Raw genomic sequence first — 57,671 nt, 5'->3', positions numbered from 1 at the left:
CTGGTCTGTTACAACCCCGTATTCTACCTCTAAGCCATTACCATAGAAGATTCTTAGAGAGGTCAAAATCCCCCATTCTTCAAGTGTACTACTCTCAATATTATCGAAATTAAATTCGTTTTTAATAATATCTAAAGTAAGGTCTTTATTTGAAGAAATAATAGTTAAATCAACATCTGAATTTGAGTGAAAGTCACCTCTTGCAAATGAACCCACAACTGCCACACCTTTTATATGTGTTTGTTGCTCGGACCATTCCTTAAAATTTTCCAGAAGTAAATCTGCCTTCTTTTTAATTTCCAAAAGTTATCGCTCCTTGAAATCGTTTTAGAAATTTTTACAATTCTTCAACTATCCTGCCTCTTTAGTTTAACATTAATTTCCTTTTCATTGACATGGAAAAAGCATCCCTTGTTTAAGGAATGCACCGTTTGTTTAAGTACATATCTTCACAATCTGAGATCAAAACATATCCTCCTTTATATTCATGTCTACCTTCTTGTTTAACTCTTGTTCTGTCAGTTAGTCAGCCAATTACATAGTTTTTTGGACTATATAAAAATAATTCTTTTTCTATAAAATTTAAAATACACCTTGAATTTACATGAGAGTCTATTTTTCATCTTATAAAACTTTATAAAATTGGTGTAATTTTCATTGACAGTCTAATAAAGTAAATGCTATGATTCAATTCGTAATAATTTCGATTTAGAGGGAGTGTTTTGAAAAAATGAGTTCATTTACAAAATTATTAAGCGTACTTAGTATCAGTTTCTTGCTAGTGGCGTGTCAGACTTCAAATTCATCGGAAGAAGCTTCTAGTGCTAATGAATCGTCCGAAAATAGTGCAGCTGAAGCAGATGCCGAAAGCTCTTCTGAAGTCAAAGAGCAACAATCAGAAAATCATGAACATGAAAGTGAACACGATCATAGTCATGGCCATGATGAAGAAGCAGAACAAATTTATAACGGGTATTTTGAAGACAGTCAGGTAGAGGATCGTCCACTCTCCGATTGGGAAGGAGACTGGCAATCTGTCTATCCATTCCTGCAAGATGGTTCGCTTGACGAAGTATTTGCTTATAAAGAGGAAAATAAAGGTGATATGACAGCTGAAGAATATAAGGAGTATTATGATGTAGGGTATCAAACAGATGTTAACCGTATCGTAATTCAAGAGGATACAGTAACGTTCTTAAAAAACGGAGAAGAGATTTCTAGTGAATATATCTATGATGGGTACGAGATTTTAACATATGATGCGGGAAACAGAGGAGTGAGATACATATTTAAATTAGCGGAGGAATCTGAAGAAGCTCCTTCATATATTCAATTTAGTGATCATGGTATCTATCCGACTAAAGCTGATCACTACCACTTGTATTGGGGTGACGACCGTGAAGCATTATTAGATGAAGTCACAAACTGGCCTACCTACTATCCATCAGAAATGGATGGTCATGAAATCGCTCATGAGATGATGGCGCATTAAATATATATAGGTAGTTTCTGAAGATACTAACCTCGATAAAAAACCTCCTTGCTGAAAAAGGATTTAGAGTGTATAAAAACCAATTGTTTTTATACCGGGTTCCGTTTCCTATCGCAAAAACAGAAATTACAAACAAATATGCACCTTTATTTGCACCCAATTTTGTAACAAATTTAAATGGCTCAATTCATACGAACCGAGCCATTTTTTTATTTTTATTAACTGTTTTTTTGTTCAACTAACGCACCCTTTAGCTTAATAAAGACTAGCTTTCTTCCCATCTTAAAAATGCCCAAAATTGCAATTTCTCCATTTCTAACGGAAACCTATGATTTATATACTCTTCTTTACAGTATATATTACGGGTGAATATTCCTTTCCAAACTATATTTTTCCAATCCTGTTCTTGATGATATTCTTTTGTAAATACTTTTGCTTCAAAAAATAGAAATAAGCCAAAGAGTACAAAAAATATAGGACCGAAACAATGCCACACCTTTAATCATGACCGTCCTATACACACATACAATCGCTCTTTTACTAACAGAAATAAATTAAATTTTCCTATTGGAGGGATTGATTTTGATTCTGTCAAAAGCGTGGGAATGTTATGAAGCCGACAGGAGAAATCTAAATTTGCCTTACATATACGGTAACATAACCCAAGCTGGGAGAATATCATACTGGTGTAAAGAAAGGAGAGCTGTTAAGTGAACAACAACATCCAAATGAATCCTCATCAATTTCAGGGTGATTACCATCCTGACCAAATTAAAGGTCTATGTAAAAAGTATATGAACTACCATGTTATAGGACAACTGAGTGATGGATCACAGTTTGATGGTATTATCGATAGCATGGATGAAGAAGGTGTTACTATGTTAGTTCCCGAAGATGTTGATGCAGGACAAATGAATAGGCAATTTGGCTATGGAGATGATGATTACTACGATAATGATTATGATTACGATGATTACGGACGACCTCGCAGGAGAAGATTTCGTCGATTCCGCCGACGTCGTTTCCCATTTCGTTTTTTTAGAAGAATATTCCGTTACCCATATTACTACCCTCCTTATCCTTATTATCCCTGGTATGGATACGGTGGTGGATACTAGTTATAGCCCCTTTAAATAGTGATTTAAGGCAGCATAAATGCTGCCTTTTAAACTGAAGTAGCGCCAACAATAATGTAATCTTAAAAAGAATACTATAACTTCAATATTAAACTCCCTCTTTAACACAAAAGCGACTGCTCTTATTGAACAATCGCACCCGTTACTTTAAGTACATTCCTTCACAAACTTTTTGCAGAGAAAAAATTACCACTATTTCACAATGACCAAAATGTTATTATCTATATTTTCGCAACCATCAAGAATGTAATCAGTTCTCTCTGTTGTTTCGACCACTTCAATTGAGGTACAATTCGTAGTTTTTATGCTTCCTTCACCAAATTTATCTCTTCGTGTGTCCGTTGTTGATTTTATAATTTCACCATCGTATTGACTATTAGGGGATTATTCAAGAAAAGCCCTCGTTAGTTAAAGATTATCTATTTACATAAACAAAATCTCTTTTAATAATATTATCAGTTCTTTATCTGTTTTAACTTTCAGCCAAACTTGTTCCATTCAGAAATGCAAACGTTTTTTTATAATCGGATTATGTACCTATTACGACTTATTTAGGTGAACACCCACCACCTCTATACACTTTTATTGGATAAGGGTTGTCTTTGATGTATTTGTAATCATTTTTCAATTTATTTCTTTTTTTCCTTAAACTATTTAATTCCTGTTTTGTATAGGTTTCAGCCTCTTGAGATATCTCCCTAATCTGTAAGGTAAAAATTAGGCCATCCAATTCCTTACTTTTATGAAAATTTGAAACCAAGCTTCCGAGTTTTCTTGTTCTTTTTAGCGTTTCACTTTTAAATACAATATTTAAATAACCCTTTTTATTAAATGAAACCTCAATTTCTGAATTGATTATTAATAAATCATTTTCGTAATGTATTTTTTCTTTTATATCTTCGCTTACCTTGAGAGAACAAGTGTAATACAGACCATTTAACTTTTTTTGATTTTATACGGCTTTATTTGGATAGGATTATATTTAATTTCATTCCAATTAATTAAAGTTGTTATAGAACTTGCTCCAATATGAGTTGTCTCTGCATTGAAATTCATAGAATTTTTCACCACCAAAGATTCATTCATTGCCACTATAATTGTAAACTTATGCTTTACTCATATATCAGGTTGCTAACTACGACCAACAAATAATATTAAACTAATAGTCGTCGTGCTTTTTCCCCCTCGTATAACATTAAATTGTTTAAAAATAACCTTTTTCTTTTCAACTCTATTGCCATTTAGTTTAACATTAATTTCCTTTTTATTAAAATAGAAAAAGCATCCCTTGTTGAAGGAATGCTCCCGATAGTTTAAGTGCATTATTTCACAAAGTTAGCTCAGTTAGATAAGGTTTGCTGCGCATTATATTTGTATTGTGCAGCAAATGATTTTGTTTTATTATTTGTTATTCTTCGACATAAGCACCCCGGTTTGTTTAATTACATTTCTTCCAAAACAATTGATACAGCCAGTTATTTCAATAGTAATTCTTTTCCCATCAGTTATTTTGTCAACTGAAATTTATTCACCAGTGCGACCGCTAAAAATTAACCGACGGCGATTTTTACAGTGTAGCAATGTATAAAGACGGAAGAAAAATTCAAGAAGCTGTAGATAAATTTAATCAGCAAGTAGTGAAACCTCTTATTGATCACCAAAATGTGTAGAAATAAACATTCCCCATTAATATTCTTTTACTATACTTGAATTAGAAAGAAGCGATTACCATGAGCAATTCGCTTCAGTTACTTTAAAAAATTCATTCATAATATTCATAGTTGATTTCATCTTGATTTAGTTAGTTGCTGTCTGTCTTCTACTTGTGGAGGTTCCTCCATCCATCCTTTTTTAATCATTATTTCTCCACCTCTTTTTGCAAAAGTGTAAATTTTTGGTGTAAGAACTGCCATGGTTCTCGGTAGATCACTTCGCAAACTAAAAGCTCCTCCAAGTGCATTGCTACCAAGTCCGAAAGTGGTTAACAAATTGGTAATATACATCATGATCTTATCAGAAAATGGAGCAACAGTAGAATTGGTAGCTTTCCCAGCATGAGTAGCTGGTGGTTCTATATAATCCTCACGTAAATATTCACCTAATGTGGTTTCTATATCTTTTGATAATTTCATCCCTTTAACAAAATACTCTTTTACTTGATTATCTTGCGCTACTTGGGCAAACCCCATCATTAATTGCATTCCTGATAAGTTTGTCTCAATAGCATGATGGATCAGAGATAGTTCAATTGTATTTAACGAACGTGTTTCCTTTAATAAATTAAATCCTGATAAATAATTAATATTCTGAACAAAGGAAACTTCCTTTGGCATAGAAACATATGCCGGACGTGCAAGAACCCCTTTTTCTAAAAGAAGTTGGACACATTGATCATACACATCTTGTGAATTTGTTGTTAATTGCTTAAAAAAATTCCGTATGTCTTTACGATAGGCCATAGTTGAGTAGAGAGCAAAAAGACTAGTCTCTATTTTACTCATCATATGTAAAAACATTATTTCATACAGAAAATTGAATAACTTCGGAGCTCCTTTAATTACGTCGCTTTCGGTAAAACCAATAGGAATAGCTGCTCCTTCTTGTTCAAAAATATTTTTTATTTTTTCTACTGTTTGTGCTGAAGCATCGTAACTTAACATTATTATTTGTTGTATTTCTTTATCATCAGTATGTTCAAGAAAATGCTCTAAAAACCTCATTAACATCGTTTTATCCTGATGAGTCATCCATAAGTTTCCTAATTCCGATGATGTTATTGGTACATTGTTTGAATTAGTCATTAAATTATTCTCCCTTGTTTCATTTTTATATAGCTATTAAGAATAAGAAAGTGGTCGGTTCTATCTTGCCCTCCCTATATTAAAACTACTATCATAATCGTAGTCCTTCACTCTTGCATTTATCAAAAATTCCATAAAGTCATTTCCTTTATGAACATCTAAAATGCTTTGACCATAATCTAAAAATTTTGTTACCTCTTCCTTTGATAGATGCCTCGTATCTAAAGGAAATTGTTCCATATCTCTAACTGCATCCATTAACTTATCAAGTATTTCTTTTCCTTCAACTGTAATTGTTACTATTTTATATCTAGATTGTTCTTTATTTGTTGTTACATTTATAAAGCCTCTTTTTTGTAGTGGTTGTAGTAATCTTGTAACAGTAGAAGTATGCCAGCAACCTAATTCACTTATTTTTGAAGGGGTAAGTACATTCTTATTAGTAGCGAGTAAAAATAATATATGCTGTTGAGCAGATGATATATTAAATTTTCTTTCTAATTCGGCCCACTTCTTTTCCATGCAAAAATACAATGCTCAAACAATTAAAACAGTTTTTTGTTTAAGCAATATATTCACTATCCATCATCCTCACTGTAAGTACAATTGTAAATACAAGTAATATTATTTTACTCTTAAGAAAAAATATGCATAAAAAATAAGAGGAGAATAATATTCGCCTCTTATTAAACTCAACTACTCGTTTAAGTACATTCTTTCACAAAGTCACCCAAAATTGAAGACAATTGTTGCACAGTATGTAGTCTACTATGTATTAAGAAATGATACTTACTTCTTCTCAACTAACCTGCCACATTAGTTTAACATTAATTTCCATACGGTTGACATAAAAAAGCATCCCTTGTTGAAGGAATGCCCCCGTTAGTTGAAGAACTTTTGATTTTATTTGGTTCTTTTTCGATATGGATATAACACCGTATCAACCCAATTACGAAACAATTTATAGGCTTCTTTATCCGTTTTTTCATTACCTAAGAATAACCCCATGAAGTCATCATGATAATGTTCCTTATCACCATATAATGCTTTAAATTCGTTATCATCTTCAAAATCATCAAAAAATACATCCAATGTTTTATCTTGTCTTTCCCAAGCAATCGCCTCAATAAACGGGGTAAATTGGTCTTTATAATTGTCTATATGTAGGTGATTACCACTATAATTTTCATTATCAAAATATCTTATTTTAGTCATATTTCCCCTCCTAACGATATACCAAGTATTATTCCCGCCTCTGTTTAGTTTTCGAAACTAAATAAGTCTTATTCAATTATTCTGCTTGGTTAGCACAATAATCATTTTAGCTAATCGATGACATACATATAAATACCATTCAGAACCATAAGTTAAATAAACTCTAGTTCTATGACCGACCTTCTTGCTTAATTTCTTTAATAAATCTGGTCTAACGCCATCCAAGCATTTCAATTTCAATTTTTGGGGAACACTATATCGTTTGTTTGTGAGTTTTTGTAAAATCTCTTCCATCATGAGTTAATCAGTAAAATGAACACTTTTAAAAGGTTAAAGAAAAGAACACGGAACTTCCGTGTTCTTTTCCCACTTTTCATTATTGGTCATACGTTTGTAATAGTGTCATAAATTCAGTGAGACCCAATTCTGATGCTAAATCAATGGCTGTGTCTCCTTCTGCATCAGTTATATATGGATCTGCGCCAGCATCCAACAGTATTTTGACTGATTCTAAATCTTCCATCATTAGAGCTGAATTTAGTGGTATCCATCCAAATTCATCTTTGAGATTAGGATCAGCTCCATATTCAATTAATAGTTGAACAATGTCAGTGTTTTCAAAATCTATTGCAGTAATCAAAGGAGTTTCCCCATATTCGCTTAATTCGTTGGGATCGCTCCCTTCAATTAATAATCGCTCAACCTCTTCTTTTTCTCCGTTCATACTAGCTTCCATTAAAGGAGTGTAATCTGCAAACATAAATTCACTAAACCAGTAATCAAATTCCTCCATTGTTTTTACCGTAGCAAAGCCAATTCCTACGACTAGAGCTGGGAAAATTAAGAACAATACAATAATAACAATTACCATCTGTTTCATTCTTGATACAAGTGAAACACTAGGTTGTTCAAACATAAATTCTTCAATTGCGTGAATACGTTTTGGAATAGGAGGATGAGTAGAAAGTAATTCTGCTACTGTAATCAACAAACCTTTTTTTTCATTGTATTGATTTAAGTAAGCCTCAAGGTTTACTTCTTTAAACAAACGTCTTCCAGCTGCAAGAACCAACAAACCGTTTATTGCATTTTGTGGATGATCCGTATAATAAGCCGCCATCCGATCGCAAGTATATTCCGCCATCCTTAAGTAGCTTGTCCCAATAAATGGTATCCACATAGCAGGAATAACAAATAGGTTTTTAACAATATGGTTTCTTTTAAGATGAGAAAGTTCATGAGCAATAACATAATCAATGTCAAACTCATCTGAATCATATGCAATATCAACAAAATCAGAATATAATACGATCATGTTCTTTCCAAAATAACCAAGTACCTTTGTCGCGAATGCGTTTAACATCCCACCAGATTCAATAACATAAACTTCTGGAACCCGCCTCAATTCCATTTTCCTACTCAATTCTTCAACCTTATTGTAAAGTCCTGGGAATTGATTATCCCTTAATAACACACCGTTTATCTGAATGTGAGCCATCGAAAATATATGGGAGATTAAAGAGATAAGTGCCACCCCAAATAAGATAACGGCACCAATAATAGAAAAAAGAAAGCTAATTACAATTATGATACTAACCAAAATACACAAAGCGTATAAAAGATTTTCATGTTTGTGAACCAATAAGGGTTTAGTTTGATCCAATGGAATTCCTCCTAACACTTCACCCATTTTTAAAAGGATTAAAGAACTTATTCAGCCCTTATTACTATTGTTTTCGCTACATAATCGTGTAGTGCCCGTTTTGATTTTCCAGCAGCCATTAAAAAACCAACAAATAAAATTAAATATGATAGGAGTTTCCCCAATACCTCTCTAACAAACATTCTTCCCATTTTTACTCTCTCGCCATGTAAAGTTGCTACTCTTATTCCTAAAATTTTCTTCCCAATAGTTTGACCATTGTAAATGGTTTGAAACCAAACATAGTAAAGAATGGAGACAATTATACTTAGTATAAGAGGTAAACCTGTATTTGCTCCCTCTAAATTAAATCCACCACCAAATATGAAGGAAATGATCATTTGCAAAATACCTAAAAATATCCCATCTATAATCATCGCAACAGCACGTATCCAGAAACCAACTCTTTCCATTCTAAAACCTCCTTTAATTGCTATATTTCCCGCCAACGAAACCAATATGTAAATTCTATTTTAAAAAATGGGTATCTTAAGAATTAACCTAATAACTCAGTTCGTTAAAATGGATAAATTCATTTAAGGAGATTAATTGAATAAAACGGTTTCAAGTAAGTAATTCTCCACCTATAACGCAATAAGAGCTGCCGCATCGACAACTCTTTGTTCCACTCTAGCACCCGATAGTTTAACAAGTGAAATAATATAACTTATATAACTTCAAATATTATTGTAATAACTAAACTTTGAATAAGAAGGACCAACGTAAAACCCCAACTTATTATTTTACCTTCTTTTTTCATTATAAACGCTTGAGTTAAGTAATTAATTATAAACATAATGATGATTACAATTATCAATGAAAACCAAAAAGGAGATGTGTAAGTTATCGTCATTTTTCTTATTCCCCACTTTCAACTGAGTTTTTCTATATAGTAAACGTCACCCCATATTCTAATCGCACCAATTATTAATTTAATTGGTGCGTTGCAATAGTTCTTCTTATTAAACATCAGCACCCTTTAGTTAAAGCGGAGAATTTCACAATTTCTACTGTAATTTAACGTATTCGAGTTACAAAATATTAATAAAAAACAGAGTTAATTCTACGAATTTTGCAAGTTAACTCTGTTTTTATTTGAGTTAGTCTAATATGTTTTCCACTGGTTTTGTAATTCGTTTTTGAATTAGCCAGCCCCCTAAAATGAAAGCAGTAATAATGATAAATACAATCGGTAACTGAAAGACTGTCCAATTAGAAGGGGCATAATGTTTAATTTGATGTGCATTTTCAATCGTTTCAAGATAGGACTCCTGATATTCATATTGTACAATCCATTGATCATTGGCCATTGCTACAGTTCCTATATCATAATCATTCGGAATGATTGTCTCTATAATCTTTCCATTTTCTCCAATAATAAGTTCTGCTTGTGAATAATCAATTGGAAAGAAATTTTTAGGGCCTTCTTGTAAATATATAACATCATCTTCATCTATATTTTCAGTAGAGAATACAGCTAATTGCTCCAGTTGCCCGCTATATTCTTGGAAAATGGCTTGGAGTGCTATTTCATCTATAGTAACTGGTGTCGATAATACGGAGAATGTCTTTTCCATAATATCTTGCTTTTGCTGTTCAATTACTTGTGTCTTTTCTCGCTCATCATTAAGTTCGGACAACACGTTCAAAGAGTATATAAAAAATCCAATCGTTACGATGAGTGCAACCCAAAAGAAAATACTTAAAAATTTCGTGAAATTTTTCTGTGCATTGAAAAAATGAGCGATTTTTTGAAAAGGTTTTTTTTGTTCTATGCGAGCTGGGATTTCCGATTGCTCTTGAATATCAAATTCTACACGCATTTGATTCAGAAGCTCAGCACATTGTTCGCATGTGGCGATGTGTTGCTCTATAAATCTTGAACTTTCCTCACTGCATAGTTGATCTATATACGATGGTAATAAATCACGCACAATATAACATTCATTCTTCATTCATATTTCCTCGCTCTCTTAATTTTATTTTAGCTCGATAAAAGGTTACCCTTGCCCAATTTTCATTTTTAAAGTGTATTTCTCCAATTTCTTTAAAGGTTAAGCCGCCTAGTATACGAAGTAAAACAATTTCTTTATACGGTTCCTCTAATAAATGAATCATCCGATAAAGTTCAATTTTATTTTCACTTTCAATAAGGTTGTTTTCTACTGAAGGTAATTGGTTCAGTAGATGTGATGAGTGAGGTTGTTTGACTTGTTTATCCACGTACTTATAATATGTATACTTTGCAATTTGGCAAAGCCAAACTGACATCTTGCATTCGCCATTATAAGTGTTGATTGAACGAACAGCCTGATAAAAAGTCTCTTGTGTTAGTTCCTCTGCTATGTCTACATTACGACAAAGGACCATTATATATTTAAAGACTTGATCGGCATATTGTTCATAGACTTCCGTAAGCTCTCCCAATGTTCTACCTCCTTTCAACCTATATATCTAAAAAATAATCGTTTCGTTACAAACTTTTTATTATTTTTATCATTCGCTATATTTTAACATTTTTATATGCGACTATTAGAAATAGTAAAATCATTCTAAACGAGCCAGCAGAACAATAAAAAAACCGAAAAGTTGGTTTGTCCAACTTTTCGGTTTCCAATCTTTTTTGAAATTTCAGTTGTTTATAGAATTTCTATCAATTATTTTCAATTTTAATTATTCAATTCACAAATTCGAGAAAAGCTCCCTTTAGTTGACTAACAATTACTCGATTACTAATTTCATTTTCCTTCCACCCCTATCTACGAACCTGTTACCTTTATAAAACGAAAAAGATTCTATATAAAAAAGAAAAAATCCTTCTTCAATTACTCTTCCAAATAGTGGAATAAGGAAAGCGACGTTTCACTGTTCAAGCATCGCCCCCGTTAGCCATCCAGGAAGCGCAAAAATTTGCGCTTCACCACAGAGAATGAAAATGGTTTGGAACTGTTTATACTAATTATTAATCCAGTCAATGTAGTCCATAGCTTCATAAATTTGGCGGTCCCCCACTTTTTTTAAAACGAATGAGCTACATCTTCTTTAGTAGTCTTTTCTCTAATTCACAGAAGTTTTATTTTCATGGTAGTTCAATATAATCTCCATTTTTCTACTCTTTGTTGTCATCCCAATTGCCCTATAAAATTCAATGGCAGATGTATTTTCTTCGGATACTCCCAATTCAATACTATAATTCATTGCACCCATATCTAAAGTAAAATCTTCAGTTTCCATATATCCAATTCTTACAGAATCAACCGTTTTTGAATACACAAACTCTCATGAATAAGTAATGTGTAATAACACTGAATACAGCAACTCCTTAGTAAAGATAAGCGGTCTAATACTTTATTTTTCAGACTAATACTTTGAGGTCTTAAACCTCTAACCAGTTGCGTCCCCATGAAGGCTGGCACATAACTATTAGGCTGTGTCTGGCCTATTTATGTAATTTATACTTGACTTGGTGTATACTTTATTTTACATTATGTATATATAAATTTACTTTATGTAAAAAACAGTATACAGGAGGTAAAACATGACCTATCAAGAAAAGAAGAGCATCGTATCACTGATCAGCACAATCATTATTTTTGGAGCTTATAGTGCATACATGTATCCGCAGTATCCCGATGATTTGCAGGATTCAACGGAAACTTTTCGTTTTTGGGGTTCCTTCGTTCTCATCTTGACGTTGGTTTCCATTGTTGCGCATATCGTGAACAGCATTGTTTTCAACATCATCTTCCGAATAACGACGGGAGAAAAGGAACCATCCTTTGCAGATGAAATGGATAAAATTATTGAACTGAGATCATTTCGAAATTCCTTCTTTGTGTTTGTTCTTGGTTTTCTTCTTGCCATGGGATCGCTGGTGATCGAACAGCCGTTACAGGTGATGTTCGTGACCCTGATAATTTTCGGATTTATCTCAGATGTGACCGGTTCTGTCACAAAACTTTATCACTATCGGAAAGGAGTTTAATATGAGCAAAAATCTTGTCGGCAATCATATCAGAAAATTACGCTTCAACCATGATGAAATGACGCAGCTGCAATTGGCTGACAAGGCCGGCGTAACAAGACAAACCATTGTGGCTTTAGAAAAGGGGAATTACTCCCCATCTCTAGAACTAGCTTTTCGTATTGCTAACGCCTTTAACTTACCTTTGGAAGAGGTATTCTTTTATGGGGACAACACAAAGAAGTAAGAACTAAAATTTTCTTTGTTTTGTTTGGAATGTACGTTGAAACGCATACAGTACTGCGTAAATCCGTTTAAGGAGCTGTATTATGAAAACGAATGTCTACGATGAAAATCAATCCCCCGATGTTCCGCAACATAATGAGAAACCTGAGCATCAGAAAACCCAAGAACCGGCAAAAGCGGTTTCGTCAAAGTGGCTCATCGCCGCACTACTCGTGTTGAGTGCCGTTCCGATCGTCGCAGGGGCCTTGCGTATAACCGAGCTGGTGGGCGGCGCGGAAATCACTCCGGACAACGCGCGGTTCTTTGCATCGCCCTTGCCGGTGGTGTTGCATATCTTGACGGTTAGTGTATATGCCATTCTGGGTGCATTCCAGTTCTCGAACGGTTTCCGGCGGCGCCGACCCGGATGGCATCGTGCAGCCGGACGCTTCCTGGTCTTATGCGGACTGTTGGCCGGGCTTACAGGGCTGTGGATGACTCTGTTCTATCCCTGGGCGGATGGCACCGGTGAGTTGCTTTATGTATTGCGGCTCCTGTTTGGTTCCGCCATGGTAGTGTCCATCCTCCTCGGCTTTGCCGCAATTCTGCGAGGGGACGTGATCCGGCACCGGGCATGGATGATTAGAGGCTATGCGATCGGGCTTGGTGCTGGTACCCAGGTTCTGACCCATTTGGCCGGGGTATTGATCATTGGCCCACCTAGTGAACTCAGCGGAGCTCTATTAATGGGTACGGGTTGGGTGATTAACCTTATCGTAGCCGAATGGGCTATCCGCAAGCGGTCGTAATGATGTATCCATCGAGTCATTATCTAACAATCAACTAAAGGAATATTTAACTGAATCAAGCGAACACTTAAAACCTTCCAGCTTAGCTCACCGTATCCGTTTTTTGCACTCCTTGTTTCGATGGTCACATAAAGAGGGACATATTCCTTCAAACCCAGCTTCTAAGATTAAGGCGCCAAAGGTCGAGAAACGAATCCCAAAGTTTCTAACAGAAAGAGAAATCGAACATCTCAGGGAAGCTTGTAAAGTGCCCATGGAGAAAGCACTGTTTGAGTTTATGTTTTCAACTGGATTCCATATTGGTGAATGGAGCACCTAACGATGTCATACAGAGTTTACTTGCCATGAAAAAACGGAGACCACACGCATTTATGTTAGCTAAGTAGCCGACTCAGACAAGAGCTTTATAGAAAATATTTTTAATTACGTCAAAAAGAGCAGCACTTTAGTTGGTACCGACCCCCGAAAGTTAGAGTAGAAAATCTAACTTTCGGGGGTGTTTTTATGGCTATATATAGTGAAAAATTTAAAATAAAGCTTGTCACTGAGTATATTAAAGAAATGCACCTGCTGTTGAATATCCTTTCTATTGAATATTATCGTTGTACTATGTAGCAAATGACTTTGTTTTGATAATTTTAAGTCAATAATCATTTGGTCTTCTTGTGCAGCTAAACGATAGTCCGTTCCAATGCTATACGTTACTAGTTTCAAATTTTCTCCTCCACTTTCGAATTAGTTAACTATTTCTTATGGCATAACTGAATTGTAAACGCTATCATATAACTTAAAAAAGAACCCATATTTTACTTTGAAAGGGGCTATTTTTGAGGTGAAGGGAGAAGAACAGGGACGGTTTGGAATCAGTGAAAGATCGGAACTTTTGATTCAAAGAACTAAATATAGAGATGGTAAGTCTAAAAAGGTACTATCTGTTCCATCTGGGAATTTATTTCGTAAATGAAATAATACTTTTTCACCAGTCTGAGACGGTTCCACTCCTTGAAGGATTGATTTGAATAATTAAAAACTAAAATCATGATAATAAGAAAAAGGATGTGAGTTTATGAAAAGCGACGAAATTGTTATTGAAGAATTAAATACTTTATTAAGAGGGACATACATGGGGATACGTGCTCTAGACCACCATATTCAAAAGCTAGATAATACTGAATTAAAACAAAAGTTTCAATCTATGCAACAGGAGGTTAAACAGAATGCTCAAAAACTGGCTCAACGAATCCAAGATTTAGAGGGCGTTCCTGCTAATAGTGAAGGCATATCTGGAAGAATGCACAGCTTTATGCATAATCTGATGCTTTCTGAAAATACAAAGGATATTATTGAAGATGCTTTAAAAGGGGTAGATAATTATGGTATTCATTACTCAGAGGAGGTAGCCAAGGGAGACTTAGACCTAGAAAGTAAAAGAATTGTCGAGGACGTTATTAATAGTAATCGTAGACATGCTGAAGAGTTAAGACAATTACTCCAGTAACTTATGCAGTTGTTACTTTGTTTATCTAATCTGCCTCTCAGTAAAATCCCATCTCCAAGAGTATGCATAAGTAACATTTTCTTAAGCCATAACAACATTACTGTTAAAACTACCTCCACTAATCTTTTGGTAGTTAGTTTAATTCGGCTATTGTTTTATTATGTATTCCTTCTTAAAGTAATGTGCATCTTTCGTTTAACATTAACTTTCCATTTATCAACATAGAAAAAGCATTCCATCTTGAAGGAATGCTCCCAATTAGCTTAATAAAAAAATTATTAATTGAGGAACTTATTCTCTTTTTAGAATTAGACTCTCTTCATAATCTTCCCATTCACCAATAATGAACGTTATTTCTTCTTTCTCATCTAAATATTTACATCCATAGCACTCCATTCTCTCACTGTGAAATACATTTGAATTTAACATAAATAACTAATTTCTATCGGTATTTCTTATTGTATTATCGTGCTCCGTTAGTAAAAAAAAGCGTTCCTACCTGTGCCAGAAACGCACCCGTTCGTATTATAAGGTCAGCCAGATAAGAAAATATTTCTGGTTGACCTTTTTTAATATGGTCTTATTATAACGGTAGCCGGGGTAACACGTAACTGCCCGTGGGACGTGATCCCGTCAGCTAAACAGTTTGCCTCCTACTTATAGAAACATGATTGAGGCTGGTTGGGACGTAGATCTCGTATAACAAGCGAAGCTGTGATACTGCAAGAAGGACTAGGGGTACCGGTTAATTTATCTTTTGGAGGGGATATCGAATGAATCCAGTCATTGGTCTGGATGTATCAAAAGGAGAGAGTCAGATTCAGGCTTTTTTAGACAAGGGAAAACCATACCGTAAGAGCTCTAAAGTATCTCATACTCTTGAAGGACTAGATTATCTTGTCTCTAACTAAGTCATTAGACAATTCTGAAAAAACTCCTTTTAACCCCCACTTTTTTAGTGTGACTAATTTAATTTCCTTATCTGCAAAAAAATAAATCTCATTTGCTTCAACGCTAGGGTAGACACGACCAGTTAGCACCTTTTCGCCCCCTTGTACGAATACTTCTACAGATGAATTATCAATAAATAAATGTAGATGCAACAAGTTATCTTGTAATGAAACAGGCGCTTTACGAATTCCCCCTGGGCCCTCACCTGAACGTCTTCGATCAAAAGTAAGAATCTCATCTGCAACATTATAAGAAAACAATGTTTCTTCATTCTGCTGTTGATTTACTCCTAGTTTTAGACCGAAACTCGAAGCTTCCTTCGCATCGATAGTCACTTCCATTTCAAGACAATGCCCTGAAACACCTTCTAACTTCACTTCTCCTTTTATTAAAACATTTTGAAAGGAGACTTCCTTTTTACGTAAAGCTTTTAATTCAGGGACGGGTTCCGTTAAAAGTTTACCATTATTCATTGTTAGTAATCTTGGTAATGTCATTGCCCCAGCCCAACCATATTTTTGCTCAGGCATTTCACTTTCCCACATAGCCATCCAGGCAATCATAATTCGTCGCCCTTTATCATCGATAGTTGTTTGCGGAGCATAAAAGTCAAAACCATAGTCTAACAATTCAAATTCCCCATGGTTTAAAACCCCAATTTCATAATCCAATGTACCAACTACGTAACAAGCCTGGTGCAAATTATGATATAAATCTCCTTCTGGCTTTACACCCTGAGGCGACATAATTAACACGTCATTTCCGTTCAAATGAAAAATATCTGGACATTCCCACATGTATCCAAAATTCCCTTCACCTTTAGCTACTACATTTAGAAACTCCCAATCTATTAAATTTACAGAACGATAAAGGAGAACTTGTCCCTTTTCATCATTTGTCTTCGAACCTAATACGCAAAAATTAAATTCTCCATTTTTCCACACTTTTGGATCACGCCAATGATTCGGATGAATATCACCTGCAGGAGCATCGGTCATAATTGGGTTTTCTGTTAATTTATTAAAGGATATTCCATCTTCACTAACAGCAAGACACTGTACTTGCTTTAGATCAGTATCATGATTGTCACCGGTCCATTTATTTCCGGTATACATCAAGTAAAGTTTTCCGTCCCTTTCGATGGCACTGCCGGAAAAACAACCGTCCACATCATAATCCTCACTTGGGGCCAAGGCGATTGGCAAGTGCTCCCAATGAGCCAAATCTTTACTTTTGGCATGTCCCCAATACATCGGTCCCCACTCTGGAGAATACGGATTATGTTGATAGAATAAATGGTATTCCCCATTAAAATAGATAAATCCGTTCGGGTCATTCATCCAATTTGCTTGTGGAGCCATATGATAGGCTAAACGCCAATGATTTTTTTCTACTTCTGTTTTTTTCTTATAAACCTCTTTGTTTGCTTTATCTATATTTTGCCGATGTCTAACCATCCGCTCACTCCTTCCTTCGTCTCAAGAAACTTCTTATCTTTTACCTCACAATTAAAAAAAGTATGATTTTATCTAAATGAAGACGTATTTATCTTTTAATCTAACTCATAAACCATACATTCATATGGTCTAACTGTAACAATTTCATTCAGCAATGGTGTATCATCGTAGTTTCCTAGTACAATTTTCTTTGACCTTTTCTCAAGGTTTAAATGTACCTCCTTATTTGAAAAATTGGTAATCACAAGTAGTTTTTGATCATTTAAGCTCCGTGAATAGGCATAAACGTCCAAGTGGTCATTGAGATGCTCCTCATATACGCCGTATTTCAACAATTCACTATAGGTCGAGTCTTTCCTTATTTGAATAAGCATTTGATAAAAATAAAACAATGAATTTTTATCCTCTAAAGCTTTCTCCACATTGATTTGTTTATAGTTTTCATTTACTTGTAACCAAGGCTCTTTATTTGAAAACCCACCATTTATCTCTTCACTCCACTGCATCGGAGTTCTAGAATTATCTCGACTTCTTCGATGGACAACTTCCAGCGCTTCTTCTTTAGACAAACCAGCTTCTAACGCAACATTATACTGATCGATGGAAGAGATATCATTATATGAATCAATTGTTTCATATTCAATGTTCGTCATACCTATTTCTTGACCTTGATAAATATAAGGCATTCCTTTTAAGAAAAAGAAGGTAGTGGCAAGCATCTTAGCTGAACGGTTGTTGATATCTTCTTTAGGGATAAAACGATTTAATGACCGTGGTTGATCATGATTTTCTAAATACAACGCAGTCCAGCCATTCTCTTTGATTGCTTCTTGGTTTTTCGTTAGGGCATGTTTGAAATCTAGAAGTGTCCAATCCTTTTTTGCGTACCATTGTCCACTTTCATCCATATCCATATCCACATGATCAAAACGAATCAGCATATCAAAATATCCATCATCGCCACTGTATTCTGATAATTGGTCGAGCTCTACTCCAGGTGCCTCTGCTACCGTAAAAATGTTATATTTTGCAAAAGATTCTGCTTTGAGCTCTGCCAGAAATTTACCGACACCTGGATAATTAGGTTTCACAACCCTTAAACCATCTTGACCATCAGCAATTACAGGCTTGAATTTTTCTGGTTTTTTAATAAATGTTATGGCATCGACACGGAATCCACCAATCCCCTTGTCTAGCCACCAACGAATCATTCGGTAAAGCTCTTCACGAAGATCTTGGTTTTCCCAGTTTAAATCTGGTTGTTTTTTTGAAAAGGAATGGAAAAAATATTGCTCCGTTCCTTTATCATACTCCCAACAAGAGCCTCCAAAAATCGAACGGAGATTATTTGGTGGAGTTCCATCTTCATTTTGATCACGCCAAATATACCAGTCTCGCTTAGAGTTTGTCCGACTGCTTTTAGACTCCATAAACCAAGAATGCTCATCCGAAGAGTGATTAATTACTAAGTCCATGATGATCTTGATCCCCCGAGCATTTGCCTCGTCGATTAATTGGTCCATCTCTTCCATTGTTCCAAATTCCTTCGCGATATCCTCGTAATCAGAGATGTCATAGCCATTATCATCCATTGGTGATTCATAAACAGGACTTAGCCAGATAACATTAATCCCTAGTTCCTTTAAATAATCAAGTTTCTCGATGATACCATTTAAATCGCCAATCCCATCGTTGTTAGAATCCTTAAAACTCCTCGGATAGACCTGGTAAACTACAGAGTTATGCCACCATTTTTCTTGCATATTTCTCCCTCCAAAAACTCCTATTATTTTTTCTCTATCAACATCGAATAAATTTTTAAAAATAATGAAATCGATATAAATGAAATCATTGAAAAGCTGAAAAAGATCAGTAAAAACCTCAATTGATTGACACTAACAAAAAGGATCATAGCGGTTAAAATAATGAGAATAATGCCAATCCATGGTTTTGCCACTGAAAAGACGAGCGCCTTTTTCAGAACATCCTTGACACTAATGTCATAATGTACCATTACAGAAAAGGAGTACATCGTTACGACAAATAAAAACAATCCAAATCCAACAAAAACATATGTGATGAGTGGGAAACTGACGCAAAAGTAATAGATATCTCCGACTGTAACCACCCAGGCGATTGTTAGAACAAGGCCTAATTTAACACTGCTTTTATAATTCTCTTTGTAATAATTCCAATACCCTTTTATAACAGTTTCTTGTTCCTTTTCCATAGCCCAATCACGACTTACTGCAAAAAGTGCAGAAGTGGCTGGGAATACCACTAGAGGAGCAATTAAGGCAAAGTAGATGACGATAAGCAATGATGTGTCTTTTGATTCAACCATGATCAAATTTAGGACGACTATCCCCACAGGAAAAGTGAACAGCAGCCATAATAAATTGGCTAGCGCAAACCTGGAGATCCACTCACTCACTAAATAGAAACCACCCATAAACTTCTCCATTTTCACCCCCCTTTATCTTTAATTACTTAACTGCACCTTCCGAAACACCTTTGATAATTTGTTTTTGTGCAAAGAAATAAAAAATAATGACAGGTATGATCGCAATCGTCAAACCTGCTAAAGCTAAGTGCCATTGACGTGTATATTGTCCGAAGAACATAAACATTCTAAGGGGAATGGTTGACTCCGCATCACTTAAAATAAGAGATGGTAATAAAAAGTCATTCCAAATCCAAATCACATTCAAAATTCCTACGGTTACAGAAATAGGCTTGAGTAACGGGAAAATAATATGACGGAATGTTTGAAACTTCGAAGCTCCATCAATCGTTGCGGCTTCATCAAGGGATTTCGAAAGTCCAGTCATCGCACCATGATATAAGAAAATTGCTAAACTCGAGCCAAATCCCAGATACATAAAAATTAATCCAAAACGATTTAGCATATCAGCTTGGCCAAAAATTGTAATCAAAGGGATCATGACAGCTTGGAAAGGAATAAGCATAGCAGCTACAAACAGAAGTAAAAGGACACCACTTAATTTACTCTTATTCCTCGCTAAGGCATATCCAGCCATAGAAGAAAAGATGACAATAACCGTAATACTAACAACTGTTATCAATAATGAATTAAAGAAAGATTGAACAAACCTTAAATCAATAAATGCCTGGACGAAGTTAGAAAAAATTAGTTCTGACGGTAACCCCAATACATCCTCGAACATCTCACGTTTAGATTTGAACGCATTCACAATCATTAAATAAAAAGGAGAAATCCATAGTAAACCGAATAAAAGACCGAGGACTTGTAACCAAAATAAATTGTTTTTTTTCTTTTTCATTATAAGTCCACCTCGCGTTTTTTATTATAGTAGACTTGTGTGACCGCGATTGCAGCTACCATGATAAAAAATATGATCGCCTTAGCCTGCCCGTAAGCCATTTGATTACTAGTAAATGCGGTATTTACAATATTCATCGCTACCATCTCTGTTGAGTTAAATGGACCTCCATTGGTCAAAGATAAATTTTGGTCGTAAATTTTAAAGGAGGTGGACAGAGTTAAGAACATACTTATCGTAAAAGCTGGGGCTACTAAAGGGAACGTGACGTTTCGAAAACGTTGGAAAGCATTTGCCCCATCAACTTCAGAAGCCTCTAGCAGTTCAGCTGGTACATTTTGCAAATAGGCAATGTAAATAATCATGATATACCCGCCCATTTGCCAACAAGTCAAAATAACAAGTCCCCAGAAACCTGTATTTGGTGTTGATAACCATCCAGTTAATCCCGGTATCCCAAGAGAGTGTCCAATATCAGAAAACACGCTAATAAAAATAAACTGCCAAATGAAGCCTAAAATTAATCCACCGATTAAGTTAGGCATAAAAAAAACTGTACGAAGGAGATTACTTGACCGGAATTTCCTAGTAACGAGTAATGCTAATCCTAAGCCAATGACGTTAAGCATGATGACAGTTACTACTGAAAAGCGTATTGTGAACCAAATAGAACTAGTAAAACGATTATCTTGAAACAGTCGAATATAATGTTCTAAGCCAAGAAATTGGTTATAAGTCAAACCATTCCAATCTGTGAAGGAATAATATAAACCAAGGAGCAATGGAATGATTACGACTAGGCTTAAACTTAATAGAACAGGCGTCAAAAACAGCCAATAAGATAAATCACGATTCCTCATATTGTACCTCCTATAATTTCAAAGGAATGTTATTCCCCTTTGATGTAAAACAGCTAACAAGATAGTGATTGTTAGCTGTTTTTGTAAAGTTCTGCTATCTTCTCATGCTTTCCCACTCATTAACCGAATTCTCAACAACTTGGTCCCATGAGATTTGGTCACCAATATACTCTTGTATGTTAGCACCTAAAATGTCGCCCCACGGACTTGGATATCCCATAAATACCCACCCAATCGTATTTCCTTCAGATGAATATTCATAAATCGTTTGAGATAACGGATCTGCAATCTTAGTTTCATCAAAGCCTTCATACGCTGGAATAAAGTTCAATTGTGTTAAAACAGCTTCCTTACCAATTTCCGATGTGTATAACCAATCTAGGAAGTCTTTTGAAGCTTGAACGACTTCAGGGTCCTTGTTGTTATTAACAACCCAGTAGTTTGGAACGCCAACTGGTAAATGTCCTTCATTCCCTTCAATAGGGATTGGCAGAATACCGATTCCATTTTGGGCAAAGTCAGGATCCATTGCATGAACAGATGGATAGATCCAGTTCCCTTGTTGTATCATTGCTACTCGCTCTAATGAAAAATATTTTTCTACTTGCTGAGAATAGTCAATACTCAAGACAGGTTGAGCAGAATAATTACTTTGAAGATCAACCATTCGTTGTAATTCATCACTTCTCTCAAAGCTAAGGGTGTCGCTTTCATAAGCTTTTTGTACATCATTTTCAAATTCAGGAGCAAGAAATACATTTGCTAAATGATTTCCAGTAACCCATTTTTCTGTTCCAGCTAATGCGAAAACAGCATCAATATTTAATTCCTCTTTTTGCTGATCAATAAGCTGTACGGCTGATTCTAAATCTTCATAAGTAAGAATTTCTTCGGCATTAACCCCAGCTTCTTCAAAAATTCGTTTATTATAAATTAATCCATACCCTTCTAGGTTAAAAGGAAGTCCAAACACTCCCTCTTCCGTTGTAATACCATCTAGTGTTCCCTCTAATGCTAATGATGCAACTTGTGTGTCCGATACATCCGCCAAATACTCTTGATAATCAGCTAATTCAGATGGACCTGCAAGACTGAAAATCTCAGGCTCATCTCCTGCTGAGAACTTTGAACGTAAAGAAGTAAAATAATCAGTTCCCCCACCTACTGCAGCAAAGTCAATTTTCACATTAGGATTTTCCTCCTCATACTGCCGTGCCAATTCTAGAAACTGATCTCTAAACTCTACTTTCCCTTGAAATATATTAATCGAAATTTGTTCTCCTTCAGCAGGAGATTCTGTACCTTCATTTCCTATAGTTTCATTTCCTGTAGCGCCGCCACAACCTACTAACAAAGCCCCCGCAACCATTGAACCTAAAAATAACGATAGTATTTTTTTTCTCATATTTAACTCTCCTCCTTTGATAATTCTAATATGTGATATAAGGGTTTTTTAATCATAAATTTGTTTAACTTGGCATCGGTTACAAAAAATCGATACAACCACCTCCATAAAAACAATATAAGGAGCATTAAATTTGTAATCTTCATTTGGTATCGGTACCAAATCACTTTAAAATAATAACCCCTAAGGAGTCTTCTAAACATATAATGTTTCTAAATCAGATTATATATAGTTTTGGTATCGGTTTCAATAGTTTTTTAAAAAATTTCGCCAATCATTGAACGTATGAATTGACGAAATTAAGTTGATTCCCTTATCACAAGCTCATTTTGTAACTCACAATCTATTATCTCACTGCCCTTTCCTTGATTTTGACTAACAATGATCTCCACACACTTTTCTCCCATTTTGCTTATAGGTTGACGGATTGTTGTTAATTTAGGATCAATTATTTCTGCTAACGGCTGATCATCAAAACCTATAATGGCCATATCATTAGGAATTTTAAATCCATTCGACTTTAATTCCACGAGAATACCTCCAGCAACTTCATCACTTCCTGTAAAAATCGCTGTTGGTTTGTCCTCCATTTTAATAATTTGATCGGCAACCTTTTTTCCGTCTTCGATAGAATGTCTTTCAACAAATACCCATTGAGGATTAACATCTAGTCCAGCTTCCTTCATGGCCTTTTGAAAACCTTTATTACGATCTTTATCTTTCCCATCATCTGCAAATAAACCACCGGTGCAGTATGCAATCTTTCTGTGACCTTTTTCAATTAAATGCTTCACACCAATAAAGGTGGCATTCATTTGATCCACCCTTACAGTTGAAACGCCTTTATTTAATAAATATTCATTACATAGTAAGATTAAACCATACTGTTTATACGATTCGATTACTTCCCAATCATTTTCAATTGCTGTCATGATCATTGCATCTACTTGTTTTGTTTTTAGCATTTCTAAAAAAGATAGTTCTTTTTCTCTCCGTTCATCACTCTGAAAAATAACGACTTGGTAGCCATGCTCGTATGCAGCTTTTTCAATAGAGTCCACTAAGTAAGAAAAGAAAGGATTTACAATTCTCGGCACAATTACTCCAATAGAAGTCATTATATTACCACGCATTCTTCTAGCTGATGGATTGGGAGAATAATTAAGTTCCTTCATTGCATGGAGCACTTTTTCCCTTTTTTCTGGAGCAACATGTGGAGAGTTATTTATAACTCTTGATACTGTTGTCTTTGATAATCCTGCGTGTTTCGCTACATCTGATATAGTTGCCACTACTATTACACCTGCTTTAACATCTTTTTTGGTACCGATTCCACTTTATATTATATAAGATAGCATAGTATTCAACAAAAATATACAACAAAGTTTTGAATATGTAATAGCGGATCAAATTTAGCATTAAAAAGTTCTGCCTCTCCCTATATTACCTAGAAGAACCTTAAACTGTACCTAAATTAGAAGAACGCGTAATTTCTTCTCTACTCGGAGTTCTGTATAAACACCTTGTGGAATCATTGATTCAGTGTAAATTCACCTTTGACTAATGGTGCAAGAAATTATTAGTACGGTATATCCGAGATTGGGGAAATCGATCGATTTGATCATCCTAAGAAGCTAGTCGCATTCGCTGGATTAGATCCAAGCGTTTTTGAATCTGGTAAATTCACAGCTACTAAGAATCGGATTACAAAACGTGGTTCCAGTAGGCTTCGGCACGCATTATATATGGGTGTAAGGTGTGCAATTCGAGACTTTCGTAAGAAGAAAACGAGTGATGAAATTATCCCTTGTAGTAAGAAATTACGTGAGTTCTACGACAAGAAACGTGATGAAGGAAAGCCTTTCAAAGTGGCTGTCATTGCTTGTGTAAATAAGCTCTTACATTGGATTTTTGCCCTGTTAAATAGCAACACATTATTCCAAGATATTACCTGTAATTAATTCAAATAAATCATCTGACTCTTTTCAGGTAGATTTATATACTTTTCTTCGCCTTCGATAACTATTTCAAGTCTATCGCCATTAGGTGTTACCCAGATTGCATAATTAGATAAATTCAAACTAAATCGGTACTCAGGTGGTAAAGCCATAGAAACTTCTATCTTTTCCTCCCAGTCTGTATCTCCCAGTTTTTTTTCAATTAACATGAATTCAACCGTGTTATCAAGCACTTTAATGGTTTTAGAGCCTTCATCGGTACGTTTTTCAACTGTTATCTCCTTAGCCTCCATTAACGTAGATTCTTGGACATTGTCTTTTGATTCTTTCTGTTGATTATCACTACAACCAAGCAGAGCAATCACTCCAATTAGAAGTTTATAGCAAAATATATCTTGTTTTTTATGACAAATTCTCCCCCCTTATAGATGAGAAGATAATTTTTTATATAAAGTTTTTCTTATTCAGCTCTACTGCCATTTTAGTTTAACATTAATTTCCTTTTGTTTGGCTATTTTGTTTAAGTGAAATACTTCACAATTTTGATTTAAAGAAATCAGACCTTAACCTTTAAGTAGCACCCTTACAGGTAAAACAAACTCCATAAATAATATTTTTTAAAAAGGACACCTTATTTATAGGAGGTGTTTTATATGAAGGAAAGAACAATATTGAACTTATTAACTATTTTTGGAATAGGGGGAAGCATATTTTTTTTACTACGAAGAAAAGGTGATTTGAAAGACTGGTTTCTTATTTATTTTATTAAAACTTTAGTTTCTACTTTATTAGATGGACCAGTAATAAAGACAAAATATTTACAATATCCACATCGCTATTTGCCTAAATTATTTGACTCAAACATTGTGTTCTTGTACTTATTATTTCCTTTATCGTGTGTCATTTACAATCAATTTACTTATAAAATGGCACCATTAAAAACTATCTTGAGTGTTTTCCTTTTTAGCGGTCCAATGACACTTTTGGAGAAATGGCTTGAAAGCAATACCAATTTAGTGAAATATCGTAAGGGATGGAATAGCTATATCACTCTTGTGGTTCTTTCATTTACTTTTTTACTTGTAAAAGGGTGCATTGAGGGAATTCGTTTCTTAGATAAAAAAATTGAGAATCGCTCAATGGCTTTAGAAGATAGTGAATTTGTAAAATGAATTAGAGCAGACCTACTACCTTAAAAGACCGATGATAATTGGTCTTTTTTGTTAACTCCATATCATATTAACCTGCCATGTTACTTTAAGCCCAATCTTCCACAATCTCATCTTCCTTTTTAACATAAACACCCAGTTTCCGTATTCGCTGCAACTATCTGTTCCTATTACTAATTTAATGAATAGTCCCGTCCCCTATCCCTCTTTCTCACTAATCCCCCCATCAACACCTCACCGCACAATAAGCTGTCCGCTGTAATTGCTTTTCAATCGTAAAATAAGAACTTCCTACCTCTACCTCATGAGAATTCGAAAGCACGACCACGGCTTTTTGTTCCTTTTCTTTTATCAGGTTCACATGTTTCAAAAATATCCAGTTACATTCAAATTTCTTTGGTGAGTGGGTCGGAAATGCATAAATGCCTTGATCGGGATTAATCGCAACCGGGGTTTTTAGGGAAATACCCGTTAGGTACTTCACCGCAGCAATTCTCCCTTCATAGCTTGAACCGTTGATTAAACAAGAGTGCTTAATAATGCTTAAAGGCGATTCTTCGCGATAAATGACCGTTTCCCTTTCGATGACCATGGTTCGATACTGAACATTTGCAATGGACACTAACGCCATCGTGCTTTCATTCACTTCATACATCTCAGGCCACATCGATACCCCTCCCAAATTTGTGCTAGTTCTCACAACTGGACATGCGCTCATTACAACCGGTCCCTAAAACATACTAAACGCCCAGTCAAAATTGATAAGTTATCTTTTGTCATAACTTGGTAGAACCTATATGTTCATTATACCGGCGGAATACGAATGAAAGCATGTTTTCACAAGGGAAAATATTATGAATTTAATAGATTTTACAACAGATGATGTATTGGTTCGTTATGCCCCACTTGTCAAGAAGCAGCTACTCTCTTTAAAGATCTATAAAGACTATGATGAATACTATCAAATTGGGCTAATTGCATTATGGGAAGCCCAATCAAAATTCAACCCAGATAAAGGAACATTTGCCACGTATGCGATTGCCACAGTCAGAGGGCGATTATTAACGCTGTTACGAAAAGAACGAGATTTCGCTCAGAAGCATTGCCTGACGGACGAGGACTATATACACGTTCAAGATGAGAGAGTTAACATCCCTTTTGAACTAGAAATGCTAAAACCATATTTAGAAGCAATGACGAAACGAGAACAAAATTGGGTGATGGAGGCCATTGTTAACCAGAAGAAAACATCGGAGATTGCGAGTGAGTACGCAGTCACGATGAATACGGTACGGAGTTGGCGTAAAGGGGTCGTGAAGAAAGTTAAAAACATGCCTGAACGATGACAATACTAAATTCAAGGCTATCTTTCCATATTTATAGGGAGAATGCAAGCGAGAAATTGAAAGTTTGACACCACGTATACAGAAAGAATATCGGCTTAATAGTTTTGATATTATATAAATTGAAGATATCAATAAAACCTTCTAATTCTTATATCAGAATCAAAAGGTTTTATTGAGCTTCCCTAGGTACTTCCTAAATCAAGCTCCTGCTTTCATGAAGCCCACGATCACGAACACTAATTCGTTTTTTTCGTTTTCGGTCTAAAATGAGCATGGCGACCTCGTCTTCTTCCCGGTTAAAGTAACGTGCCATCCGTTTAAGAGAGACCCCTCTTTTCCACATCTGATCAAATTCAATGACTTCCTTTTCGTCCCAGAGAAAATTGAGTTCCTCAAGAGCGATGTAAATGATTTGACGCGAATGGGTCAGATGGCTATTTTCAATGCGCAGATGGGCTAGATTTGTTGTTGTTTTCCTCAAGCTTTCATCCCCCTTGCCCGCTTGATGACGAGTTGTTCTCGAAAATTGTTCGCTCGGTTGTAGACGCAAACACAGTTGGCCAGAATTCTCCACCAAGTTCTCCCTTTATCGTCAAGCTTGAATGGTGTTTGTTTGTGTTCAAACTCTTCCGCTGATAAATTCGATGTGAACCAAATCGGTTTATTCGCCCTCTCTCGTCCGTTCACAATTTGAAATGTCCAATCCTTCTCTTCCGCTGATAACCGCTGACTGCTTAAAAAGTCATCCCAAATCAATAAATCAGCTTCATAACAGGTCTGCATAATCTCAGAAAGGGATTCGGGGTTGGAAAATCGTTTCGTTTCGCTTAACCGAGAAAAGAGGTCTTTTTCCGTTAGAAAAATAACCGAGTAGCCCCTTTTTATCATTTCATTTGCTCCAGCTGCGGTTAAATGGGTTTTGCCATTCCCCGTTTCACCAAATAGCATGATTCCAACCTTTCCTCGTTCTTCAAAGTTCGTAACAGCCTGCTTCATTTCCTCATAAGCTGTCTCACTACCCGTGACCTGGTGGAACGTGGTGAATGTTAATTGAAGTAACTCTTCTTTCATGCTGCTTAGTTTTAGCGCGCGATCGATTCTGTTTCGTTTCAAGCGTTGGCGTTGCTCTTGTCTCATTTTCTCAATGCTATCGACTTCGCATGAACAGGCATTCGCACACCATCTTCTCCCTACGATGGGGATATCTCGTAACACATATTCTATTTCATGATCGCAAAATCGGCAGAATATAGGTTCTGGTTCATTTATAGAACTTGATTTCGACAGCGGGGTCAACGTCGAGACTAGCTGTTGATGTGATTGGTTCAACGTCCTTTCCTCCTTTTATCGTCCGAAATGTGTTCGATTTATGATAACGGCGATGAAACTGCTCGCTAGCCTGATGCGCTTGCTCCAAGGTTCGAACCCCTTCCTTACACCAGTTCACCACGATCGACTTCGCATACAAAAAAGGTTTCCCGCGTTCTCCGGCCATCGACATCGCTAAACATACTAAATCCAGAGGGAGATGATCGTCTTCCACGAAACGCAGCAACATCTCAAGTTGCGTAACTGTCGGTGAGTGTTGAAACGCACGATTGAATTCATCTTCTAAGGTTTTGTTGTGATTGCTTTCTTTTTGTTTAACTAATGCTGCACGATGTGGTGCATCTTTATCCGTATGCTTGTCTCGCTTTTTGTCTGCATTCTTGTCTGCACGACTAGCGGTATCGTCATACCATTCTTGTCGCATTTGGTCTAAGGAGAGAAGTCGGTATTGAGCTGACTCCCTCCCACCTCTTTTCTTATAGTGAATATAGCCCTTTTTCTTCAGTTCATTCCGCGCTTTAAAGATGGTTCGTTCAGCAAGGGCTGTTTTTTGACATAAGGTGTACACGGCAACGGAAAATTCCTCCACCCAGCCGGCACGATTATTAATATGAATGAGTGCGTGCCATAGTGAAATCGCAGAGCAAGAAAGCCGGTTGGTTTCCATGCGATCATAAAAGGCATTGATTTCTTTAAGATAATTCATAGACCCACCTTTCTAATCATAGAATTTTCTGATTTATCGGTATAAAATGAGGACGAAGATTCTTTAGAGATAACGTTTATACAAAACAGAGCTCCTGATTTATGTTGTACGCCGTCCTCTCTATTTTCTTTTTAAGAGAGAGATAGTGCCATGCCTCCACATCTTTTTCCACTAATCGCAGCTGCCATTCCCGGAATTGAAGCGCATCGAGAATCTTCCGAAGCTCTGACTCACTTACCGAGGGCTTGTCCATCGCTATTATTTTTCCATAGACTCTGTCAAACACTCTTTTCTTCTCAATATTCATATCGATTCGGTAATTCCTCATCGAAATCTCGATCATTTGCCGTTCACTTCTATAGAATTGTAGTATCATACAAAAAGATGGCCTTTCTTTTGCTTTATGGATGATAAAGTTGGTAGGATAATAGTAAGCTTATTTTGTCTTTGCATGGTTTACATATCCTTTTACTAGGAATGTATGCAAATATTCGATGAAGCTGTGATAATTGAGAAATGGGCTAACTAAGAAAAGTTGTAAGGCGTAGAGGGAATTGCTTATTGCGAGATAACAACCTATGTAAGAGGCTAACAAGGGAGATTCTATTCTCTTTATTTCTTTTAGACGATTTGAATCACAACCGGTATACCCACTCGGGGTCGTCACTGGGAAAATTAGATTATTAAAAAGATTCTGTTGCTCGGATACATTCTGTGGGAGCTTAACTCTTACTGTTTTGTAGGAAGAAATGAGTTCACGAAAAACATTGAATAATATCGGTAGCTGAAACCACGGACCACGCATCATTTTCATAGAGTTACCAACAAACATTGGAAATTCCCCTTTCGTTGCCACATATTTATCCTTATTTAAACCGACTAACAAGAAAAATGAAAAGTATAAATCAACAGATAAGACTTGACTACATGGAGAATCTCGGAGGTCATCCACTTTCTGGGGAGGTGATTGTCATGCTTGATTTCGCTCTGAATCACTAAAGTCTCACATGAGAAACCATTTGATTCGTTTTCGCTTACTTCGTTAAAACGCTTGAAAAAAACATCGTCCAATCAACTTTTAAAACGCCGGCAATTTTCATCGCATTTTCCACACTAGGCGTACGCACTCCATTTTCAATCATCGTATAATACTCTCTTTTAATCCCGACCGCATCGGCGACGACTGCTTGGGTAATGTCACGCTTTTTCCTAGCATCTAGAAGCCACTCCCTCAATTTCACACCTCCCATATCCGATAAAATATTCCATCTTCTTACATTTTTATTATACGTAACTAAAAGTGTCTGTCAACAACTTTTTACTGTAACTTTAAGTTACATTGCTTTATACTTAAATAATCACTCATTGTCTGGAGGGTTGAGATTGTTTAAAGAGCGAATTAAAGAATTACGATTAAGGAAGCATTGGACGCAAGAATATATCGCTTCTCTATTAGGCATCACCCGTCCGGGATACAGTTCCTATGAAAACGGAGCACGTCTCCCTAGCATTCAAATCCTTATCAAGATAGCCGATTTGCATCATGTCACGACAGATTACTTACTCGGTCGATCAAATGATGTTCCAAACCCCGATCTTTTGTGCTACCAACTAGAAGGATTAGACAAATCAGAAGTAATAGCGATAGAATCGTTTATTGATTATATGAAATTCAAATCTCTTGAGCAGAAAAACGGATCCCCAACCTAAATAAAAAGGCACTCACCGCACACCCCCTCCTCTAACCTCCCCCTATTAACGTAAGAACCCTTCCAATACATTAAAGAACATCCTCGTTCAAAAATTTTTAAATGGACTATTTCTTTTTGCCCCTTTCTCGATATATACACAGTGAAAGGGGGTGTCACACAATGTTAACAGATTCTAGATTAACAATTGTATTTGAAACAGGTACAGATGATGAAGGCAAGCCTATCTTAAAAACGAAAAGCTTCAACAACGTCAAAACAGAAGCAACAAACGAAGAATTAACAGCTGTTGCGAATGCTTTGACTCCATTGCAAGGATGGATTCTTCAAAGAGTAGATCGTGCCAATGTCCATAGCTTAGTTTAATATGAGCTAAATCTATTGAAAGGAGGAACACTCCATGTCAAAAAAGCTTGATCTGATTTTTGAAAATGAGCTGGGACGAAGCGTTACGCTTTCACTAGATAACCCTGTTTATCCTGCTGACCCAACCGCTATCAACGCAGCGATGGATGTCGTGATTGCGCAAAATGCGTTTACATCACTTGGTGGCAATTTAATCATCAAAAAAGGCGCACGAATCGTTGACCGTACTGTAGAAGACATCGAACTATAAGAAAATGAAAGAGGGTGAAAACCCTCTTTTCTTTATAAGATAAGGAGGTTATTCCAAATGGAAACATGGCTGCCGATGTTGCGTGAGTTTGGATTTCCAGTCGTTGTCACGCTCTACCTTCTTCACCGTGTAGAGAACAAGCTCGAAATGGTCAATCAGTCCATACAGAAGTTGCCAGACAACCTCTTTCAGCAACAGCTGATTCGAAGTGTTGAGCAGAAGAAGAGTGTGTAAGACACTAACGTATAATACAAACAAGCAACGTCCCAACCGAAGTTGAGACGTTGCTTGTTTGATTATATCGTTTACCCAGCTTCCTTAACATCCTCTTCGCTATGTTTCCCATCCGTTTTCTTTCGTTCCATTCTAAACTGACCAAGTCCGAGCTCTTTTGCTTCCAGTTTTAGAGATTTAAGTAAACTGGCTACCATTAATCCCATAATCACAGAAAACGGAAGAGCTGCAATAATCATCGTGTTTTGAAGAGCCTGCAAGCCCCCAGAATAAAGAAGAGCTAGCGCAGTAATTGAGAGAAATACGCCCCATGTAACTTTAATCGGTGTACTTGGATTTTGAGATCCGTTCGATGTCATCATCCCTAAAACAAACGTACCTGAGTCAGCCGATGTAACAAAGAACGTGACAATGATCAAAATCGCTAAAATGGACAACACCATACTGAATGGGAACCCTTCTAACACACCGAAAAGGGATTCCTCAGCAACTAATGAAGAAATCGAAAGCAACCCTGAAGTTTCAGTGACAATCGCTGCACTCCCAAAGACCGAAAACCAGAGGAAACCAATAAGTGACGGAACGAGTAAGACACATACAACAAACTCGCGAATCGTTCGACCTTTTGAGACTCTAGCAATAAACACACCAACAAATGGCGCCCATGCAATCCACCATGCCCAGTAGAAGATCGTCCACCCATTAATCCAGTTACGGTCCTCTTCGTTCAGTGGCGCAATTCGAAAACTCATATTAATGAAGTTTTGCATATAAGCCCCTATCGTATCTGTAAATAAGTTAAGCGTAAAAAGGGTCGGCCCAAAAATAAAGACAATCAAGAAGAGGACAGCCGATAGTCCCATATTCAAATTACTTAAAATCTTAATCCCTTTACTTAGACCCGTTAAAGCCGAAACCATAAATAAGGCTGTCAAAGCAAGAATGATGATCGTTTGACTGGTGATCGCAGTCGGTACCCCAAATAAGTAGGACAATCCCCCATTAATTTGCATCGCACCAAATCCCAACGTCGTGGCGATCCCGATAACCGTAGAAATAACAGCAATCACATCAATCGCCTTCCCAACCGCGCCATCGACATGTTTCCCGATAAGCGGTCGTAAGGTTCGACTAATTAAGCTCAATTCCCCTTTTCTAAAGGTAAAGTAAGCCAGAACCAACGCAACCGACCCATAAATGGCCCACGCATGGATCCCCCAATGAAAGAAGGTGAATTTCATCGCATCCTTAATCCCTTGAGACGTACCCACTTCGCCAGTAGGAGAACTAACAGCATAATGACTAATCGGTTCAGCAGTACCATAAAAAATTAACCCAATCCCCACACCTGCACTAAAAAGCATCGCAAGCCAAGTTGGCCGTGAAAACTCAGGCTTATCATCCGGTTTCCCGAGCTTAATCCGGCCAATCGGACTTACTAATAAATAGAAACATACAAACACAAACAACGAAACAATGACTAGGTAATACCACCCGAATGAATCAGTAATCATCCCTTGTGTACTACTCGTCATCCGCTCTAACGATGCCGGCATCGTAATTCCCATAAGAACAAGACCAGCCACTAAGGCTAATGATATATAAAAAACAATTGAAGCATTCCTCATATTAAAATTTAACTCCCATCTTTGATATATTCGCAGAGGGTCTTACTTCGACTGAGAATAAATAAAATGATAACACCATTATTACAGTACTCTATTGTGAAGCAATACGAATGAAACAAACCCTTAAATTTGCGTAAATTCAGTTACTCTTTTCTCTTAACTACAACATTCTCCATCACGTAAAAGAACCATTGTCCCTCTGTTTGATTATTGGATGTAGATAGATTGAATACGGCAGAAGTATTCAGGAGGTTACGTTCCTAGCTTTCTTAGGGGGGTATTAAAATTATACCAGAATATGTTCAATTAATCACATGCGATATACAAGCTTATGAAGGGCTCTAGTCCTACTACCCCTTCATAAAAGAAGTACCCACTACATTTTCTTCATATAACTATCGGATCCCCTATATATAGACGATATTCGAGAGGAAATTCTAGGCAAGGACAAGAAATACGGTTATGAGAACATGGTTTGATTGTGGATAGAACCACTATGAAAAAGGCGAATGCGGAGGAAGTCCTATGTGGTGGTTGATAGAGGAAATGGAGAATTGCTAGGATTTCTGCTTTGAATTCAGCTACCTTAATCATATGATAAAGACCTTCCGATAGTGAACTGAATCCTTCTTTGATTGGATGGTTCTAGTAAAAGGAATAATAGACATCGCTTGCATTAACTGTTCTTCTTCTGTTTCAACCTGCTCCTCTTCTATATATTGATTCATGAACTCTAATAGCTTTTTTGAATTGATATGTAAGAGGTTCGGCAAGCGACTTGTAATAAAGGATTTGTTTTCACACTGGAAGTTTTCCTTTTCTCCAGTTATTACTTGAAAAATTTACAAACTTTGGTTTTATCAAGGGTAAAACTGAGGATTTATTTAAAAATCTCACCAAAGTTTATCTCAGATTCCAATAATTTGATATAATAGATACTAGCTTTTTATTACTAGGGAAAATATTTCAGTTTTTTATTAATCAAAAATAGGAATGCGAGGGGTAAAATGTCTTTTCTAAAAAAGGTTTTTAATATTTTATCTGATTCAAGAGAAATAAAGAAACCAATTATGATTAAAGAGTTTAATGACAAATCTAATCAAATTGAGCAACTATCCAATCTATTAGAAACTAATAATCCACAAATAGATTCAAAAAAAGTTCAAAATCACCTTAAATTATTTTCGATTGGGCAAACTGGGGAGAAAAGTGTTCTATTTGAACTTCAAAACTCGATGTTGCCCATGCTTATTTTGCATGATGTTTATTTGAAGTATGAGAATTACGAAGCACAAATGGACTACGTATTAGTTACTCATAAATTTATTCTTGTATTAGAAGTGAAAAAACTTTTTGGGAACATACATGTAACGGAAAAAGGCGAGTTTCAAAGGGTCATTACGAAGAATAATAGAGTCATTAATAAAGAAGGCATGTATAGTCCGATCAATCAAGTAGAAAGACATGTGGCCATCCTTGAAAATTTCCTTAAAACTAGAGGGCTTATTACAAAATGTCCGATTCGATATGCTGTCACGTTTGCTAATCCCAAGACCATCATCGATATTTCCAAAAATGCGCCTACCTCTATTCACTCTAATGTGATACGGCACGACCAAATTAGGTCACTTTTAGAAAAAGAACTAAAGAAAGATTCACCAGTCTTTATGCCTGACGCCCCTGTTTATCAAATTGCAGATGCATTAATGCAGTATAGTACAGAAAAAAGCTTTAATCCGGACCAGTACCTTTTAAATGAACCAGAAGCTTTACCAAAAGCTGTAACAAATGAGTCTACACCTACTGAACCTCAAGATAATCAAAGACTGAATAATTTTGATGAGAGTCTGAAAGCCGAACTTATCCAATTTAGAAGCAAACGCTCAAAGGAACTTACAATTAAGCCTTATCATGTTTTCACCAATAAAATATTAGATGATATTCTCGAGAAAAAACCTTCTACCGCAGAAGAATTGCTACAAATTGAAGGGATTGGCCCGAAGAAGATTGAAGAGTTTGGCCATGACATTTTAGCTATTATTTTAAACAAGAGAAATATAGAGTCACAACCTGATTTAGTTAAAGAACAGTCCGCACCTCTGCACATCTCGCCACCAGTCGCTGAAGTTAACGTAACATCAACTGATAAGCTAAAAGTATCACTAACCGAATACCGTACTAAATATTCAAGAAAACTTGGCGTTAAACCATTCTATATCTTTACAAATAAAACACTAGAAGCACTACTCGAGAAAAAACCAAAAACGATTGAAGATCTGCTAAAAATTGACGGATTTGGACCGAAGAAAGTTGAGGAGTTTGGGCAAGATATTGTATTGTTAATTAATAAAGCTATTTAGTAAAAGAGTTTAAATAAACCATTTGTCATACGCATCTGGAAGAGAAACTTAAACCACCAGGAGGACTTCCCTTGAAAAAATCAATAAAAGTAGTCGCAGCCATCATCGAAAACAGTCAAAATGAAATCCTCTGTGCACTCAGATCCCCTCAGATGAGCCTTCCAAACATGTGGGAGTTCCCGGGTGGCAAAGTTGAACAAGATGAAGATATCTATTCCGCAATCACAAGGGAAATCGATGAAGAGCTAGGCTGCAAGGTTGAACCCATCGACCTGTTCGATGACCACACCCATGAATACGATTCCTTTATCATTAACCTACTCTGCGTAGGATGCAAAGTCTTAGAGGGCAACCCACAAGCTAGGGAGCATTCAAAATTAATTTGGTTGAAGAGAGAGAACCTACATTCACTAAGGTGGGCCCCTGCAGATGTACCTGCTGTTGACCGTCTAATCAATCAAAGCAAATGAAGAAACCTGTCCACAGTTCTCTGTTTACTAAAAGCAGTACGATGAGTTGCAACTCATCGTACTGCTTTTAGAAGATGTAGCAACAATAAACATTGCCTCAAAATTCTTCAAAAAGGGGTAAAACTCTGCTTTTCAAAACACTTTCTTACAGAATATTCTTATTTGCACGGGGAACTAGATAAGAAGGCATCTCCTCATGCAATCTCCACACAAAGCTCACCGGTTTGCTTCCAGAGTGCTTTACATAATCGACCATTCCTAAAAAGATAAAGGATGAGGTTAAGCCATATTCTTTCTTATATTCGCGCACGAACAAAGCTAGTTTATGGTCGTTTTTCCGGTGTGAAATATAACGTTTAGCTGTTTCACTACCCTCTGCCACTTTGGATTGCGTTTGCCAGTGAAATAATGTTTCATTTATGGCATAGTCATCGTAAAGAGTAGACGGGGAGAAATCTTTCTCTGACTTATTTAACGTCGTAAAGAATACATCCAGACCTTTATCTTTGAAGTGCTTTACACCTTCTCGAAACGAAGGATTCGCTATTTCATTGAAATACCCTAATGCTGCAAGAACTTGTGCGGTTGAATACTTACTATGAACTTGCAATGGACAAGGGAAATCAAACTCATTTTCAATCTCTATTGTTTCAAGTGATTGATAGAGGAAATGGAGAATTGCTAGGATTTCTGCTTTGAATTCAGCTACCTTAATCATATGATGAAGACCTTCCGATAGTGAACTGAATCCTTCTTTGATTGGATGGTTCTGGTAAAAGGAATAATAGAACATCGCTTGCATTAACTGTTCTTCTTCTGTTTCAACCTGCTCCTCTTCTATATATTGAATCATGAACTCTAATAGCTTTTTTGAATTGATATGTAAGAGGTTCGGCAAGCGACTTGTAATAAACGATTCGTTTTCACACTGGAAGTTTTCCTTTTCTTCAGCTATTACTTTGAATCGAACAAAGCTTCGGTCTTTGCTTTTCCCATAGAAGTCATACAGAGATAGATGATAATGGTTTAAGAAATTGTGTAAAGTTAAATCTAAGCCTGTATCTTGCTCAAAGTATTTCATTTTGGCAATCAAGTTGCCTTTTGTGTTGGCACTTGCTTTGATATTCCTGAGTATATATTCTTTTGCCTGCTTCTCTAATTGAATAAAGCAGCCTTTTGGTAGGTTAAAGAAGCCATTTTCGACGTAATGCTGGATGGAGTGTTTCGCTTTTCCTACTAATGCTTTAAACTTCTCTTCGAAATTATAGTGTTGGTGAGCTTGTCCTACAAAATCCAAGACCGTTAAACAATCCTTTCCCTCTGATAAACGCAAGCCCCTCCCAAGCTGCTGTAGGAACACGGTTAAGCTTTCTGTGGGGCGCAAAAATAAAACCGTATTTACCTCAGGGATATCAATTCCCTCGTTATATAAATCGACAACAAATATAAATCGAATATCACCGTTTAGAAGCTTATCCTGTGCTTCCATTCGGTCCTTTTTATTCACGTCTCCATATAATGAAAGGGCGGAAATACCGCTTTTGTTAAAATAACTCGCCATGTATTTTGCATGCTCAACGGATACACAAAAGCCAAGGCCTTTCACATCTTCTATAGATGTAACGTACTTGTGGATACTTTTAATAATTTGATTCGTTCGTAAATCATTCGATGTGTACACGTTCTCTAACTCGCGGATATCGTACCCCTTTCGACTCCATTTAAGCTTTGAAAGATCGACGGTATCACTCACACAGAAATATTGAAAAGGAGAAAGTAGCTTTTGATTAACCGCTTCAGTTAAGCGCATATCCGCTGCAATGGTATCATCAAAGTAGCCTAAAATATCCTTGCCATCCATTCGCTCGGGTGTTGCTGTCAGGCCCAGAAGTATGTTCGGTTGATAATGATTCAGCAAGCGTTGATAAGATTCTGAAGCCGCATGATGAAATTCATCCACAATTATAAAGTCATAAAAGTCGCTCGATGTGGTCTCATATAATTTCTTACTATTGTAGCTTTGAATACTAACAAATAAATGATCAAGCGACAACGGCTGGTGGTTTCCAACTAACAAGTCACCAAAATTTGCATCCTTCAAAATTCCTCGAAAGGTGTCTCTGCTTTGTCTTAAAATTTCTTCCCGGTGAGCCACAAATAATAAACGAGCTTGCTTTCTATGCAATTGATAGAAGCGTTTATAGTCAAAGGCTGAAATAACAGTCTTCCCGACACCCGTTGCCGCAACGACTAAATTTTTATACCTTCCAAACACCTCTCTCTCAACCTGAAGCTTTTCGAGAATTTCATTTTGATAGTGGAACGGTCGGATATCAAATGCAAAATGAAATTCATTGTTCTCCTCCTGCTTACTCTTTGACAATGCCTGTTTTAACTGTTTTATGTCTTTAATGTTTTCATAATCAAACGTTTGAAATTCTTTGTCATTCCAGTAACTTTCAAAGGTTGCTTCAAACTTTTTGATAATATCAAACGAGTCCTTTTCTGTTATCTTCATGTTCCATTCTAATCCTGAAGTTAACGCCGGATTGGAAAGATTAGACGAACCGATATACGCTGTACTAAAGCCTGTTTCTCTATTAAACAGATACGCTTTCGCATGAAGTCTTGTTCGTTCGACATCATACGAAACTTTTATTTCGGTATTCGCCAACTGACCTAATTCCTCAATGGCTTTAAAGTCAGTAGCCTCCATATATGAAGTGGTAATCACTCTTAATGTACCGCCTTTTTGCGTAAAAGTTTGCAGTTCTTCGATAATACAACGTAAACCACTCCATTTAATAAATGAAACAAGCATCTCAATATGATCGGACGTTAAAATTTCTTTCTTTAGTTCACTAAGCATATTTGGTTCGTAATTAGATCCCGTAAACAAAGAGCTCTGAGATATCGGGGTAACTGGTCTAACAATCTCATTTTTGCGGATACTTTTAATTGAATTCAAACGTGAATACACGGAAGTCAGGACTTCTCCCTCTTCTTCAATTTGTAAGCTTTTGAAGTCTTCATCATCTAACTTTTGACTAAGTAGTGAGATAATCTCATTGCATACTTTGATTTGTTCTAGCAGTGCTTCTACATCGTTACTTTCACTTTCTCTAAGGTACTTGAGCGCGTTTCTCGTAACCTGAGAAATGTATGCAGATAATTGTTTTCTTGCTTCTTCGACATCTAGTTTTTCTTTGCCAAGTTCATATGTATCAATGTCAAGATCGCGGAGTTCAGCGCTTAGTTTCTTAGTAATGATTTCTTCGTAAATTCCTTGTTTTAGCATGGACTGCACCTCAATAGTGTTTAAACTTGGATATAGTACTTACATTGCAAGTTGATAATAGTTCTTTATCCTATGTAGATTTTTACTTCGCTGTTGGTTTATCCATATAAAGACATTCTGAATAATGCTACAGCTTTTAAAAGGGCCATATTTCCCAATAAAATTGCTAGAATTAGAATAGATACAAAATCCAAATTATTTTATCATCCTCTCTCTTTATTATACCCGAATCCTTTTACCCCCTCCGTTCAAAATAACGATGCAATCGGTACTCACAAACCTCTTTCGTCCATCCATGTAACTTTTTTAAATGTTCTTCCTCAACATCAAAGGTTAAAGCAAACGTCTCCCCATCATACGAAATCATTCCTTTTGAACTGTTTGTCCATTTTGTCATCGGCATTTCTGCAACGAGTTTTGCTACTTTTTGCTCGTTATAGTCCCACATTGCTTTTGTGTTCCTAGCAGAAAAGTCAATTTTCTTTCGGTAGGTTGCTGACATGAAATATTCGTGGAAATATGGTGCAACTTCTTCTGGTGTTACGGATGCTATCCATCGCTTTGCTCCACGTGATAGCATGTAAGCGAGAATGGCCATTTTATAGATCGGTTAACTCACGCAAAAAAGCTCGTTGCATTCGTAGTGTTGATCCGAGTGTCTACTCTTCGGAAAAGTTTACGGCTTCCGTCAATCGTATCACTAAAAGAGGATCTTCCAGGCTAAGACATGCCTTATTTATGGCTGTTCAATGTGGGATACGAGACTCTCGTAAGCAGAAAACAACTAACGAGATTTTTGCACGAAATAAAAGACTCCGAGGGTCTTAGTAATGCCTTTGCTTTCTCTATCCCCAAAAAATAACAGCAAATGTCTCTCTTTAGATCATTAAAATTTCTCGGATGTCCTCTTCGGTTAATGTTGTGGAAGCCGTTGTGTTTGAATCGATAATCTCAGCAATGAGATCTCGCTTCTTTTCTTGGAGCTCATTCATCTTTTCTTCAATGGTGCCACGGGCTACAAGCTTAATCACTTGGACGACATTTTTCTGTCCCATCCGATGGGCACGGTCGGCCGCTTGTTCTTCGACAGCTGGATTCCACCAAAGATCATATAAGATGACTGTGTCTGCACCCGTTAGATTTAGTCCCGTGCCCCCTGCTTTTAAGGAAATAAGAAACAAATCTCGTTCCCCCTCATTAAATCGATGACAGATTTCGACTCGTTCATCTGCTGGAGTTTGTCCATCCAGATAAAAATAGGGTTGCCCTTGCATTGTTAGCTCTCTCCCTATAAGCTGCAGCATTTTGGTGAATTGTGAGAAAATCAACACTCTTCTCCCAGCAAGTCTAGATTCCTCTAATATTTGCAGGAGCTGCTCGTATTTTGCTGAACTTCCATTATAACCATCCACAAATAAAGAGGGGTGACAACAAATTTGTCGTAACCGAGTCAACCCTGCTAAGATTTTAATGCGGTTTTTTCGAATCGTATCCTTATCTAGATGCTTTAATGTTTCGTATTGTAGTTTAGCCAAATAGGCTGCATACAGCTTCTTTTGCTCAGGTAGCAACTCCGTTGATTCAAGTGACTCCATTTTTTTCGGCAGCTCTTTCAGTACATCCTCTTTTAAGCGACGAAGTAAAAACGGACGAACTCTTCGGGCAATTGATTTTCTCGGTAGAAGACTGTATTCCCTTAACCCTTGGAATAGTTGTGGGAAGACAACATGATAAATCGACCAAAGCTCTTCTAGTGAATTTTCCACTGGGGTTCCTGACAGGCCAAAGCGATGATCCGCTTTGAGTCGTTTTACAGCTCGAGCCGTTTGAGTAACAGGATTTTTAAAAGCTTGTGCCTCATCAAAGAAAATAGTGTGAAATGTTTTTTTCTCATACCATTTGATGTCTCGTCGTAATAACGGGTAGGACGTAATAACCACATCTATGTCTTTGATGTCCTTTTGTAAATGTTCTCTTTTCTTTTTCGTTCCATCAATAATAATGGCTTGAATCTCAGGAGCAAATTTCTTCATTTCATGTAACCAGTTGTACGTTAAAGAGGATGGGCAAGCAATAAGAACCGGGCGCTTCCTTTTTCGTATACTTGAAAGCTCTGAGACGATAAATGTAATACTTTGCAATGTTTTCCCTAGTCCCATATCATCGGCAAGCACCCCGCTAAATCCGTAGCTTGCAAGTGTTTTCATCCATTTATATCCTTGTTTCTGATAGTCTCTCAAAATGGGATCTAGGCTAGGCGGAACTTCAAAATCTAAATGGCCTGGGTTACGTATATGATCAAGAAACTGACGAAACGATTCTTTTACTATGAAGACTTCACTCTCATCAACATCATCGAGGAACTTCAAGCTTTCAATAATCGGCATATTCAAACTAGCTTCAAAATTATCATCTTGAATCGGGACTGCCTTCAAAAAGCGTTGAATTTCTTCCATTTCCTTCGTCTCAAGCGAAAGTAGTGAACCATTTCGCAAGCGGTAATATTTTCGTTTTTCCTCAAGTGCTACTAAAATTTCTCGAATCTGATTATCAGCGATACCGTCCATTTCAAATTTGAATTCTAACCAATTTGTTCGTTCTTTTTGAACCTTCACTCGAATCTTTGGATGGGCATTCTTTCTCACGATACGCGTTCGAACAGCCGTAGTTGCATAAATTTGGACGAGCTGCTGCAAATTTGGAACCACATGATACAAAAATTCATATTCCAATTCTTCATTTTGCATATAATACCCGCCATCTGTTTTAGAAAATCGGCTTTCCTCCATGAGCTGAAGAATTTCCTCTTCCTTTTCAAAATCTCTTATCATCATAGGTCCTGTTGGAATATCTCTATTTTCTAATGGTTGAATCACCATATTGTCATATTGAAACTCGAGTCCCGCAAGTAAACGATTACTCACGCGATCTAAGAAAAGCTTTGCCACAAGTGGTGTTTTCACAAGCTCCTGGGATAGCGCTCGCGACAGTTTAACCTCACCAATTTTTTTTAAGCCTGGTACAATCTTTTTTAGAAAAAAATCAAGTTGTTCAAGAGGGATCGGAATGTGATTCGTACCAGGTGATGCTAGCATTTTCTTTAGTTCAAAGAGTCGTTCACAGTCTTGACCTTCTAACCGAAAGATTTTTCCCTCACATAAAACTGAGCGATAGGCATTCAACACAATCATTCGCTCAAACCCTTTGATTGTCAATTGGCAGTCTTTCGCATTCGTTTCTTCAAACGTAAATCGTAATGGAGGTGGCCCGTCCACCAATTGGAATTTCTCAAAAGAATGGCCATTGTGTTCAAGTGAAGCCAATGGGTTCTTAGTGAGTAAAGGAACGATCCCCGCCCATGATGATGGTGACATCAGTAAGGTTTCCGTACTTGTCATGTCGTCTAATCGGTTTGGTAGTGCTTCTAGAAAGGACTTTTCATCATGAACCACGTTAATCAGCTGATGAATAATGGCATTTGACTCAACTAAAAAGCAATGCTGGCTTGGGTCATACATAAAGTCAGGAGATAATTTACTAGGTTCCCCTTGTTTTACGTTAATAAGAAAGCCTCGAATATTCTGTACCTTCGTCTCGCCAATCTTTATTTCTATTCCAAATAAGTACTCACCACTCCCAATCTGAACTGGTTTACATGTAAACATAACATCCAATACTTTTCTTTTTTCAAAATGAAGCTGATGACTACTTTTTTGAGCTGGCTTATCGTTAAAGAGCGTTAGTAAGCCTTCTGTTAGCTCTCCATTCCTTTGGCCTTCTATACTGATAGGAATAGTCCCTTCACGTTGATGCTCATAAATCGCTAGTAAAACCGCTGCAATATGTTGGCAGTCCTTTTGATAATTTGCAAGCGTCGGACAGCTGCATTTTGTTCGAAGCTCCCCTGTTGGATTTTCAATGGTGACATGAAAGTCTTCTGTTCCACTAACGGTCGCTTCATAACTTCCAGGGCTATAATAATGAAATGTTACCTTATTCGCACGATAAAAAGAGTCTCCTCTTTTGAAGGAGACGGTACCGCACATTTCTTTTATCATTTTGTGATTGATTTTTATATCCATGTACTCCCGCTCCTTCCTTTCTATCTCGAGGGGGTCTATATATAAAGTCTGTACTGTTTTTATTCAACTTTTTTTCTTCCCATTTTATCATACATTCTCTATTCAATCGAACCATCAGGGACTTTATGCACTTAGTAAATCTGCAATCTATTCTTCGATTCGCTTAATTATTTTCGCAGGATTCCCATCCCTACTACATTATCTGTCCATCCTTGGTTACCACTGCACCCAAAGCGATAACGAAACTAGACATCAAAAAAACACACCTTACGCTAGGGTGTGCTTTTTCGTGATATCTTTTTAGAGCAATTTAAGGGAGTTATATGGTATTTACTCCTTATTCAATCCATCAATAATCACATTAATATTAGATTCCATCATTTTTATATAGGTATCCCCATCTGTCCCTTCTTTCCCTAAAGAATCGGTATAAACCGTTCCTACAATCGGTACACCAGTTTCTCCAGATACTGTTTCCATACTACGACGATCAATACTCGTTTCGACAAACAAAGCAGTTACTTCCTTATCACGAATAAGATCAATTACAGCACGTATTTCTTGTGGAGAACCTTGATTTTCAGAATTAATTTCCCAAATGTATCCCGTCTCGATCCCGTAAGCCTCTCCAAAATATTTAAAAGCCCCTTCACTTGTAATTAGAAAACGTTTCTCTTCATCGATAGTCGCTATTTTTTCAATTGTTTTTTCATGCAATTCTTTTAGCTCGTTAATATAGGTTTCCGCATTTTCCGTGTAAAAACTTTCATTTTCTGGATCTACTTCAATTAAGGCATCGCGGATATTTTCAGCATAAGTCATTCCATTGCGTAAATCGAGCCAAGCATGTGGATCCGTTTCTTCCTCTAACCCTTTAGACTCTAACAATATAGGATTTACACCTTCACTTACACGATAAACAGGTGCTTCCGCATCACCTTTCCCTGCAACCTCAGTTAGTTTACTAAACCAACTATTTCCTTCCTCTAAGTTTAATCCATTATAAAATACAACATCTGCATCCGTTGTTTTCTTTACATCTTCTGGTAATGGGTCATATTCGTGCGGATTAGAACCGATAGGAGCTAAATTATAAATTTCCGCTTGCTCTCCTGCTACATTTTTGGCTATGTCATAGATGATGGAATAGGTTGTGACAACTTTCAATTGATCAGCTTCACCTTGTTCTTGACTAGTTTGTTCACTTCCACACGCTCCAAGTAAAAAAAGTAAAAGGAATGTCATACTGGATAATAATTGTTTTCTCATCATTTTCTCTCCTTCTTTCTTGTTGTTTATGTTTTAATTTTTTATAAGTAACTTTTTCTTCTTCTGAGTGCGTAACGTTCGCCATAACAGTCCTTGTTTAGGAGAGAAGAAAAAGGCGATTGCAAACATCAAGCTTGCTACCACAACAATAGCCGGGCCTGAAGCTAAATTATACGTAAAGCTATAATAAAGCCCAATAATTGATGCAGTAACGCCCAAGCCTGCTGCTAAAAAGACCATAAGCCATAGCCGATTTGTCAGCAGATAGGCAGTTGCTGCGGGCGTAATTAACATGGCGACTACAAGAACGATTCCCACCGTTTGCAAAGAGGCTACCGTTGACATCGTTAAAAGTGTCATTAATACATAATGAATGAGTTTATTAGGTAAGCCATAAGCTGCCGACATCGTAGGATCAAATGTAGTGACAAGTAATTCTTTGAAAAATAAATAGACACAAAGTAACACAATGACTGTCACAACAAACGTCATCCACACCTCTGAGATTGGGACGGCAAGCACGTTTCCGAATAAGATATGATACAAATCAGCACTACTTTGCATAAGAGTAATCAGGATAATCCCTATCGCAAAGGCGGCTGTAAACATAATCCCAATCGATGTATCATCTTTAATTCGGCTATTCTGACTAATATATCCAATCGAAATTGCGACAACTAATCCCGTGAGAACAGCACCATAAAAGATATTAATCCCCAGCATGTAAGAGAGGGCAACCCCCGGAAGAACAGCATGTGAAATCGCATCTCCCATCAAAGACATTCCTCGCAAAATGATAAAACAACCGATCACACCACAAACGATTCCCACCATAATAGATGTAATCAATGCTCGTTGCAAAAACTCATATTGTAAAATAGATTCGTAGAAAGCGATCACACTCATGACACTGTCATCCCCATTTCATCTAAAAAGGATAATTGTCCCTGATAGGCTTTCTTTATTACTTCTGGTCGACATACCTCAGCCACAGTCCCATACTTAACTAGTTCCTGATTCAGCAACAGCAATTCATCAAAGTATGAATGCGCTTTGCTTAAATCATGATGGACGACTAATACGGTTTTCCCTAAGTTTTTCTGCTCACGTAAAATGTTAATGATCGTTTCCTCACTTGACACATCGATCCCGACAAAAGGCTCGTCAAGAAAAAAGAATTCCGGCTTTTGTGCTAATGCCCTTGCAACAAAAACTCTCTGCTGCTGCCCCCCGGATAACTCCCCAATTTGACGCTGACTGAACTCTTCCATCCCCACCTTCTTTAAACATTCGTAAGCCCACTCTTTTTCGCGTCTCTTTGGACGCTTAAATAAACCAAGGTTCGGATATGTCCCAATTACGACCGTATCAATTACGGTAATTGGGAAATCCCAATCAATATTGCTACGTTGAGGAACATAGGCAATTTTTTTCCTCATTTCATCAATTGATCTGCCTGCAATTTTTATTTCCCCCTTATCTCTAGGAATTAAATTCAACAATGACTTTAATAACGTCGATTTCCCCGCTCCATTTGGACCAATGATTCCAACAATTTGCCCTGCCTTTGTAGAGAATGATATATTTTTTACTGCTTCATTCCCGTGATAGGAAACATATAAATCTTGAACTGTTAAGATGTCGCTCATTGTCTTCCCCTCCTTAAAATCGGTAAATGATTAGCATGAAGCACACAATCTTTCCTTAAGGCAACTTTATAATAAAAAAAATTGTTCTCTTAGGATACCTAAAATCAAAACATGCAATTGCGTTAATAAAACAAACTTGTACAGAAGAATTTGTTTTTCCTTAAGGCAACTTTTAATACCATTATATTCATTCTCTCTCTAATTTACAACCCTAAAATTTTTTTCTATAAATAAAGAACGTCAAGATCGAACGTCAATGCCTTTTTCTGTGAAATATAAAGTTTATATTAAGCTTGAGTGGCTTTAAAAAAGATGGTGAAAATCTCATTTATCAACATTTAGATTCAGCCTTTATTGTTTTTTTTGTACTTACTTTGGACTTTTTCACATGAAAGGCTCCCTCCTTACTCATAATAATAGGAGGAGGTGAGACAGCTAATGGTACAGATTGCTTTAACAATGCTCATGCTCTTTTTTCCTTTTATTGAGATATCTGATGATTTTACTGTCATCCATGATGGTAAGACCATTGCCAGTGTTCACAGATCAGAATTTATAGCAGACGTAATCGGTAAGGAAATGATTGATATAGATAAATATGATCAATTTCTACAGCAAATTGATCAACAAACTTATCAAGCCCCAGTGAATGCTAAGCTAGATAAATATGGAAATATCGTCTCTGAGCAAGTAGGTTATAAGCTTAATCGTCAAAAATTTAAACATTTCTTTTATCGTTATTATTATGGACGAGGACATAGCGAGATTGAAGTTCCGCAGCAGCCCTTACCCCCTCGAGTGGATAGTGAACTGTTAGCAGAAATTCGTATGAAGCGAATTGGACAATATGTAACGTACTTTAATAGTCGCAATAAGCAACGCTCTCATAATATTTCTCTTGCATCAGAAGCCATTAATAACCAAGTTGTCTTTCCTGGAGAAGTCTTTTCCTTTAACAAAATTGTTGGGAAGAGAACAAAGGAAAGAGGGTATTTACCTGCTCCGGTGATTGTCAGAGGCGAGTTATCAGAAGGAATTGGCGGTGGCATCTGCCAAGTGTCCTCCACTTTGTACAATGCTGTTGATTATGCTGGTTTGGAAATAGTTCAGCGGTATTCTCATAGTAGACGTGTTCCTTACGTTCCTCGCGGGCGAGATGCAACAGTGAGCTGGTATGGACCAGATTTTGTCTTTCGTAATAAGCTAAACCAACCTATTCTAATCCAATCTAAAATTTATGGCGGACAAATGATCGTCTTAATCCACTCGTCTGAGGCGATTGAGTCCAGTCAAAGAAATATACCTAGTGCACCGAATAAACTACCTATAGAAATTAAAATTGAATAAATTATTTACACTAAATAGAGTGTCTGACCCCAGTGCATAATCTACGGCTATTTTCAAACGAATTCTAGCCATGTTATATGCTAACTAGTTGAGGTCAGACCCTCATTATTTTATTAATCGCTAAGCTTTCCAGGTATTCGTTCGCTCCCATCCTCTCGTTGGAGATTCTCTTTTCATACGGAACGTAAAAAGTGTTTCAACCTCTTCCAGACTAGGACATGCCTTATTTATGGCTATTCCATGTGGGATACGAGACTCTCGTAAGCAGAAAACAACTAACAAGATTATTGTACGAAATAAAAGAAAATGTTGACCAACTATTAGCTGGTTTAGTTTAACAAGGTTTTTTATTTCTACCCCTTGTCATTTGCTAACACAATATAGTCAGCTCTCCCTCTTTAATCACGTGATAAAAGATATTATCTAAAAAAATCAGGTTAAAGATTAGCTACTTTTACATGAATATCTGTAAAAAAGAAAACACTAATCTATATCGTTTTACAAATAGGGGGTCCTGTAATGAAACCACGTTATTTAGTATTTTACATTTCCATATTTATACTTACCTTGCTTGTTCTAACTGGAATTATTATTCCTAATATATTAGAGAAGATCACTTTAACTATTCAAGCTTTTATTTCGGATATATTTGGATGGTATTATCTAATCCTAGTCACGATTATTCTTGTTATTTGTCTATATTTATTAATTTCACCTGTTGGAAGAATTAAGCTCGGAAACCAAGATGAAAAGCCGGAATTTTCTAGAACCACTTGGATCGCAATGTTATTTAGTGCTGGAATGGGGATAGGGATTGTTTTTTATGGAACGTCAGAACCAATCAGCCATTATGCCATTAGTTCTCCTACTGGTGAAGTTGGTACCAATCAAGCTATAAAGGATGCACTTAGATTTACTTTTTTTCATTGGGGGATTCATGCTTGGAGTATTTACGCCATAGTGGCTCTTTCCATTGCCTATTTTCATTTTAGACATAATAAATTAAGTTTAATCAGTGCAACTTTACACCCGATTTTCGGTAATAAGGTGAACGGCATGATAGGAAAAGGGATTGACACCTTTTCTGTATTAGCAACTGTTCTTGGTGTGGCAACATCGCTCGGATTTGGTGCAGTTCAAATCAATGGGGGTTTGGCATATTTATTTGACCTATCTACAAATATTTGGATGCAATTTATTATCATTGCCTTTGTTACAGTTCTATTTTTAATATCGGCATGGTCTGGATTAGGTAAGGGAATAAAAATATTAAGCAACACTAATATGATTTTGGCCGGTGCTTTACTTTTACTTATGTTTGTATTTGGTCCAACGTTATTTATTCTACATTTATTTACTGATACGATTGGGACATATATTCAAAAATTACCACAGATGAGTTTTAGAATTGCCCCTTTAAACGAAGACATTCGTGGATGGATTACTGGATGGACAATTTTTTATTGGGCCTGGTGGATTGCATGGTCACCATTTGTTGGGATCTTTATTGCCCGTGTTTCTAAAGGAAGAAGTATTAGGGAATTTGTTTTTTTCGTACTACTAATACCTTCAATCGTTGTTTTTTTATGGTTCTCAACTTTCGGAGGTTCCGCAATTTCACTTGAACATAACGGTATTACTAAAATATCAAGCCTTTCTGCAGCTGAATCGTTATTTGGTGTCTTGTCGCATTATCCATTGCCTCTCGTAACATCGATTACGGCAATAGTGCTTATTGGGTCATTTTTCATTACATCTGCTGACTCAGGAACATATGTATTAGGTATGATGACAACAAATGGCTCACACTCACCTGGTAATAAAATAAAATTCACATGGGGGATTTTGCTCTCTACAATAGCCATTGTGCTTCTATACACGGGCGGTCTTCAAGCATTACAAAATATGATGATAATAGCAGCTTTACCATTCTCTATAATTATTGCTTTGATGACCATCAGCCTATTGAAAGCTTTACGCGAAGAAGCAAAACAACTTGGAATAGGTCGCATAAAAAAGAGAAAGGCATAATGTTATAAACGACATAGTTGCTAAGATTATGTCGTTTGTCATTTCAAAGAATTAAGCTCTACTACCACAATAGTAAAATAAGCGTTTCTGCTGGCTCCAGAAACGCCGTTAACACAATAAGAAATGTACAGCAGATGAAATATGCGTAATAAATAGAGCACTACTTGACATGTATTGATATAAAACAATAGCTAACATTACATTGACACACCAATACATATCATTCCAATTATTGAGGGTTTGAAATTCGATTTCCTCATTTCCACTCCTCTTTCAAAATAGCGTAATAATACTCATCCCACCATTCATTACCATTTGGAATACATTTTTTAAAAAAGCCTTCCCTTCTCATTCCAATCTTCTCCATAACTCGATATGATGGAATATTCTCAGGTTGACATGTAGCTATTATCCTATGTAAGTTCATTTTTTCAAAACCAAATTCCAAAATGGCTTGAGCTGCTTCATATGCATACCCTTTATTTTGGTAGATTCGATTAAATATCCATCCGATTTCATAAGTATGATCGCCGAAATATTTATGAAAAACAATGTGCCCGATAGTTTTATTTCCGTCTATTGTGACAACAGGAAATTTCTCAGCATTATCACCTATGTTTTTATTTACAAACTTTTTTGTATCTTCTTCAGTAAAAACCCCTTCTGGCATATATTTCATAACGTCAATATCTGATGTGTATTCATAAACAGCTTCCCAATCTTTGAATTCAAATTCACGTATCAATAACCTTTTTGTTTTTATGTACATTAAACTTTCTCCCATCAAATTTTAATCCTTTTATCTTTGTGTTGATAATAAGGCAAATAATAATCTCTAAAACTACTCTTCCTTCTTCATACAGATAGGTAAGGGTTACTCATCCACTGCTAACCTCACAATTTGGTGATATACACATCTCTATGTATAGCAGGTGTAGGTCCGTACATTCAGAAGTTCGTCAGCTTACCCCATTCTTATATGATAATTAAGCATTCTCACCGTATTCATTCAACTCAAGCATCACGATTTACACCACCCCCACAGCGTATTTGCTTATTGTAGATACTCTCACTATAGTTTAGTGCACCCTTTCACAAACAGGAATTTACATCCTAATTTGCTGTTCTGTGACGATATACATTCAATGTAATTGCATTTAATATTATAGTTACAATGAGAAGTATTGCTGAAGCGAATGCCACGGCATACATTGTGTCCATAAGAGCACCCCAATCTTCAACCGTTACCTTATGATAGGTATAAAAAATCTGGAAACATAGCGAAATACTGCAAGCACTGATGCTTATAATCGATAGAGCAATCCAATTTTCATTTTCCTGTTTGTTATCTCTCGTTAGATTAACAATAGGAAGTATCCAAGCCATTAGTCCAAGCACTAGACTTCCAAGATTAAGTAAACCAAACATATCCCCAATCCCCCTTTTGAACTTTTTGTTAAGTAATTCTGCCATTTATCCACAAATTGGAGCCCCAGTTAGTACAACAGGCTGCGAATTATATTCTCACTTAATTATGTTAATCTGTTTAACAAATAAATAGTATAAGGAGTTACTAAAAAGATAGCTGTATAAAGACCAGGGGTATATGTTTTTAATAACCATGTTTGCACAACATGCGCTACATTGTGTATTAATACAAATATCAAAAATGATAGATACATTATCGAACTCCATGAACTTTCTAAGTTTTCGATTTTAATGAAGGTAATGATAGACATTGTTAAGAATATAAAAACATCTCTCTTTGCAAAGGAATAAGAATTAACATTCCAAAATTGCCAAATTTGTTTACTTATCCAATTGCTGTTACCTTTTATTCTGCTTACATTTTTCATCGCCCACTTTTCAACAGCTATTATTTCTTCAAAATCATGAAGCATAAATATTACTACAAATAACCAGATAGCATTATATAACTCAAGCTGTAACATTCATTTTTCTCCCCTACTTATAGTTGGATATAAATTTGTTGCTTTCAATTAATCGTCAATAATCATCTACTTTAACTTTTTTAACCTATCTTCTTAAATAAACCTACCTCTTTAGTTTAACATTAATTTCCTTTTGTTTGGCTATTTAGGGTACGTATCCAAGCAAAAGGTTTCTTATCAACATACATTGTAATTGTGAGGTTATCTTCACTAAAAAAATTAAGGAGTTGTTCAAATGAGTGGTGCAGTAGCTGGAGCAGGATATGGTTATGGTGGAGGATTTGCGTTAATTGTAGTGCTTTTTATTCTTCTCATAATTATCGGTGCTAGTTGGTCTGGCGGTTACGGAGCTTACTAAAAAATATCAAGGAACCTAAAACAGTGTTTTAGGTTCCTTTTTTGAGTTTGGTTCTAAAGGAAGAATACCTAATAAATCCCTTCCTTTTTCACCTTTTTATGAAGGAATTAATTACATTTAGGAGAATGGTACAATTGTGACTAACATAAAAAATATTTAATAAAAGCAATAGTGAAGAGGTAAGATTTCGATGAAGTAAGACACTTTAACCAAGAGGCACAGTCCTCAATATCAAGTCATTTCTGATATTACTACTATAAAAGGGGGTAAATGAATTGACTAAACAAATCAGTATTTCACATCGTGATCGTTCCTTTTATTTTCACTTTGAAAATAATGGACCACGGAAGGGAATGGAACTTTTTCATTTACATAATGATTATGAAATCTATTTTTTGCTCGAAGGAAAACGAAAGTATATTATTAAACATCAAGAATACAATCTTGATGAAAATAGTTTAGTCTTTATTAATAAAAATATTCTTCACAAAACATGTGGAACCGGATTTAAATATAAACGTTTTGTGCTAAATTTCTATGAGTCCTACGTTTCGAATGAAGTTTCTTATTTAATAAATCTTTTATTTGAAAATGGTCCAACAATTCTTAACGTACCAAACGACCAGACACAACCTTTTCTCGAATTATTAAAAGCTATTCAAAAGGAATATGTAACCGATCAACTGGATAGCTCTTTATATATTCAATCTTTATTGACTCAACTTCTCATTGTTAGTAAACGGTTGTATTATCAACAAAGTGCATCCTTATCTACAACTAGGGAGAATACAAGTGTAGATAGTGAATTGATTTCTTCAATTATAAAATATATTCATGAACATTTTAGGGGCAATTTGCCTTTGTCTAGACTTGCTCAAACATTTCATTGGAGCGAAAATTATCTTAGCCGTTTATTTAGTAAAGGAACCGGGTTTAAAATAATTCAGTATTTAAATACTATACGCATTATTGAAGCGAGGAGACTACTTCGGGAAACAGAAATTAAAGTAAATGATGTTGCAAAAAATATTGGATTTGCAAACCATGGACATTTTTGTCGCGTCTTTAAAAAAGAAGTCGGGCGCACCCCTACTCAATTTCGGGAAGACAATAAAAGATAAATTGGAGTTGATTTACTTTCATATGCTCAAAAGGCTGGTTTTGTTTTCTAAACTGAAAAAATGTTAATGAAAAGAATGAAAGGGAACAAAAAATGTGAAGGTTCACATGATAAGATTAATTTAACATTTAATTAAGCAATTATTTTATTAAATTTAAGGAGGATGATTGATGGTAAATTTTAAAAGAAAAATCACATTAGTAGTATTTATTTCATTTCTGTTTGCAGTTGTTGTTGGTTGTTCAAATGAAAGCGCCTCAAATGCTAATACTCAAAATGAAAACGTTTCAATTGAAAGCAATTCAGATAAAAATGAGGTTTTTCAATTTTCACTAATGGCTAATTTATATAGCCCATCGGTACCAAAGGATAGAGTTTTGAAGTTGATCGAAGAAAAAACAAATACAAAATTAGACATCCAGTGGGTTCCTGATAACAATTATGAGGAACGCTTAAGTACTGTATTTGCAACAAATACACTACCAGATGCTGTATTTTTAAAGAATCAGAATACATTTTCACAATACAAAGAGGCTATAAGAGATGAGCAGTTTTGGGAAATCAGTACATACATGGATGAATTTGAAAATTTAAGTAAGTTGAAAGAAACAGTTTTAAATAATACTCTCGTTGATGGAAAACTGTATTCCTTGTATCAAGGTAGACCATTATCTAGACAAGGTTACATTTATCGTAAAGACTGGGCCGACAATCTTGGTTTATCCGAGCCAACGACTACAGATGAATTTTTTGAAATGGCCCGTGCCTTTACAGAAGATGATCCTGACGGAAATGGAAAAGATGATACTTTTGGTGTGACAGACAGAGGCGATTTAGTTTACGGAGCCTTTAAGACAGTTGCTTCATGGTTTGGTGTTCCTAATAATTGGGGCGAAAAAGACGGAAAACTACTACCAGAATTTATGTTTGATGAATATAAAGATACCATGGACTACTTTAAAAGAATGCATGAAAATGGATACATTAATCAAGATTTCCCAGTTACAAGTAGTATTGACCAAATTGCGTTTATGAAAAATGGTTCTGCTGGTATATTTGTAGGGAATATGCAATATGTAGGGACCCTTTATAATGATGCAGTAGCATTAAATCCTGAAGTGGAATTTGGTGTTAATAATTATGTGGAAGGACCGAATGGTGAGTTTGGGATTTGGTCAATTCCTGGTTATGGGAATTTAGTTTTATTCCCTAAAAGTTCAATCGAATCTGAAGAAAAATTAAGAAAAATACTAGGATTTTTTGATGCTTTAATGACGCCAGAAATAGCAAATTTAACTCAATGGGGTATTGAAGGCGAACACTATTCGGTAGAAGATGGCGGTGCTGTGCCATCCAAGGAACTGGAAAAATTAGATGCCGAGGTAAGACCATACACATCGATTTTAATAGGAGAGCCCGAAACGAATGGAAGTTATGAAGGAATTACAGATTATGAAGTAAGATCAGAATCGAATGAATTAGTAAAAGATAATGAAAACTACTTAATTAACGATCCAACAACGACTCTTGATTCAGAAACACAGACAAGTCAAGGTGATAGATTATATAATATTATTTCAGATGCGACTTATAAATATATATTAGGGCAGATTGATGAAGCTGGATTTGATAAGGCAATAGATGAATGGAAAAACGAAGGTGGAGAGATGATCATTGAAGAATATAATGCTTCTTAATGAATCTAAGTCATTGTGTAAAGAGCTTCATTGTCCTAGTAACTTATCAATAATTTTAAGCATCTACTGTCTCTTGCCATAATTAAAGGGAAAACGGTGCCTAACCTCCTCTACTGTAATGTAAAGCAAAACTGTGTAGGTTTAGACACTTAAATTCATTAAAAAAATAGAGGCTGGGTCAAAATTATCTACTATTTTGACCCAGCCTCTTATCTATGTACATATAATGGTTCATTATTCTAATCTGTTCTTCCGTTATCTTTTCTTTAGCCCAGCACATATGCATTAAGCTATACTCAAATATCTCTTTTAATTTTGGCTCTGTTACATCCTCTTGGTTGCTAATCGCATACCGAAACCTTTTTTCCCCTTCAACCGTAAAAATTTTTGCCTTTTGCTCACCTACATAAACTTCAGAAATCATTTCGTCTATGATTGTATTGAACAAATGACCCCGTTTCGCTTAAGAATATTTCTCTACAATCTCAAACAATAATAATATATATCCAGTATTGTTGAACAACTTTGATTACAAGTTACCCTTTACTATGAATCACCCTTAATTAGTTGATTTTCTCCGCCAATTCCAAAATAATTCCTTCTGGCCCACGAACGTAGCATAATTTATAAGCGTTTTCGTAGTTTTGTATCTCACCAATAAGTCCTGCGCCTTTCTTTTTCAATTTGGTAACAAGGGCTTCTATATCTTCAACAGCAAAAGCAATATGCCGGATACCGAGAGTATTTGCCAAAGGATGCTGTATGCCATTTTCATCTGATGGCGAGTGAAATTTTACTAGTTCTATATTCGTGTCACCATCTGGCGTTCGCAACATGACAACTTCCTCTTTAACGTCTTGAAGCCCTATTATCCGCTCCACCCACTCGCCTTCCACTTCTCCTTCCCCCAGCATTTCAAGACCAAAGTCAAGAAAAAACGCTTTCGCAGCAGGAAGATCATTGACGATTATCCCCACATGATCTATTCGATGGATCTTCATATCCCATACCTCCTATGTTCCTAAATTTATCACTTATATCTCCTTAAGATTTCTTCTCTATTGCTTAATAGTTTTCCTCTTTAACAAACTGGCCCGATTGTGAAAAATCAAGATAATGATTATGATTGCTACTTTTTGCTTGTTAAACTAAAGCATCCGTTACTTAAGTGGCATTCTTCACAATCTATAACCTTAAATATTTTATCCTTCTAAAACCCGTACTAACAACGAAAATTAAAATATCCACAAAAAATAGTAGGCTACCACTAGGTTATTCTCGCAGTTATTTTGATTTAATACCTGCACCACAAAGAGGTATGATTATTTTTTCTTCTGGTGCCTTTTTATACTTGATGTAGCCAGCATAGTTTACTGCTGATGTCACTTCCACATAAAATCCTTTCTCACTCAGTTTAACTCGTGCACTCAGAATCTCATCTTCTTTAATATCAATAAACGTACCATTGGTATTACGTACAGCTTCTAAAATTTGTTTGGAACGCGCTGGTGCAGCAATAGCTATCCCTTCCGCTAAAGTACCTCTATTCGTAACAGGTTGTGCTGATTCCTCCCCGGTTTGGTAAGTTTTCACAAGAGGCGCACAGTTCTCCGCTTGAATGGCAACGATTTTCGGTATTTTATCAATTAATTCATTTTCAAATAACTCTTTAAAGCCATAGTACGCACCTAAGAGAAGCGTACCGTTTCCAACCGGAATAATTAAAGCATCAGGCGCACCATTTAATTGTTCATAAATTTCATAGGCATATGTTTTCGTTCCTTCATAAAAATAAGGATTATACACATGACTTGCGTAAAAAACTTTTTCTTCGTCTACTGCTTTTTGTGCCGCAGCTGCAATGTCCTCTCGTGTACCACGAATCTCTTTAATCGTTGCTCCATGGGCTTTTATTTGAGCGATCTTTTTCGGTGAAGTTTCATCACTTAGATATATATCACAGGCAATGTTACAACGTGCTGCATAAGCTGCAATCGCCGTTCCTGCATTACCACTACTATCAGCAATTACTTTTGATACCCCTAATTCTTTTGCCTTTGTCATCAAAACAACGGCTCCTCGATCTTTAAAGGATAATGTAGGCATCATATAATCAACTTTTACATACGTATTTGGCTCCATACGATCTAGAACGATTAAAGGTGATTGACCTTCACCCATTGTCACGGATTCCCATGTCTTAGAATCTTTTGCGAATGGCATGGTTTCAAAATAACGCCATAATGAGTTTGGATAGTTATTCCAAGTTGCAATATCAACTTAATATGCACCTTTATTTGCACCCAATTTTGTAACAAATTTAAATGGCTCAATTCATACGAACCGAGCCATTTTTTTATGTTTATTAACTGTTTTTTTGTTCAACTAACGCACCCGATAGTTTAAGTGTATTATTTCACAAAGTTAGCTGTTAGATAAGGTTTGCTGCGCATTATATTTGTACTGTTCAGTACCAATACTTTACTTTCTAGTTTTTATTTTCCAACTTTTAAATAATAAAAT

At 36.2% G+C, this 57,671-nt stretch carries 56 protein-coding genes and 7 pseudogenes (1 of these 63 cut by a window edge); 23 read left to right on the top strand and 40 right to left on the bottom strand.

Annotation, left to right across the window (positions count from 1 at the left end; genetic code table 11):
• Positions 1-303, bottom strand: partial view of a nucleotidyltransferase domain-containing protein gene (locus CEF19_RS19860; RefSeq protein ID WP_100407669.1) — the 5' portion only. 117 nt of this gene lie to the left of the window's left edge; only the first 303 of its 420 coding nucleotides appear in the window; the start codon lies at positions 301-303; its stop codon lies beyond the left edge, outside the window.
• Between the two features lie 427 nt (positions 304-730).
• Between CEF19_RS19860 and CEF19_RS19855 the strand changes: the two genes are divergently transcribed.
• Together CEF19_RS19855 and CEF19_RS19845 are read left to right on the top strand one after the other, a co-directional pair.
• A complete protein-coding gene (locus tag CEF19_RS19855) occupies positions 731-1,492 on the top strand; it encodes a ZinT family metal-binding protein (RefSeq protein ID WP_100404272.1) in 762 nt (253 codons plus the stop codon).
• Between the two features lie 710 nt (positions 1,493-2,202).
• Complete coding sequence (locus CEF19_RS19845; RefSeq protein WP_227521887.1) at positions 2,203-2,610, top strand: hypothetical protein; 408 nt, start codon at positions 2,203-2,205, stop codon at positions 2,608-2,610.
• Between the two features lie 210 nt (positions 2,611-2,820).
• Here CEF19_RS19845 and CEF19_RS24350 read toward each other — a convergent pair.
• The 10 genes and pseudogenes from CEF19_RS24350 to CEF19_RS19800 all read right to left on the bottom strand — a co-directional run.
• Positions 2,821-2,988 (bottom strand): annotated as a pseudogene (locus tag CEF19_RS24350) (hypothetical protein); the annotation flags it as partial.
• A 1,427-nt stretch (positions 2,989-4,415) separates the two neighbouring features.
• A complete protein-coding gene (locus tag CEF19_RS19840) occupies positions 4,416-5,429 on the bottom strand; it encodes a DUF3231 family protein (RefSeq protein WP_100407668.1) in 1,014 nt (337 codons plus the stop codon).
• Between the two features lie 60 nt (positions 5,430-5,489).
• Positions 5,490-5,951: a MarR family winged helix-turn-helix transcriptional regulator gene (locus CEF19_RS19835; protein ID WP_227522038.1), complete on the bottom strand. Its 462-nt coding sequence runs from the start codon at positions 5,949-5,951 to the stop codon at positions 5,490-5,492.
• Positions 5,952-6,332: 381 nt separating this feature from the next.
• Complete coding sequence (locus CEF19_RS19830; RefSeq protein ID WP_100407667.1) at positions 6,333-6,644, bottom strand: hypothetical protein; 312 nt, start codon at positions 6,642-6,644, stop codon at positions 6,333-6,335.
• Between the two features lie 105 nt (positions 6,645-6,749).
• Positions 6,750-6,869: pseudogene (locus CEF19_RS24345) on the bottom strand (proline dehydrogenase family protein); the annotation flags it as partial.
• Between the two features lie 151 nt (positions 6,870-7,020).
• Positions 7,021-8,307 (bottom strand): M48 family metallopeptidase, encoded by a 1,287-nt coding sequence (locus CEF19_RS19825; protein WP_198510331.1) that lies wholly within the window; start codon positions 8,305-8,307, stop codon positions 7,021-7,023.
• 47 nt (positions 8,308-8,354) lie between these two features.
• Complete coding sequence (locus CEF19_RS19820; protein WP_100407665.1) at positions 8,355-8,759, bottom strand: RDD family protein; 405 nt, start codon at positions 8,757-8,759, stop codon at positions 8,355-8,357.
• A gap of 687 nt (positions 8,760-9,446) precedes the next feature.
• Positions 9,447-10,301 carry a zf-HC2 domain-containing protein gene (locus CEF19_RS19810; RefSeq protein ID WP_100407663.1) on the bottom strand — a complete coding sequence of 285 codons (855 nt, stop codon included), beginning with the start codon at positions 10,299-10,301 and terminating at the stop codon, positions 9,447-9,449.
• A complete protein-coding gene (locus CEF19_RS19805) occupies positions 10,291-10,773 on the bottom strand; it encodes an RNA polymerase sigma factor (protein WP_100407662.1) in 483 nt (160 codons plus the stop codon). Before CEF19_RS19805 ends, CEF19_RS19810 begins: the two co-directional genes overlap by 11 nt.
• Positions 10,774-11,403: 630 nt before the next feature.
• On the bottom strand, positions 11,404-11,619 hold the full coding sequence (locus CEF19_RS19800; protein WP_100407661.1) for an N-acetyltransferase: 216 nt from the start codon (positions 11,617-11,619) through the stop codon (positions 11,404-11,406).
• 265 nt (positions 11,620-11,884) lie between these two features.
• Between CEF19_RS19800 and CEF19_RS19795 the strand changes: the two genes are divergently transcribed.
• The 4 genes and pseudogenes from CEF19_RS19795 to CEF19_RS23875 form a co-directional block, all read left to right on the top strand.
• Positions 11,885-12,331, top strand: coding sequence for a hypothetical protein (locus CEF19_RS19795; protein WP_100407660.1), 447 nt, complete (start codon positions 11,885-11,887; stop codon positions 12,329-12,331).
• A gap of 1 nt (position 12,332) precedes the next feature.
• A complete protein-coding gene (locus tag CEF19_RS19790; RefSeq protein WP_100407659.1) occupies positions 12,333-12,557 on the top strand; it encodes a helix-turn-helix transcriptional regulator in 225 nt (74 codons plus the stop codon).
• 82 nt (positions 12,558-12,639) lie between these two features.
• Positions 12,640-13,344, top strand: a complete 705-nt coding sequence (locus CEF19_RS19785) for a DUF2306 domain-containing protein (RefSeq protein WP_100407658.1) — start codon at positions 12,640-12,642, stop codon at positions 13,342-13,344.
• A gap of 10 nt (positions 13,345-13,354) precedes the next feature.
• A pseudogene (locus CEF19_RS23875) lies at positions 13,355-13,651 on the top strand (tyrosine-type recombinase/integrase); the annotation flags it as partial.
• 176 nt (positions 13,652-13,827) lie between these two features.
• Here the strand turns inward: CEF19_RS23875 and CEF19_RS19775 are convergent.
• On the bottom strand, positions 13,828-14,058 hold the full coding sequence (locus CEF19_RS19775) for a hypothetical protein (RefSeq protein ID WP_100407657.1): 231 nt from the start codon (positions 14,056-14,058) through the stop codon (positions 13,828-13,830).
• A gap of 352 nt (positions 14,059-14,410) precedes the next feature.
• Here CEF19_RS19775 and CEF19_RS19770 point away from each other — a divergent pair, with 352 nt between their 5' ends.
• Positions 14,411-14,842, top strand: coding sequence for a DUF2383 domain-containing protein (locus tag CEF19_RS19770; protein WP_100407656.1), 432 nt, complete (start codon positions 14,411-14,413; stop codon positions 14,840-14,842).
• A 773-nt stretch (positions 14,843-15,615) separates the two neighbouring features.
• Positions 15,616-15,744, top strand: a pseudogene (locus CEF19_RS23315) (IS110 family transposase); the annotation flags it as partial.
• Here the strand turns inward: CEF19_RS23315 and CEF19_RS19765 are convergent.
• The 7 genes from CEF19_RS19765 to CEF19_RS19735 all read right to left on the bottom strand — a co-directional run bounded on the left by CEF19_RS19765 (position 15,730) and on the right by CEF19_RS19735 (position 24,112).
• Complete coding sequence (locus tag CEF19_RS19765) at positions 15,730-17,250, bottom strand: glycoside hydrolase family 32 protein (RefSeq protein WP_100407655.1); 1,521 nt, start codon at positions 17,248-17,250, stop codon at positions 15,730-15,732. The pseudogene CEF19_RS23315 and the gene CEF19_RS19765 overlap by 15 nt on opposite strands.
• A 95-nt stretch (positions 17,251-17,345) precedes the next feature.
• Positions 17,346-19,013, bottom strand: coding sequence for a glycoside hydrolase family 13 protein (locus CEF19_RS19760; protein ID WP_100407654.1), 1,668 nt, complete (start codon positions 19,011-19,013; stop codon positions 17,346-17,348).
• 23 nt (positions 19,014-19,036) lie between these two features.
• Positions 19,037-19,714, bottom strand: coding sequence for a YesL family protein (locus CEF19_RS19755; protein WP_100407653.1), 678 nt, complete (start codon positions 19,712-19,714; stop codon positions 19,037-19,039).
• A gap of 22 nt (positions 19,715-19,736) precedes the next feature.
• Positions 19,737-20,555: a carbohydrate ABC transporter permease gene (locus CEF19_RS19750; RefSeq protein ID WP_100407652.1), complete on the bottom strand. Its 819-nt coding sequence runs from the start codon at positions 20,553-20,555 to the stop codon at positions 19,737-19,739.
• Complete coding sequence (locus tag CEF19_RS19745) at positions 20,555-21,415, bottom strand: carbohydrate ABC transporter permease (protein WP_100407651.1); 861 nt, start codon at positions 21,413-21,415, stop codon at positions 20,555-20,557. Before CEF19_RS19745 ends, CEF19_RS19750 begins: the two co-directional genes overlap by 1 nt.
• Before the next feature lie 94 nt (positions 21,416-21,509).
• Positions 21,510-22,820 (bottom strand): ABC transporter substrate-binding protein, encoded by a 1,311-nt coding sequence (locus tag CEF19_RS19740; protein ID WP_100407650.1) that lies wholly within the window; start codon positions 22,818-22,820, stop codon positions 21,510-21,512.
• A 299-nt stretch (positions 22,821-23,119) separates the two neighbouring features.
• Positions 23,120-24,112 carry a LacI family DNA-binding transcriptional regulator gene (locus CEF19_RS19735; RefSeq protein WP_100407649.1) on the bottom strand — a complete coding sequence of 331 codons (993 nt, stop codon included), beginning with the start codon at positions 24,110-24,112 and terminating at the stop codon, positions 23,120-23,122.
• 297 nt (positions 24,113-24,409) lie between these two features.
• Here CEF19_RS19735 and CEF19_RS19730 point away from each other — a divergent pair.
• Positions 24,410-24,781, top strand: a pseudogene (locus CEF19_RS19730) (transposase); the annotation flags it as partial.
• Here CEF19_RS19730 and CEF19_RS19725 read toward each other — a convergent pair.
• Positions 24,778-25,071 carry a hypothetical protein gene (locus CEF19_RS19725; RefSeq protein WP_100407648.1) on the bottom strand — a complete coding sequence of 98 codons (294 nt, stop codon included), beginning with the start codon at positions 25,069-25,071 and terminating at the stop codon, positions 24,778-24,780. The pseudogene CEF19_RS19730 and the gene CEF19_RS19725 overlap by 4 nt on opposite strands.
• Positions 25,072-25,431: 360 nt before the next feature.
• On the opposite strand from CEF19_RS19725, the gene CEF19_RS19720 reads away from it, so the two are divergent.
• Positions 25,432-25,950, top strand: a complete 519-nt coding sequence (locus CEF19_RS19720) for a CBO0543 family protein (RefSeq protein ID WP_100407647.1) — start codon at positions 25,432-25,434, stop codon at positions 25,948-25,950.
• 223 nt (positions 25,951-26,173) lie between these two features.
• Here the strand turns inward: CEF19_RS19720 and CEF19_RS19715 are convergent, their stop codons facing one another.
• On the bottom strand, positions 26,174-26,614 hold the full coding sequence (locus tag CEF19_RS19715) for a competence protein ComK (RefSeq protein WP_157801022.1): 441 nt from the start codon (positions 26,612-26,614) through the stop codon (positions 26,174-26,176).
• Positions 26,615-26,801: 187 nt separating this feature from the next.
• Between CEF19_RS19715 and CEF19_RS19710 the strand changes: the two genes are divergently transcribed.
• Positions 26,802-27,293 carry a sigma-70 family RNA polymerase sigma factor gene (locus tag CEF19_RS19710; RefSeq protein ID WP_100407645.1) on the top strand — a complete coding sequence of 164 codons (492 nt, stop codon included), beginning with the start codon at positions 26,802-26,804 and terminating at the stop codon, positions 27,291-27,293.
• Between the two features lie 193 nt (positions 27,294-27,486).
• On the opposite strand, the gene CEF19_RS19705 is transcribed toward CEF19_RS19710, so the two are convergent.
• The 5 genes from CEF19_RS19705 to CEF19_RS19680 all read right to left on the bottom strand — a co-directional run bounded on the left by CEF19_RS19705 (position 27,487) and on the right by CEF19_RS19680 (position 30,563).
• A complete protein-coding gene (locus tag CEF19_RS19705; RefSeq protein WP_227522037.1) occupies positions 27,487-27,774 on the bottom strand; it encodes a helix-turn-helix domain containing protein in 288 nt (95 codons plus the stop codon).
• Positions 27,771-28,622 carry an ATP-binding protein gene (locus CEF19_RS19700; RefSeq protein WP_227522036.1) on the bottom strand — a complete coding sequence of 284 codons (852 nt, stop codon included), beginning with the start codon at positions 28,620-28,622 and terminating at the stop codon, positions 27,771-27,773. Before CEF19_RS19700 ends, CEF19_RS19705 begins: the two co-directional genes overlap by 4 nt.
• On the bottom strand, positions 28,555-29,328 hold the full coding sequence (locus tag CEF19_RS19695; RefSeq protein WP_100407644.1) for a DnaD domain-containing protein: 774 nt from the start codon (positions 29,326-29,328) through the stop codon (positions 28,555-28,557). Before CEF19_RS19695 ends, CEF19_RS19700 begins: the two co-directional genes overlap by 68 nt.
• 76 nt (positions 29,329-29,404) lie before the next feature.
• A complete protein-coding gene (locus CEF19_RS19690; protein WP_100407643.1) occupies positions 29,405-29,671 on the bottom strand; it encodes a hypothetical protein in 267 nt (88 codons plus the stop codon).
• 691 nt (positions 29,672-30,362) lie between these two features.
• Positions 30,363-30,563, bottom strand: coding sequence for a helix-turn-helix transcriptional regulator (locus tag CEF19_RS19680; protein ID WP_198510329.1), 201 nt, complete (start codon positions 30,561-30,563; stop codon positions 30,363-30,365).
• Between the two features lie 148 nt (positions 30,564-30,711).
• On the opposite strand from CEF19_RS19680, the gene CEF19_RS23310 reads away from it, so the two are divergent.
• The 4 genes from CEF19_RS23310 (at position 30,712) to CEF19_RS19660 (ending at position 31,887) form a co-directional block, all read left to right on the top strand.
• Positions 30,712-31,038: a helix-turn-helix domain-containing protein gene (locus tag CEF19_RS23310; RefSeq protein WP_157801021.1), complete on the top strand. Its 327-nt coding sequence runs from the start codon at positions 30,712-30,714 to the stop codon at positions 31,036-31,038.
• A gap of 161 nt (positions 31,039-31,199) precedes the next feature.
• A complete protein-coding gene (locus CEF19_RS19670) occupies positions 31,200-31,403 on the top strand; it encodes a DUF1659 domain-containing protein (RefSeq protein ID WP_100407639.1) in 204 nt (67 codons plus the stop codon).
• 34 nt (positions 31,404-31,437) lie between these two features.
• Entirely contained in the window at positions 31,438-31,653 is a 216-nt protein-coding gene (locus tag CEF19_RS19665) for a DUF2922 domain-containing protein (protein WP_100407638.1), read from the top strand.
• A gap of 57 nt (positions 31,654-31,710) precedes the next feature.
• Positions 31,711-31,887, top strand: coding sequence for a YvrJ family protein (locus CEF19_RS19660; protein ID WP_100407637.1), 177 nt, complete (start codon positions 31,711-31,713; stop codon positions 31,885-31,887).
• 71 nt (positions 31,888-31,958) lie between these two features.
• Here CEF19_RS19660 and CEF19_RS19655 read toward each other — a convergent pair whose 3' ends face one another.
• Together CEF19_RS19655 and CEF19_RS23305 are read right to left on the bottom strand one after the other, a co-directional pair.
• Positions 31,959-33,515, bottom strand: a complete 1,557-nt coding sequence (locus CEF19_RS19655) for a glycine betaine uptake BCCT transporter (protein WP_100407636.1) — start codon at positions 33,513-33,515, stop codon at positions 31,959-31,961.
• A 590-nt stretch (positions 33,516-34,105) separates the two neighbouring features.
• Positions 34,106-34,243, bottom strand: a complete 138-nt coding sequence (locus CEF19_RS23305; RefSeq protein ID WP_157801020.1) for a hypothetical protein — start codon at positions 34,241-34,243, stop codon at positions 34,106-34,108.
• A 279-nt stretch (positions 34,244-34,522) separates the two neighbouring features.
• Here CEF19_RS23305 and CEF19_RS19650 point away from each other — a divergent pair, with 279 nt between their 5' ends.
• On the top strand, positions 34,523-35,875 hold the full coding sequence (locus tag CEF19_RS19650) for an HRDC domain-containing protein (protein WP_100407635.1): 1,353 nt from the start codon (positions 34,523-34,525) through the stop codon (positions 35,873-35,875).
• Between the two features lie 71 nt (positions 35,876-35,946).
• Positions 35,947-36,345 carry a (deoxy)nucleoside triphosphate pyrophosphohydrolase gene (locus CEF19_RS19645; RefSeq protein WP_100407634.1) on the top strand — a complete coding sequence of 133 codons (399 nt, stop codon included), beginning with the start codon at positions 35,947-35,949 and terminating at the stop codon, positions 36,343-36,345.
• A gap of 145 nt (positions 36,346-36,490) precedes the next feature.
• Here CEF19_RS19645 and CEF19_RS19640 read toward each other — a convergent pair whose 3' ends face one another.
• Both CEF19_RS19640 and CEF19_RS19635 read right to left on the bottom strand, forming a co-directional pair.
• Entirely contained in the window at positions 36,491-39,643 is a 3,153-nt protein-coding gene (locus CEF19_RS19640) for a DEAD/DEAH box helicase (RefSeq protein ID WP_100407633.1), read from the bottom strand.
• Positions 39,644-39,878: 235 nt separating this feature from the next.
• Positions 39,879-40,241: a hypothetical protein gene (locus CEF19_RS19635; RefSeq protein ID WP_100407632.1), complete on the bottom strand. Its 363-nt coding sequence runs from the start codon at positions 40,239-40,241 to the stop codon at positions 39,879-39,881.
• On the opposite strand from CEF19_RS19635, the pseudogene CEF19_RS19630 reads away from it, so the two are divergent.
• Positions 40,224-40,462 (top strand): annotated as a pseudogene (locus CEF19_RS19630) (transposase); the annotation flags it as partial. The gene CEF19_RS19635 and the pseudogene CEF19_RS19630 sit on opposite strands and share 18 nt — an antisense overlap.
• A 59-nt stretch (positions 40,463-40,521) precedes the next feature.
• Here the strand turns inward: CEF19_RS19630 and CEF19_RS19625 are convergent.
• The 4 genes from CEF19_RS19625 to CEF19_RS19610 all read right to left on the bottom strand — a co-directional run bounded on the left by CEF19_RS19625 (position 40,522) and on the right by CEF19_RS19610 (position 46,643).
• Positions 40,522-43,725 carry a DEAD/DEAH box helicase gene (locus tag CEF19_RS19625; protein ID WP_100407631.1) on the bottom strand — a complete coding sequence of 1,068 codons (3,204 nt, stop codon included), beginning with the start codon at positions 43,723-43,725 and terminating at the stop codon, positions 40,522-40,524.
• Positions 43,726-44,055: 330 nt separating this feature from the next.
• On the bottom strand, positions 44,056-44,997 hold the full coding sequence (locus tag CEF19_RS19620; protein ID WP_100407630.1) for a metal ABC transporter substrate-binding protein: 942 nt from the start codon (positions 44,995-44,997) through the stop codon (positions 44,056-44,058).
• 30 nt (positions 44,998-45,027) lie between these two features.
• The gene (locus tag CEF19_RS19615) at positions 45,028-45,900 is read right to left on the bottom strand and encodes a metal ABC transporter permease (RefSeq protein WP_100407629.1); all 873 of its coding nucleotides are present in this window, start codon (positions 45,898-45,900) and stop codon (positions 45,028-45,030) included.
• Entirely contained in the window at positions 45,897-46,643 is a 747-nt protein-coding gene (locus tag CEF19_RS19610) for a metal ABC transporter ATP-binding protein (RefSeq protein ID WP_100407628.1), read from the bottom strand. Before CEF19_RS19610 ends, CEF19_RS19615 begins: the two co-directional genes overlap by 4 nt.
• Positions 46,644-47,081: 438 nt before the next feature.
• Here CEF19_RS19610 and CEF19_RS19605 point away from each other — a divergent pair, with 438 nt between their 5' ends.
• Both CEF19_RS19605 and CEF19_RS19600 read left to right on the top strand, forming a co-directional pair.
• On the top strand, positions 47,082-47,990 hold the full coding sequence (locus CEF19_RS19605) for a VanW family protein (RefSeq protein WP_100407627.1): 909 nt from the start codon (positions 47,082-47,084) through the stop codon (positions 47,988-47,990).
• A 519-nt stretch (positions 47,991-48,509) separates the two neighbouring features.
• A complete protein-coding gene (locus CEF19_RS19600; protein WP_100407626.1) occupies positions 48,510-50,021 on the top strand; it encodes a glycine betaine uptake BCCT transporter in 1,512 nt (503 codons plus the stop codon).
• Positions 50,022-50,277: 256 nt separating this feature from the next.
• On the opposite strand, the gene CEF19_RS19595 is transcribed toward CEF19_RS19600, so the two are convergent.
• From CEF19_RS19595 to CEF19_RS19585, 3 genes are all read right to left on the bottom strand, one after another.
• Positions 50,278-50,790 (bottom strand): GNAT family N-acetyltransferase, encoded by a 513-nt coding sequence (locus tag CEF19_RS19595; protein ID WP_100407625.1) that lies wholly within the window; start codon positions 50,788-50,790, stop codon positions 50,278-50,280.
• Between the two features lie 344 nt (positions 50,791-51,134).
• Complete coding sequence (locus CEF19_RS19590) at positions 51,135-51,449, bottom strand: hypothetical protein (RefSeq protein ID WP_100407624.1); 315 nt, start codon at positions 51,447-51,449, stop codon at positions 51,135-51,137.
• Positions 51,450-51,553: 104 nt separating this feature from the next.
• Positions 51,554-51,973: an HXXEE domain-containing protein gene (locus CEF19_RS19585; protein ID WP_100407623.1), complete on the bottom strand. Its 420-nt coding sequence runs from the start codon at positions 51,971-51,973 to the stop codon at positions 51,554-51,556.
• A 235-nt stretch (positions 51,974-52,208) separates the two neighbouring features.
• Here CEF19_RS19585 and CEF19_RS19580 point away from each other — a divergent pair, with 235 nt between their 5' ends.
• The 3 genes from CEF19_RS19580 (at position 52,209) to CEF19_RS19570 (ending at position 55,148) form a co-directional block, all read left to right on the top strand.
• Positions 52,209-52,331 carry a YjcZ family sporulation protein gene (locus CEF19_RS19580; RefSeq protein WP_100407622.1) on the top strand — a complete coding sequence of 41 codons (123 nt, stop codon included), beginning with the start codon at positions 52,209-52,211 and terminating at the stop codon, positions 52,329-52,331.
• 275 nt (positions 52,332-52,606) lie between these two features.
• Positions 52,607-53,452 carry an AraC family transcriptional regulator gene (locus tag CEF19_RS19575; RefSeq protein ID WP_100407621.1) on the top strand — a complete coding sequence of 282 codons (846 nt, stop codon included), beginning with the start codon at positions 52,607-52,609 and terminating at the stop codon, positions 53,450-53,452.
• A gap of 169 nt (positions 53,453-53,621) precedes the next feature.
• Positions 53,622-55,148: an extracellular solute-binding protein gene (locus CEF19_RS19570; protein WP_100407620.1), complete on the top strand. Its 1,527-nt coding sequence runs from the start codon at positions 53,622-53,624 to the stop codon at positions 55,146-55,148.
• Between the two features lie 184 nt (positions 55,149-55,332).
• Here the strand turns inward: CEF19_RS19570 and CEF19_RS19565 are convergent, their stop codons facing one another.
• From CEF19_RS19565 to CEF19_RS19555, 3 genes and pseudogenes are all read right to left on the bottom strand, one after another.
• Entirely contained in the window at positions 55,333-55,596 is a 264-nt protein-coding gene (locus tag CEF19_RS19565; RefSeq protein ID WP_100407619.1) for a hypothetical protein, read from the bottom strand.
• A gap of 115 nt (positions 55,597-55,711) precedes the next feature.
• Positions 55,712-56,149 (bottom strand): VOC family protein, encoded by a 438-nt coding sequence (locus CEF19_RS19560; RefSeq protein ID WP_100407618.1) that lies wholly within the window; start codon positions 56,147-56,149, stop codon positions 55,712-55,714.
• A 283-nt stretch (positions 56,150-56,432) separates the two neighbouring features.
• A pseudogene (locus CEF19_RS19555) lies at positions 56,433-57,428 on the bottom strand (threonine synthase); the annotation flags it as partial.
• Positions 57,429-57,671 lie beyond the last annotated feature (243 nt).

This window comes from Bacillus solitudinis (genome assembly GCF_002797395.1).
Taxonomy (GTDB): Bacteria; Bacillota; Bacilli; order Bacillales; family Bacillaceae_D; genus Halalkalibacter_A; species Halalkalibacter_A solitudinis.
This window is presented reverse-complemented; position numbering and strand designations above follow the sequence as displayed.

Coding starts and splice junctions, on each gene's coding strand:
- CEF19_RS19745 (WP_100407651.1), bottom strand. CDS start 21,415: ATGAGGAATCGTGATTTATCTTATTGGCTGTTTTTGACGCCTGTTCTA.
- CEF19_RS19795 (WP_100407660.1), top strand. CDS start 11,885: ATGACCTATCAAGAAAAGAAGAGCATCGTATCACTGATCAGCACAATC.
- CEF19_RS19655 (WP_100407636.1), bottom strand. CDS start 33,515: ATGAGGAATGCTTCAATTGTTTTTTATATATCATTAGCCTTAGTGGCT.
- CEF19_RS19830 (WP_100407667.1), bottom strand. CDS start 6,644: ATGACTAAAATAAGATATTTTGATAATGAAAATTATAGTGGTAATCAC.
- CEF19_RS19765 (WP_100407655.1), bottom strand. CDS start 17,250: ATGGTTAGACATCGGCAAAATATAGATAAAGCAAACAAAGAGGTTTAT.
- CEF19_RS19620 (WP_100407630.1), bottom strand. CDS start 44,997: ATGATGAGAAAACAATTATTATCCAGTATGACATTCCTTTTACTTTTT.
- CEF19_RS19785 (WP_100407658.1), top strand. CDS start 12,640: ATGAAAACGAATGTCTACGATGAAAATCAATCCCCCGATGTTCCGCAA.
- CEF19_RS19740 (WP_100407650.1), bottom strand. CDS start 22,820: ATGAGAAAAAAAATACTATCGTTATTTTTAGGTTCAATGGTTGCGGGG.
- CEF19_RS19605 (WP_100407627.1), top strand. CDS start 47,082: ATGGTACAGATTGCTTTAACAATGCTCATGCTCTTTTTTCCTTTTATT.
- CEF19_RS19615 (WP_100407629.1), bottom strand. CDS start 45,900: ATGAGTGTGATCGCTTTCTACGAATCTATTTTACAATATGAGTTTTTG.
- CEF19_RS19650 (WP_100407635.1), top strand. CDS start 34,523: ATGTCTTTTCTAAAAAAGGTTTTTAATATTTTATCTGATTCAAGAGAA.
- CEF19_RS19640 (WP_100407633.1), bottom strand. CDS start 39,643: ATGCTAAAACAAGGAATTTACGAAGAAATCATTACTAAGAAACTAAGC.
- CEF19_RS19820 (WP_100407665.1), bottom strand. CDS start 8,759: ATGGAAAGAGTTGGTTTCTGGATACGTGCTGTTGCGATGATTATAGAT.
- CEF19_RS19755 (WP_100407653.1), bottom strand. CDS start 19,714: ATGGAGAAGTTTATGGGTGGTTTCTATTTAGTGAGTGAGTGGATCTCC.
- CEF19_RS19790 (WP_100407659.1), top strand. CDS start 12,333: ATGAGCAAAAATCTTGTCGGCAATCATATCAGAAAATTACGCTTCAAC.
- CEF19_RS19725 (WP_100407648.1), bottom strand. CDS start 25,071: ATGGAGGCTAAGGAGATAACAGTTGAAAAACGTACCGATGAAGGCTCT.
- CEF19_RS19840 (WP_100407668.1), bottom strand. CDS start 5,429: ATGACTAATTCAAACAATGTACCAATAACATCATCGGAATTAGGAAAC.
- CEF19_RS19690 (WP_100407643.1), bottom strand. CDS start 29,671: ATGATCGAGATTTCGATGAGGAATTACCGAATCGATATGAATATTGAG.
- CEF19_RS19595 (WP_100407625.1), bottom strand. CDS start 50,790: ATGTACATAAAAACAAAAAGGTTATTGATACGTGAATTTGAATTCAAA.
- CEF19_RS19715 (WP_157801022.1), bottom strand. CDS start 26,614: ATGTGGCCTGAGATGTATGAAGTGAATGAAAGCACGATGGCGTTAGTG.
- CEF19_RS19670 (WP_100407639.1), top strand. CDS start 31,200: ATGTTAACAGATTCTAGATTAACAATTGTATTTGAAACAGGTACAGAT.
- CEF19_RS19770 (WP_100407656.1), top strand. CDS start 14,411: ATGAAAAGCGACGAAATTGTTATTGAAGAATTAAATACTTTATTAAGA.
- CEF19_RS19720 (WP_100407647.1), top strand. CDS start 25,432: ATGAAGGAAAGAACAATATTGAACTTATTAACTATTTTTGGAATAGGG.
- CEF19_RS19585 (WP_100407623.1), bottom strand. CDS start 51,973: ATGTTACAGCTTGAGTTATATAATGCTATCTGGTTATTTGTAGTAATA.
- CEF19_RS19695 (WP_100407644.1), bottom strand. CDS start 29,328: ATGAATTATCTTAAAGAAATCAATGCCTTTTATGATCGCATGGAAACC.
- CEF19_RS19710 (WP_100407645.1), top strand. CDS start 26,802: ATGAATTTAATAGATTTTACAACAGATGATGTATTGGTTCGTTATGCC.
- CEF19_RS19590 (WP_100407624.1), bottom strand. CDS start 51,449: ATGTTTGGTTTACTTAATCTTGGAAGTCTAGTGCTTGGACTAATGGCT.
- CEF19_RS19760 (WP_100407654.1), bottom strand. CDS start 19,013: ATGCAAGAAAAATGGTGGCATAACTCTGTAGTTTACCAGGTCTATCCG.
- CEF19_RS19600 (WP_100407626.1), top strand. CDS start 48,510: ATGAAACCACGTTATTTAGTATTTTACATTTCCATATTTATACTTACC.
- CEF19_RS19560 (WP_100407618.1), bottom strand. CDS start 56,149: ATGAAGATCCATCGAATAGATCATGTGGGGATAATCGTCAATGATCTT.
- CEF19_RS19625 (WP_100407631.1), bottom strand. CDS start 43,725: ATGGATATAAAAATCAATCACAAAATGATAAAAGAAATGTGCGGTACC.
- CEF19_RS19635 (WP_100407632.1), bottom strand. CDS start 40,241: ATGGCCATTCTCGCTTACATGCTATCACGTGGAGCAAAGCGATGGATA.
- CEF19_RS19665 (WP_100407638.1), top strand. CDS start 31,438: ATGTCAAAAAAGCTTGATCTGATTTTTGAAAATGAGCTGGGACGAAGC.
- CEF19_RS23305 (WP_157801020.1), bottom strand. CDS start 34,243: ATGAATCAATATATAGAAGAGGAGCAGGTTGAAACAGAAGAAGAACAG.
- CEF19_RS19750 (WP_100407652.1), bottom strand. CDS start 20,555: ATGAAAAAGAAAAAAAACAATTTATTTTGGTTACAAGTCCTCGGTCTT.
- CEF19_RS19835 (WP_227522038.1), bottom strand. CDS start 5,951: ATGGAAAAGAAGTGGGCCGAATTAGAAAGAAAATTTAATATATCATCT.
- CEF19_RS19855 (WP_100404272.1), top strand. CDS start 731: ATGAGTTCATTTACAAAATTATTAAGCGTACTTAGTATCAGTTTCTTG.
- CEF19_RS19660 (WP_100407637.1), top strand. CDS start 31,711: ATGGAAACATGGCTGCCGATGTTGCGTGAGTTTGGATTTCCAGTCGTT.
- CEF19_RS19810 (WP_100407663.1), bottom strand. CDS start 10,301: ATGAAGAATGAATGTTATATTGTGCGTGATTTATTACCATCGTATATA.
- CEF19_RS19610 (WP_100407628.1), bottom strand. CDS start 46,643: ATGAGCGACATCTTAACAGTTCAAGATTTATATGTTTCCTATCACGGG.
- CEF19_RS19580 (WP_100407622.1), top strand. CDS start 52,209: ATGAGTGGTGCAGTAGCTGGAGCAGGATATGGTTATGGTGGAGGATTT.
- CEF19_RS19570 (WP_100407620.1), top strand. CDS start 53,622: ATGGTAAATTTTAAAAGAAAAATCACATTAGTAGTATTTATTTCATTT.